Source organism: Mycolicibacterium austroafricanum, assembly GCF_000612725.1.
GTDB classification, from domain to species: Bacteria; Actinomycetota; Actinomycetes; order Mycobacteriales; family Mycobacteriaceae; genus Mycobacterium; species Mycobacterium austroafricanum.
This window is the reverse complement of sequence record NZ_HG964451.1, coordinates 599396-657066: the sequence shown is the minus strand read 5'-3', so window position 1 is coordinate 657066 and position 57671 is coordinate 599396. Positions and strand designations below refer to the sequence as shown.

At 67.4% G+C, this 57671-nt stretch carries 50 protein-coding genes and 1 pseudogene (1 of these 51 cut by a window edge); 35 read left to right on the top strand and 16 right to left on the bottom strand.

What is annotated here, in order from left to right; translation table 11 throughout:
* The 4 genes from secE to rplA all read left to right on the top strand — a co-directional run.
* Window positions 1–5 carry the final stretch of a preprotein translocase subunit SecE gene (gene secE, locus BN976_RS09810; RefSeq protein WP_011778501.1) on the top strand. It extends 439 nt beyond the left edge of the window, so only the last 5 of its 444 coding nucleotides appear in the window; the start codon falls outside the window, past its left edge; it ends in the stop codon at window positions 3–5.
* A gap of 54 nt (window positions 6–59) precedes the next feature.
* Window positions 60–860 carry a transcription termination/antitermination protein NusG gene (gene nusG, locus BN976_RS09805; RefSeq protein ID WP_036370205.1) on the top strand — a complete coding sequence of 267 codons (801 nt, stop codon included), beginning with the start codon at window positions 60–62 and terminating at the stop codon, window positions 858–860.
* A gap of 42 nt (window positions 861–902) precedes the next feature.
* Complete coding sequence (gene rplK, locus BN976_RS09800; protein ID WP_011778503.1) at window positions 903–1331, top strand: 50S ribosomal protein L11; 429 nt, start codon at window positions 903–905, stop codon at window positions 1329–1331.
* A gap of 139 nt (window positions 1332–1470) precedes the next feature.
* Entirely contained in the window at window positions 1471–2178 is a 708-nt protein-coding gene (rplA, locus tag BN976_RS09795; protein ID WP_011778504.1) for a 50S ribosomal protein L1, read from the top strand.
* A gap of 438 nt (window positions 2179–2616) precedes the next feature.
* Here rplA and BN976_RS09790 read toward each other — a convergent pair whose 3' ends face one another.
* Window positions 2617–2913, bottom strand: a complete 297-nt coding sequence (locus BN976_RS09790) for a hypothetical protein (protein ID WP_036370204.1) — start codon at window positions 2911–2913, stop codon at window positions 2617–2619.
* A 140-nt stretch (window positions 2914–3053) separates the two neighbouring features.
* Here BN976_RS09790 and BN976_RS09785 point away from each other — a divergent pair, with 140 nt between their 5' ends.
* On the top strand, window positions 3054–4610 hold the full coding sequence (locus BN976_RS09785) for a PE-PPE domain-containing protein (RefSeq protein ID WP_036370203.1): 1557 nt from the start codon (window positions 3054–3056) through the stop codon (window positions 4608–4610).
* A 60-nt stretch (window positions 4611–4670) separates the two neighbouring features.
* Here BN976_RS09785 and BN976_RS09780 read toward each other — a convergent pair whose 3' ends face one another.
* From BN976_RS09780 to BN976_RS09760, 5 genes are all read right to left on the bottom strand, one after another.
* Window positions 4671–5567 (bottom strand): cyclopropane mycolic acid synthase family methyltransferase, encoded by an 897-nt coding sequence (locus tag BN976_RS09780; protein ID WP_011778507.1) that lies wholly within the window; start codon window positions 5565–5567, stop codon window positions 4671–4673.
* Window positions 5568–5731: 164 nt separating this feature from the next.
* Complete coding sequence (locus tag BN976_RS09775) at window positions 5732–6634, bottom strand: alpha/beta fold hydrolase (protein ID WP_036370202.1); 903 nt, start codon at window positions 6632–6634, stop codon at window positions 5732–5734.
* Window positions 6634–7989, bottom strand: a complete 1356-nt coding sequence (locus BN976_RS09770) for an ABC1 kinase family protein (protein WP_036370201.1) — start codon at window positions 7987–7989, stop codon at window positions 6634–6636. The genes BN976_RS09775 and BN976_RS09770 overlap by 1 nt, the downstream gene beginning before the upstream one ends.
* 44 nt (window positions 7990–8033) lie before the next feature.
* Window positions 8034–8354 (bottom strand): hypothetical protein, encoded by a 321-nt coding sequence (locus BN976_RS09765; RefSeq protein WP_011778510.1) that lies wholly within the window; start codon window positions 8352–8354, stop codon window positions 8034–8036.
* A 77-nt stretch (window positions 8355–8431) separates the two neighbouring features.
* Window positions 8432–9442: an oxygenase MpaB family protein gene (locus BN976_RS09760; RefSeq protein ID WP_011778511.1), complete on the bottom strand. Its 1011-nt coding sequence runs from the start codon at window positions 9440–9442 to the stop codon at window positions 8432–8434.
* Between the two features lie 94 nt (window positions 9443–9536).
* On the opposite strand from BN976_RS09760, the gene BN976_RS09755 reads away from it, so the two are divergent.
* Complete coding sequence (locus BN976_RS09755) at window positions 9537–10157, top strand: TetR/AcrR family transcriptional regulator (protein WP_011778512.1); 621 nt, start codon at window positions 9537–9539, stop codon at window positions 10155–10157.
* 79 nt (window positions 10158–10236) lie between these two features.
* Here the strand turns inward: BN976_RS09755 and BN976_RS09750 are convergent, their stop codons facing one another.
* Together BN976_RS09750 and BN976_RS09745 are read right to left on the bottom strand one after the other, a co-directional pair.
* Window positions 10237–10830 (bottom strand): DinB family protein, encoded by a 594-nt coding sequence (locus tag BN976_RS09750; protein WP_011778513.1) that lies wholly within the window; start codon window positions 10828–10830, stop codon window positions 10237–10239.
* A 2-nt stretch (window positions 10831–10832) separates the two neighbouring features.
* Window positions 10833–11372, bottom strand: coding sequence for a DinB family protein (locus tag BN976_RS09745; protein WP_011778514.1), 540 nt, complete (start codon window positions 11370–11372; stop codon window positions 10833–10835).
* 62 nt (window positions 11373–11434) lie between these two features.
* Between BN976_RS09745 and BN976_RS09740 the strand changes: the two genes are divergently transcribed.
* Window positions 11435–12388, top strand: a complete 954-nt coding sequence (locus tag BN976_RS09740) for a helix-turn-helix transcriptional regulator (protein ID WP_011778515.1) — start codon at window positions 11435–11437, stop codon at window positions 12386–12388.
* 15 nt (window positions 12389–12403) lie between these two features.
* Here BN976_RS09740 and BN976_RS09735 read toward each other — a convergent pair whose 3' ends face one another.
* Window positions 12404–12754: a hypothetical protein gene (locus BN976_RS09735; protein ID WP_011778516.1), complete on the bottom strand. Its 351-nt coding sequence runs from the start codon at window positions 12752–12754 to the stop codon at window positions 12404–12406.
* A gap of 161 nt (window positions 12755–12915) precedes the next feature.
* Between BN976_RS09735 and BN976_RS09730 the strand changes: the two genes are divergently transcribed.
* The 14 genes and pseudogenes from BN976_RS09730 (at window position 12916) to BN976_RS09660 (ending at window position 36629) form a co-directional block, all read left to right on the top strand.
* Entirely contained in the window at window positions 12916–17031 is a 4116-nt protein-coding gene (locus BN976_RS09730) for a glycoside hydrolase family 38 N-terminal domain-containing protein (protein ID WP_011778517.1), read from the top strand.
* Window positions 17028–17633: a DUF7158 domain-containing protein gene (locus BN976_RS09725; RefSeq protein WP_011778518.1), complete on the top strand. Its 606-nt coding sequence runs from the start codon at window positions 17028–17030 to the stop codon at window positions 17631–17633. The genes BN976_RS09730 and BN976_RS09725 overlap by 4 nt, the downstream gene beginning before the upstream one ends.
* Window positions 17633–18553, top strand: coding sequence for an ROK family protein (locus tag BN976_RS09720; protein WP_011778519.1), 921 nt, complete (start codon window positions 17633–17635; stop codon window positions 18551–18553). Before BN976_RS09725 ends, BN976_RS09720 begins: the two co-directional genes overlap by 1 nt.
* Window positions 18554–18803: 250 nt before the next feature.
* Window positions 18804–19343 carry a 50S ribosomal protein L10 gene (rplJ, locus tag BN976_RS09715; protein WP_011778520.1) on the top strand — a complete coding sequence of 180 codons (540 nt, stop codon included), beginning with the start codon at window positions 18804–18806 and terminating at the stop codon, window positions 19341–19343.
* A 42-nt stretch (window positions 19344–19385) separates the two neighbouring features.
* A complete protein-coding gene (gene rplL, locus BN976_RS09710; protein WP_011778521.1) occupies window positions 19386–19778 on the top strand; it encodes a 50S ribosomal protein L7/L12 in 393 nt (130 codons plus the stop codon).
* 158 nt (window positions 19779–19936) lie between these two features.
* Window positions 19937–21010, top strand: coding sequence for an ABC transporter ATP-binding protein (locus BN976_RS09705; protein WP_011778522.1), 1074 nt, complete (start codon window positions 19937–19939; stop codon window positions 21008–21010).
* Window positions 21011–21433: 423 nt separating this feature from the next.
* Complete coding sequence (locus BN976_RS32035) at window positions 21434–23173, top strand: alpha/beta hydrolase (protein ID WP_235622017.1); 1740 nt, start codon at window positions 21434–21436, stop codon at window positions 23171–23173.
* Between the two features lie 70 nt (window positions 23174–23243).
* Window positions 23244–25010, top strand: coding sequence for an ICP22 family protein (locus BN976_RS09690; protein ID WP_011778524.1), 1767 nt, complete (start codon window positions 23244–23246; stop codon window positions 25008–25010).
* A gap of 283 nt (window positions 25011–25293) precedes the next feature.
* On the top strand, window positions 25294–28797 hold the full coding sequence (gene rpoB / locus BN976_RS09685; RefSeq protein WP_036370198.1) for a DNA-directed RNA polymerase subunit beta: 3504 nt from the start codon (window positions 25294–25296) through the stop codon (window positions 28795–28797).
* Between the two features lie 54 nt (window positions 28798–28851).
* Window positions 28852–32805 (top strand): DNA-directed RNA polymerase subunit beta', encoded by a 3954-nt coding sequence (locus BN976_RS09680; RefSeq protein ID WP_011778526.1) that lies wholly within the window; start codon window positions 28852–28854, stop codon window positions 32803–32805.
* Between the two features lie 55 nt (window positions 32806–32860).
* A pseudogene (locus BN976_RS09675) lies at window positions 32861–33854 on the top strand (calcium/sodium antiporter).
* Between the two features lie 131 nt (window positions 33855–33985).
* On the top strand, window positions 33986–34633 hold the full coding sequence (locus tag BN976_RS09670; RefSeq protein WP_011778527.1) for a dihydrofolate reductase family protein: 648 nt from the start codon (window positions 33986–33988) through the stop codon (window positions 34631–34633).
* 72 nt (window positions 34634–34705) lie between these two features.
* Entirely contained in the window at window positions 34706–35455 is a 750-nt protein-coding gene (locus tag BN976_RS09665) for a deoxyribonuclease IV (protein ID WP_036370529.1), read from the top strand.
* Between the two features lie 106 nt (window positions 35456–35561).
* Window positions 35562–36629, top strand: a complete 1068-nt coding sequence (locus BN976_RS09660) for a phosphatase PAP2 family protein (RefSeq protein ID WP_011778529.1) — start codon at window positions 35562–35564, stop codon at window positions 36627–36629.
* Here the strand turns inward: BN976_RS09660 and BN976_RS09655 are convergent.
* Complete coding sequence (locus tag BN976_RS09655) at window positions 36605–37447, bottom strand: FkbM family methyltransferase (RefSeq protein WP_011778530.1); 843 nt, start codon at window positions 37445–37447, stop codon at window positions 36605–36607. The two genes, BN976_RS09660 and BN976_RS09655, sit on opposite strands and share 25 nt — an antisense overlap.
* Before the next feature lie 760 nt (window positions 37448–38207).
* On the opposite strand from BN976_RS09655, the gene BN976_RS33435 reads away from it, so the two are divergent.
* Window positions 38208–40598 (top strand): PGRS repeat-containing protein, encoded by a 2391-nt coding sequence (locus tag BN976_RS33435; RefSeq protein ID WP_011778531.1) that lies wholly within the window; start codon window positions 38208–38210, stop codon window positions 40596–40598.
* 65 nt (window positions 40599–40663) lie between these two features.
* On the opposite strand, the gene purU is transcribed toward BN976_RS33435, so the two are convergent.
* From purU to BN976_RS09635, 3 genes are read right to left on the bottom strand one after another with little or no spacing between them, the layout of a single operon-like run.
* The gene (purU, locus tag BN976_RS09645; RefSeq protein WP_011778532.1) at window positions 40664–41551 is read right to left on the bottom strand and encodes a formyltetrahydrofolate deformylase; all 888 of its coding nucleotides are present in this window, start codon (window positions 41549–41551) and stop codon (window positions 40664–40666) included.
* 4 nt (window positions 41552–41555) lie between these two features.
* Window positions 41556–43247 (bottom strand): glycosyltransferase, encoded by a 1692-nt coding sequence (locus BN976_RS32030; protein ID WP_051558376.1) that lies wholly within the window; start codon window positions 43245–43247, stop codon window positions 41556–41558.
* Between the two features lie 5 nt (window positions 43248–43252).
* Window positions 43253–44299, bottom strand: coding sequence for a class I SAM-dependent methyltransferase (locus tag BN976_RS09635; protein WP_036370524.1), 1047 nt, complete (start codon window positions 44297–44299; stop codon window positions 43253–43255).
* A 161-nt stretch (window positions 44300–44460) separates the two neighbouring features.
* Between BN976_RS09635 and BN976_RS09630 the strand changes: the two genes are divergently transcribed.
* The 5 genes from BN976_RS09630 to BN976_RS09610 are packed head-to-tail and all read left to right on the top strand — an operon-like array spanning window position 44461 to window position 49141.
* Entirely contained in the window at window positions 44461–45000 is a 540-nt protein-coding gene (locus tag BN976_RS09630) for a hypothetical protein (protein ID WP_036370193.1), read from the top strand.
* A gap of 49 nt (window positions 45001–45049) precedes the next feature.
* Entirely contained in the window at window positions 45050–46705 is a 1656-nt protein-coding gene (locus BN976_RS09625) for an acyl-CoA dehydrogenase family protein (protein WP_036370191.1), read from the top strand.
* Window positions 46702–47610 (top strand): crotonase/enoyl-CoA hydratase family protein, encoded by a 909-nt coding sequence (locus tag BN976_RS09620; protein WP_036370188.1) that lies wholly within the window; start codon window positions 46702–46704, stop codon window positions 47608–47610. The genes BN976_RS09625 and BN976_RS09620 overlap by 4 nt, the downstream gene beginning before the upstream one ends.
* Before the next feature lie 17 nt (window positions 47611–47627).
* Entirely contained in the window at window positions 47628–48347 is a 720-nt protein-coding gene (locus tag BN976_RS09615; protein WP_036370186.1) for a PaaX family transcriptional regulator C-terminal domain-containing protein, read from the top strand.
* Window positions 48344–49141, top strand: a complete 798-nt coding sequence (locus BN976_RS09610; protein WP_199558920.1) for a crotonase/enoyl-CoA hydratase family protein — start codon at window positions 48344–48346, stop codon at window positions 49139–49141. The genes BN976_RS09615 and BN976_RS09610 overlap by 4 nt, the downstream gene beginning before the upstream one ends.
* Window position 49142: 1 nt before the next feature.
* On the opposite strand, the gene BN976_RS09605 is transcribed toward BN976_RS09610, so the two are convergent.
* From BN976_RS09605 to BN976_RS09595, 3 genes are read right to left on the bottom strand one after another with little or no spacing between them, the layout of a single operon-like run.
* Window positions 49143–49613 carry a hypothetical protein gene (locus BN976_RS09605; RefSeq protein WP_036370181.1) on the bottom strand — a complete coding sequence of 157 codons (471 nt, stop codon included), beginning with the start codon at window positions 49611–49613 and terminating at the stop codon, window positions 49143–49145.
* A gap of 52 nt (window positions 49614–49665) precedes the next feature.
* Entirely contained in the window at window positions 49666–50067 is a 402-nt protein-coding gene (locus BN976_RS09600) for a DUF3060 domain-containing protein (protein ID WP_011778541.1), read from the bottom strand.
* Window positions 50068–50069: 2 nt separating this feature from the next.
* Window positions 50070–50396 carry a DUF3060 domain-containing protein gene (locus BN976_RS09595; RefSeq protein WP_049778201.1) on the bottom strand — a complete coding sequence of 109 codons (327 nt, stop codon included), beginning with the start codon at window positions 50394–50396 and terminating at the stop codon, window positions 50070–50072.
* 118 nt (window positions 50397–50514) lie between these two features.
* Between BN976_RS09595 and BN976_RS09590 the strand changes: the two genes are divergently transcribed.
* The 8 genes from BN976_RS09590 to BN976_RS09555 form a co-directional block, all read left to right on the top strand.
* Entirely contained in the window at window positions 50515–51066 is a 552-nt protein-coding gene (locus BN976_RS09590; RefSeq protein ID WP_036370177.1) for a DUF3558 domain-containing protein, read from the top strand.
* On the top strand, window positions 51066–51602 hold the full coding sequence (locus BN976_RS09585; RefSeq protein ID WP_011778544.1) for a DUF3558 domain-containing protein: 537 nt from the start codon (window positions 51066–51068) through the stop codon (window positions 51600–51602). The genes BN976_RS09590 and BN976_RS09585 overlap by 1 nt, the downstream gene beginning before the upstream one ends.
* A 59-nt stretch (window positions 51603–51661) precedes the next feature.
* Window positions 51662–52237 (top strand): TetR/AcrR family transcriptional regulator, encoded by a 576-nt coding sequence (locus BN976_RS09580; RefSeq protein ID WP_036370175.1) that lies wholly within the window; start codon window positions 51662–51664, stop codon window positions 52235–52237.
* A gap of 285 nt (window positions 52238–52522) precedes the next feature.
* Entirely contained in the window at window positions 52523–52897 is a 375-nt protein-coding gene (rpsL, locus tag BN976_RS09575; protein ID WP_003929602.1) for a 30S ribosomal protein S12, read from the top strand.
* Window positions 52897–53367, top strand: coding sequence for a 30S ribosomal protein S7 (rpsG, locus tag BN976_RS09570; RefSeq protein ID WP_011778546.1), 471 nt, complete (start codon window positions 52897–52899; stop codon window positions 53365–53367). The genes rpsL and rpsG overlap by 1 nt, the downstream gene beginning before the upstream one ends.
* A gap of 130 nt (window positions 53368–53497) precedes the next feature.
* Window positions 53498–55549, top strand: coding sequence for an elongation factor G (gene fusA, locus BN976_RS09565; RefSeq protein ID WP_235622033.1), 2052 nt, complete (start codon window positions 53498–53500; stop codon window positions 55547–55549).
* Between the two features lie 93 nt (window positions 55550–55642).
* Window positions 55643–56833 carry an elongation factor Tu gene (gene tuf / locus BN976_RS09560; protein ID WP_036370169.1) on the top strand — a complete coding sequence of 397 codons (1191 nt, stop codon included), beginning with the start codon at window positions 55643–55645 and terminating at the stop codon, window positions 56831–56833.
* 152 nt (window positions 56834–56985) lie between these two features.
* Window positions 56986–57671, top strand: a 686-nt coding sequence (locus BN976_RS09555; RefSeq protein ID WP_051558391.1) for a hypothetical protein, incomplete at its 3' end; no start/stop codon positions are given.

The following is a 57671-nucleotide window of genomic DNA, read 5'->3' as shown; positions in this document are numbered from 1 at the left end:
CCTGACCGCAGCCGGGGCCACGAGCGCCGCGACGAAAGACATTGAGAGAGGACTGACACGTGACTAGCTTCGACGGGGAAGCGCCTTCGGGCGACACCGTCGACACCATCGACGTCGACGAGACCAACGCCGAGGTTCGGGCTGGTGCCGACGCCGAGGCCGTGGGCAGCGACGAGGACGCCGCGCCTGCCGAGGCGACCGACGCCGCCGAGGGTGCCGATGAAGAGGACGAGGACCCCGCAGTCGCGCTCAAGAAGGAGCTGCGTCTCAAGCCGGGCGAGTGGTACGTCATCCATTCGTACGCCGGTTACGAGAACAAGGTGAAGGCCAACCTCGAGACCCGCGTGCAGAACCTGGACGTCGGCGACTACATCTTCCAGGTCGAGGTGCCCACCGAAGAGGTCACCGAGATCAAGAACGGCCAGCGCAAGCAGGTCAACCGCAAGGTGCTGCCCGGCTACATCCTGGTCCGCATGGAGCTCAACGACGAGTCGTGGGGCGCGGTGCGCAACACCCCGGGTGTGACCGGGTTCGTCGGCGCGACCTCGCGTCCCTCGCCGCTGTCGCTGGACGACGTGGTGAAGTTCCTGCTGCCGCCCGCCGCGGCCAAGAAGCCCGGCAAGGCAGCCACGTCGGCTGCAGCGGCTGCGTCATCGGAGGCCGGCGGCATCGAGCGGCCCGTCATCGAGGTCGACTTCGAGGTCGGCGAGTCCGTCACCGTCATGGACGGTCCGTTCGCCACGCTGCCTGCCTCGATCAGCGAGGTCAACGCCGAACAGCAGAAGCTCAAGGTGCTGGTGTCGATCTTCGGCCGTGAGACGCCGGTCGAACTGACCTTCAACCAGGTCGCCAAGATTTAACAGGGCCGTCAAGCCCACCGGAAGAAAAAGGAAAGCACAGCCATGCCCCCGAAGAAGAAGGTCGTCGGGCTGATCAAGCTGCAGATCCAGGCCGGGCAGGCCAACCCCGCCCCGCCGGTCGGACCCGCACTCGGTCAGCACGGCGTCAACATCATGGAGTTCTGCAAGGCGTACAACGCTGCCACCGAGGCGCAGCGCGGGAACGTCATCCCCGTGGAGATCACCGTCTACGAGGACCGCAGCTTCACGTTCGCACTGAAGACCCCGCCCGCCGCCAAGCTGCTGCTCAAGGCCGCCGGTGTGCCGAAGGGTTCCGGTGAGCCGCACAAGACCAAGGTCGCCAAGGTGACGTGGGACCAGGTGCGCGAGATCGCCGAAACCAAGAAGGAAGATCTCAACGCCAACGACATCGACGCCGCCGCGAAGATCATCGCCGGCACCGCCCGGTCCATGGGCATCACTGTCGAGTAGCTGTCGATTAACCGTCGAGATTGCGGTGACGGCGGGAAGGTCCGAGTATCCACCGCCCTGAACGCAGTCTCGACGCCGTAATCCGTGGGAGAGCTGGCATCGGCTCGCAACCACAACTTCTGAAACCTAGGAGATACCAATGAGCAAGAACAGCAAGGCCTACAAAGAAGCCGCCGAGAAGGTCGACAAGACCCGGCTCTACTCGCCTCTGGAGGCCGCGAAGCTGGCCAAGGAGACGTCGTCGAAGAAGCAGGACGCCACCGTCGAGGTCGCGATCCGGCTCGGCGTCGACCCCCGCAAGGCCGACCAGATGGTGCGCGGCACCGTGAACCTGCCGCACGGCACCGGTAAGACCGCGCGCGTCGCCGTCTTCGCCGTCGGCGACAAGGCCGAGCAGGCCGAGGCCGCCGGCGCCGACATCGTCGGCAGCGACGACCTGATCGAGAAGATCCAGGGCGGCTTCCTCGACTTCGACGCCGCGATCGCCACGCCCGACCAGATGGCCAAGGTCGGCCGCATCGCCCGCATCCTCGGCCCCCGTGGCCTGATGCCCAACCCGAAGACCGGCACCGTGACACCCGACGTGGCCAAGGCCGTGTCGGACATCAAGGGCGGCAAGATCAACTTCCGCGTCGACAAGCAGGCCAACCTGCACTTCGTGATCGGCAAGGCCTCCTTCGACGAGAGCAAGCTCGCCGAGAACTACGGCGCGGCGCTCGACGAGGTGCTGCGTGCCAAGCCGTCCTCCTCGAAGGGCCGCTACCTCAAGAAGGTCGTCGTCTCGACGACCACGGGCCCGGGAATCCCGGTGGACCCGTCGATCACCCGTAATTTCACGGAGGAGTAGGCGGAGCCGGATCCGACCATCGGGCCGGAGGAGTAGGCGGAGCCGGATCCGACCATCGGGCCGGAGGAGTAGGCCCCCAGACAACGAGAAACCCCGCACCATCGGTGCGGGGTTTCTCGCTTTGAATCGTCTTCGAGAGTGCTCCTCGATCGCCTGCTTCCGGCCCCGCCCGACCCACCGCCCCCCACGAACGGCTAGTCGGGCATCACGGCCAGAGGCCGACGGCATCCCCCTGGCGAACCGCGACGCGGCGACCGAAGAGCACCCTCGAGCAGCAACATAGCATCGCCGACGTCAATTGGTTCGTTGATTGCCGAAGAATTCGGACCACCTGCGTGAGCAGGGTCTTCCTCGGCTTTCGCGCAACGCATTTCCCTCTTCAGCGCACCGCGACCAGTGCGCGGAGGCGGCAGGCAAAGGAATGGCACCGGGTGCCGTTCAGGCCGCTCCGGTGACGATGCGCGCGACCACGTGGGTGGACAGACGCTGATGAGGAACGCCGGCGCGCGCGCAGGTGGCGATCACGGCGTCGGGTGAATCGGCGTCGAACAGGCCGTACAGCACCTCGTCGGTCGGCACCGAGAGCGTCACCACCAGCCGGACGTGTTCGCCGCCGCCGCTGACGGCGGCAGCCGCCGCGTCCAGCCGCGTGACGATGTCGTCGACGGTCGTCTCCGCCAGGTCGGGCAGGTACCACTCTGCGAGGAAGTTCATCGCGCTGCGCACGTCGCCCATTCCCCGACGGTAGCGACGGCCGGGCCGCGAGGAATCGGGTATTTCCCTATGGTTTTCCGATTGCTGCGCCTGCAACAAATGCCCGGACGAGTTTGCTGATTCGCTGTCCCGGTCGGGCTGCGGTGTGTGATCGTTGACGGATGCGTAATCAGGCCCGTGCGCTGGTACTCGTCGTCCTCTCCCTGGTCACCGCGGTGGTCCTGGGCATCGCGTCGGTGTTCGTCTCGGCCCTGGCCCTGGGCGCCACCGCGCTGATCGTGCCGGGAACCGGTACCCCGGACTCGGACGTCGTCGCCGGCTACCGCGAGAACGCCTGGAACAGGTACATCGACGGGATCGTCTGCACAGATCCCGGCGAATGCGCCGACCCCGACCTGGTGGGGATCCCCTATCCGGCGTCGTTCTGGCCGCTGTCGTTCCTGCCCGGTTGGTGTGTGCCCGGCCGGTGCGAGAAGTGGGACGTGTCGGTCGGCGAGGGCACCGAGAATCTCTTGGCTGCGCTGTCGCCGTTCCTCGCCGCAGAGTCGGCCGAGGAGGTTTTCGTCTTCGGCTATTCCCAGGGCGGCGCGGTAGTCGCCAACGCACTGACCCAGCTCACCGATCTGTCCGAGGACGTCAAGAGCCGGCTCAACGTCGTCACCATCGGCGGTATCGAGAATCCTGACGGCGGGATGTGGCAGCGGCTGGCGTGGCTGCGCTACCTGCTGGGCGAGCCTGTCCCGATCCTGGACCTGTCGTTCGACCCGGCGATGCCGACGGATACCGGAATACCCACCACCACAATCGGTTTCGAGTACGACCCGGTGGTCTATGCCCCCCTGTACTGGGGGAACCCGTTCGCCATCGTGAACATGATCGCCGCGTTCGACACGGTGCACGGCTACTACCTGGCGCCGAATCAGAACAACGACAACCCAATGCCGTACGGCTACACCGACGCCACCCTGGCGCCGCAACTCGACTGCGGGCTCAGCCCGGCCAACTGCCGTACCGACAGCTTCGGCAACAGCTACATCATGATTCCGGCGACCAGCCTGCCGTTGACGGATCTGGTTCGCTCGCTTGCCGATTCGCTGGGAATCGGATGGCTGGCCGAGCCGTTCATCGACCTGGCCGAACCGGTGCTACGCGAGTTCGTCGATCTCGGGTTCGACTGGAGCGGTGACCCGGGGATCTCGCGCGCGTTATCCATCCTGCCGTTCAAGATCTTTCAGAACTGGCTGAAGGTGGGAGTGGATCTGGCGGTGGCGGCCGTCAAGGGCGTCGAGGCGTTCATCAAGAACTTCATTCCCGAGGAGACGGCTTCGCTCGACCGGTCGAGGCCCGCGGAATCCGCCGGCGAGGAGACGACGGCTCCGGAGACCGACGTCGAAGCCGGTGACACCGCGGCGGCCGTCGCGACCGACGACACCACAGACGGCGAGGGCACCGCCACCGTGGAGGAGGACGGCGTCGCGCCCGAGGACGTGGCCGGCGACGAGGAGCAGGCCGTGGCCGAGGACGTCTCCGGCGCCGACGGCGCCGAGGACGCGACCGAGGAGGCCACCGACGTCGTGACCGAGGAAACGACCGACGTCGTGACCGAGGACGAGGTCACGGTGGACGACGAGGATGCGGACTCCGAGACGACCGACGACACCGACACCGGTGCCGCTGAGGTCGACGACACCAGCGTCAACACCGCAGCCGCGGCCTGAGGGCCGACACGGAGAATCCCCCGCAATCAGGCGTGCGGGGGATTCTTCGTTGCGAGGTTGCTACGCGGCGACGCCGGGCTTGAGGTAGGTCACCAGGCTGACGTCGATCGCCTCGTCGATGAAGTAGTACTGGCAGCCCTTCAGGTACCGCATGTAGCGGCGGTAGTTCTCCTCGTCGGTCGCGGCGATGGCCGCGTCCTTGTTCTGCTCCAGGCGGTCGGCCCAGATGCCGAGCGTCTTGATGTAGTGGTTACGCAGCGACAGCGCGTCGGGGACCACGAAACCGGCCTTCTCGCCGTGCTCGATCATCATCTGGGTGGTCGGGAGGCGGCCGCCCGGGAAGATCTCGGTGATCATGAACTTGATGAAGCGGGCCAGCTCGAACGTCAGCTTCTTGCCGCGTTCGGCCAGGTCGTAAGGGTGGTAGCCGACGCTGCTCTGGATCGTCATCCGGCCGTCCTCGGGCAGGATGTCAAAACAGGTCTTGAAGAAGTCGTCGTAGCGCTCGAACCCGAAGTGCTCGAAGGCCTCGATCGAGACGATCCGGTCGACGGGGGAGTGGAACTGCTCCCAGCCCTCCAGCCGGACGTCGAACGTGCGCTCCGTGTCGAGCTTGCTCAGCAGCTGATCGCAGTAGGCCTTCTGGTTCTTCGACAGGGTCAGGCCGATGACATTGACGTCGTACTTCTCCATCGCCCGCTGCAGCGTCAGGCCCCAGCCGCAGCCGACCTCGAGCAGCGTCATGCCCGGCTTGAGGTCCAGCTTGTCCAGGTGCTGGTCGACATTGGCGATCTGCGCCTCGGACAACGTGACATCCGGCCCGGTGAAGTACGCGCAGCTGTACTTGCGGGTCGGATCCTGGAACACGCCGAAGAAGTCGTCCGACAGGTCGTAGTGGGCCTGGATGTCCTCGAAATGAGGAGTCATATCCTTCGTGCCGCTGGATTGGTCAGACATATTTCCCCTGCTCCGCGCTTCCCGTCGAAATATCGATGTGGAAGACCGTACCGAAGACGCGGCCCGTCCTTCTGCAAACACGCGTCCTGAAGGGCCCAGCCTAACCTTTGGTGCTTCGAACGAGTCAAGCCGCGCGTCGTCCGGGGCTACTTGACGCGTGTGAATCAAGAAATTTCGGCGAATGTGGTCTTCAGTTCTCCGACGATGTCGTCCCACAGCGGTTCGGGAAGTTCGTGACCCATTCCGTCGAAGAGAACGAGGCGGGCCCGTGGGATCGCGCGGGCGATCGCACGGCCGCCGGAGGGCCGCATCAGTTTGTCCGCCGTGCCGTGAATGACGACCGTCGGAGCGGTGATCTGGCGGTCGTAGCGCCGCAGGCTGCCGCTGCCCAGAATCGCCGCGAAATGCCTGCCCACCCCGGCCGGGTAGTAGCTGCGGTCGTAGCCTTCGATCGCGTCGGCGCGCAGCCGTTCTTCGGCCGCCGGATAGCCGGGGCTGCCGATGATCCTGCTGACCCGCACCGCGTTCTCGATGATCGCCTCCCGGTCAGAAACCTTGGGGCGCTGCAGAATTGCCGCGAGTTGACGCGGCCCGGGCGGGGGCAGTGCCGCCTGGTTGTTGCTGGAGAAGATCACGCCGAGCGCCCCGGTGCGGGCGCGATGGCGGGCGGCGAAGACCTGGGCGATCATCCCGCCCATCGAGCCGCCGACCACGTGGGCGGTGTCGATGCCGAGATGGTCGAGCAGTGCCGCCGCGTCGTCGGCCATGTCCTCCAGCGTGTACGCCGCCGGGCTGGGGCGCCCGACGAACGACCGCGCCATCCGGGGCAGCAGCGGGGCGCCGGAACGGTGATGGTGCAGCTTCGACGACAACCCGACGTCGCGGTTGTCGAACCGGATCACCCGAAGTCCCTGGTTGATGAGCTTCTCGCAGAAACCGTTGCGCCACAACAACAACTGGGCGCCCAGGCCCATGATCAACAGGACTGCCGGGTCGTTGAGGTCGCCCATGTCCTCGTAGAAGATGTCCAGGTCGCCGGACTTGGCCGTGCCGGAGCGGATCTGCATCAGGCTTCCACGTCGTCGGAATGCTCGCGGCTGACCTCGACCATGAAGTTCGCGAAGTAGCCCGTCAACGCGGGATCGCTCATCATCTGCCACTTGGGTGCCAGCAGCTTCATGTAGCGCTCCACGTAGAGGAACTGCTTGCCGATGAGCACCAGCTCGCGGGGCAGCTTCACGTCGTATGCGTCGGCCAGCGCCGAGAGCTGCTTGCCGATCTCGGCATAACTCAAGTCGCCCAACGACTTCAGCGTCAGGGGAGTGGCGAACTTCTCCAGATCCTTGGCAGCCTCGGCTTCGGGTTTCATGGTGCCGACGGCGCCCATCAGCACGACGATCTTGCCTGCGGCGGCGTGGTCTTTCTTGACCAGCAACGCGTACACCAGTTCGCGCAGCAGCCAGCGGGTGCGTGGATCGATGCGGCCCATGATGCCGAAGTCGAAGAACACGATCTTGCCGTCGTCGTCGACGTACAGGTTGCCCGCATGCAGGTCGCCGTGGAACAGACCGTGCCGCAGGCCGCCTTCGAACACGCTGAACAGCAGCGCCTTGACCAACTCGGTGCCGTCGAAGCCCTTCTTGCGGATCGCGGCGACATCGTCGATGCGCACGCCGGTCACCCGCTCCATCGTCAACACCCGCTCACTGGTCAGGTCCCAGTAGACCTGCGGTACCCGGATGTTGCGGCCCAGCGGCGAGGCGTGCATGTGCGCGACCCAGGCGTCCATCGACTGGGCCTCCAGCCGGAAGTCGAGTTCCTCGGCCAGGTTGTCGGCGAAATCGGCCACCACGTCCTGTGCGGACAGCCGCTGTCCGAGCTTGGCGAACTCCACCAGCCGCGCACCGCGCTTGAGGATCTGCAGGTCGGCGGCGACCCGGCGGCGGATGCCGGGCCGCTGGATCTTGACCACCACTTCCTCGCCGGAGTGCAGCGTGGCGTAGTGCACCTGGGCGATGGACGCCGACGCGAACGGCTTGTCGTCGAACGACTTGAACAGGTTCTGTGGTTCGTCGCCGAGTTCCTCGCGGAAGAGTTTGTGCACCGCGGTGGTGTCGGCGGGCGGCACCCGGTCCAGCAGGCTGCGGAACTCACGGCTCAGCGGCTCACCGAACGCGCCGGGACTCGACGCGATGATCTGACCGAACTTGACGTACGTGGGTCCGAGGTCGGCGAACGCCTGCGGCATCTCCTTGACGATCTTCTGCTGGAGCGAGCCGCGCCCGGCCAGCTTGGTCACGACACGCGCGCCGGTCCGGGTGATCTGCCAGCCGGTGGCTCCGATGCGGGCTGCCTCGGCCGGAATCGGTACCCGGTCCAGACGGGCAACGTCGCGGTGTGGGGTATTCCGCGGTGCAGTCATGCCTGCAGTGTCTCAAAACCCGCGGTCTGGGTAAAAAATGCGGCTCAGGCGGCACACATTCCAGGCGGGGCGACGGCCACCGCGGCGGAGGTCTGCGGGGTCAGCGCCGCACCGGGCGAGGGTTTCTGACCGCACACCTCCCAGCTCGCCGGGTTCATCGCGATGTGGGAGTTGGTGTTGATGACCCTGGTGCCGAGCTCACGGCCGGTCAAGCCGGCGAACATCTCCTTGGCCGTCTGCAGCGTCATGCCCTCGAAGGACGGCATTTCCATCTCCTCGGGCTGGGCCGCGGCTCCGGCCATCCCGATCGCTCCCGCGGTCAGCATCGACGCCGCGACACAACCGGCGGCGAGGAACTTTCTCATCGAATCTCCCCCTCGGTGAATTCGTTCGAACTCGCGTCTGCCCCCCGGCGTCTTTCACGCTAACCCATTCGCGGCGCTCAGGCGAAGGCGTCTTCGAGTTCGGTGCGGGTGCGGACCGGATCGTCGCCCGGACGGTACGTCGGCATCGTGTGGGGCGCGAGCTCGGGATCGAGTCCGTCGGCGACGCGCGCCTTGGCCTGTTCGAACTCCGGCAGCGGACCCGACGCGACGTGCAGGCCGTTGAGGATCGACCACACCGCCGCCCGGCGGGCGGTGCGTTCCAGGATGTTCGGGTCGCTGTGCTGGATCAGGCCCTTGGCCCACGGCGGCATGGTGTCGCGGACCGCCCAGTTCAGCGCCGCCAGCGGCAGCGGCAGATTGGGCCCGGTGGCCATCGCGGTGCCGTAGGTGACGGCGAGCTTGGGCAGGTAGGACTTCAGACAGTCCAGGGTCTCCGCTTTGGTGGTCGGCAGGTCGGTGCCGCCGAGGGCATGCCCGACGCGGACGAACTCGCCGTAATAACGGTCGAGCTTCCTGCCGCGCAGCGGCTGCGGATGGTAGAGCTCGTGCGCGGTGGCGATGCCCCACACCACGGTCGCGTAGTTCCAGCGCAGCCATTCCGGGTCGTCGGCGTCGTAGCGTGCGCCGTCCGGGCGGGTGCCCTTGACCGTGTGGTGCATCGATCGCACCGCCAGCGCCAGGCGCTCGGCTGTCGCGGTGGAGCCGTAGGCGGTGCCGATGAAGAACGCGATCGAATGGCCCAACCGCGCGAGGATGCCCTCCAGCTCGACCTCCGGCATCGGATTGTCCTTGGACTCCGGTTTGACCAGCCGGGAGTGGTGGATGCCCATCCAGTAGATCGACGGGTCGAGGCGCTCGATGAACGCCGCGCACTGCAACCCGAACACCAGCGTCTCCATGTGGGAGTGCACATGCCAGACGGCGCTGCCCGGGCCGAACCAGCCGGGGTCGCCGACCGGACCCGCGAATTCCATGCCGCGGAAGAAGCGCGTGCGGATGTACCGGTCGAACTGTTTGTCCACCACGTTCTGGACGGTCTGATGAGCGATCTGGTGTGGAAGGAACATTCGGCGCCTCCGAAGAGTGGTCACGGGTGTCACCAGAATATCGTCTGGGCACGGTTGTGGCCAGATCCGATGTCGCCGGGCCTACGCTGTAGCCGTGTCCAGCGCCGCGTCCAGACCTGCGGCCACCCCGACCCGGTGGGCGGGGGTGCCGCTGACCGACCGACGCGCGGAACGACGGGCGTTGCTCGTCGACGCCGCGTTCCGGCTGTTCGGGGACGGCGGCGAGCAGGCGCTGTCGGTGCGGTCGGTGTCGCGGGAAGCCGGGCTGAACACCCGCTACTTCTACGAGAGCTTCACCGACACCGATGACCTGCTCGGCGCGGTGTATGACCGGGTCAGTGCCGAGCTGGCCGAGGTGGTCGAGGCCGCCATGTCCGGGGCCGGCGCCTCGTTGCCCGCGCGCACGCGGGCCGGGATGACCGCGGTGCTGCATTTCAGTTCCGCCGACCCCCGCCGCGGCCGGGTGTTGTTCACCGATGCGCGGGCCAACCCCGTGCTGACGCAGCGCCGGGCCGCGACCCAGGATCTGTTGCGGGAAGCGGTACTGACCGAGGGCTGGCGACTGCATCCGGACTCCGACCCGACCGCGGCGATGGTCGGCGCTGCGATGTACACCGGCGCGATGGCCGAGCTGGCGCAGCAATGGCTGGCCGGGCACCTCGGCGACGACCTCGACGCCGTCGTCGGCTACGCGCTCCGCCTCGTACTGCGCTGAGTTTCCTGAGCGCCGAAATTGCATTCCAGCAGAGGTTTTTCGAGTGAGGGCCTGCTGGAATGCAATTTCGGCGGGGAGGTCAGGCGGGGGTGAAGGGCTTGAGCCACTCGGTCTCCGGCCAGCCCTCCAGCCCGGCCAGCAATTCGTAGAGCGTGGCGCCGTCGATGCTCTCGCGGATGATGTCGCCCTGGCCCGCGTGCCGGGCGAGCTCCTCGATCATGTGGAAGAACACCCAGCGCACCGACCAGGCCGGCACGTCCTTGGGAAACCACGGCACATGCCGGGGAATCGGCACCGCCGCGCCCAGGTCCGAGGTCTCCACCAGCCGGATCGTGTCGGCGTTCTGCCGGTCGAACGCGGCCAGGATGTCGGCCAGCGTCTCGTCGTCGCGCATCACGAACTCATCCCCGTAATCGGCGGCCTGATCCTCCATCGGGCGCTTGTCGCTGTCACAGAGTTCGGGGGCGGCGGCCACCCGCTCCATCCAGCCGCGCTGGCACGAGGTGACGTGCTTGATCAGCCCGCCGATCGACATCGCGCTGACCGACGGCTTGGACCGCGCCTGGTCGTCGGTGAGGCCGAACGCGATCGCGTGGAACGCGTACTGCTGGGCGCTCAGGTACTCCTTGAGTCCGGCGCGCTCGTCGGCGATCGGCGGGGGCATGGCGGCCATGTTCAGTGCTCCTTCGTGGTGGTGTGGACGTACAGATCACGGAGCAAAGCGATTTCGGCTCCGTGGTGGATCACTTCGCGGTTGATGTGCAGGATCAGCGCCGTCATCGGTGCGTCCGCCCACGGTCCCTCGGCGGGTCCGCACGGCTTGGCGAGATCGGCGTCGTCGAGGCCGCGCACCCCGGCCATCCAGCCGCGGTAGGCGTCGTCGAGCTGGCGAAGGCCGGTGTCGGCGTCGGTGGCGTACTCCCACGACAGGTAGTCGGCCGGCGGGCCGCCGAAATGTGCGTGGGTGCGCGCCGCGAGCACGCCGACGATCACATGCGCCATCCGCCAGGCGATGGTGGTGAACGGCTCGGGTTGCGGCGGCGGATACGCGAAGTCTGGAATCATCCGCGGGCCGTCCCTCCGCAGGGTCCAGCAGCCGGGCACGGGCTCGAAGAAGTACTCGTCGTCGGTCAGCCCGTCGAGGCGTGGTCGGAGTTGCCGGGTCCAGTGCCAGTCGAGCTGCTCTGCCAGGTGGGACGTCAGGTCGCTGCTCATGAACACCACTCTGCCAAGACTTTAGGACAGGTTCTGTCCTAAGACTGCGGCAGACTGGTGGCATGTCCGAAACGACCGGTCGGGTCCTGCAGCTGCTGGGGCTGCTGCAGTCCCGCCGGGTGTGGAGCGGCGAGGAGCTCGCCGGACGGCTCGGGGTCACCACCCGCAGCGTCCGGCGCGACGTCGACCGGCTGCGGGAGCTCGGCTATCCGGTGCACGCCAGCACCGGTCACGGCGGCGGCTACCAGCTCGGGGCCGGGGCGGCGCTGCCGCCGCTGCTGCTCGACCCGGAGGAAGCCGTCGCCATGGCCGTGTGCCTGCGGGTGGCCGCGGGCGGCAGCGTGGCCGGGGTGGGGGAGTCGGCGCTGCGGGCGCTGAGCAAGCTCGACCAGGTCATGCCCGCACGGCTGCGCTCGCAGGTGGCCGCCGTGCATGACGCGACGGTGACGCTGGGAGCAGCGACCGACACCCCGGTCGAGCCCGACGTGCTGATGACGCTGGCCCGCGCCAGCCGCGACCACGAGCACGTCACCGCGGACTACGTGGACATCCGCGGCAACGTCACGCAGCGCAGGCTGGAGCCCTACCACCTCGTGACGACCGGGCGGCGCTGGTATCTGATGTGCTTCGACCGCGACCGCGTCGACTGGCGCAGCCTGCGGTTGGACCGGATGTCGCAGGTGCGCGCGGTGGGCAGCACCTTCACCCCGCGCGACGCCCCCGACGCGGCCTCCTACGTGCGCCGGTCCATCTCGTCCTCGCCGTATCCGTACATCGCCCGGGTGCGCTACTTCGCGCCGCACGACGTGGTGGCGCAAGCGTTTTCGGCGGCATCGGTGCACATCGAACCGGAGGGGCCGGACGCGTGCATCCTGACCGCGGGCGCGGACGACCCCGAACGCATGGTGCCGTGGCTGGCCATGCCGGGATGTGACTTCGAAGTGCTGGAACCGCCCGAGGTCATCGAGGCGGCGCAGCGGGTCGCCGGACGGATCGCCCGCGCGTGCCGAACGTGAGGGTCAGCCCTCAGATCACCAGTCGCCGATGGCCGGACCGGCGGGGAAGCCGCCGCGGAACGGCCTGGACTTGCTGCCGACGACCGCCTTGGTGCCGTCGCGGACCTCGCCCTGGGCGCTGACGACACCGGCGTCGCCGACGCGGGCCTCGGAGATGCCGCGGGCGACACCGAAGTCGTTGATCCGGATCACCGAGTTCTCGGACGCCTGCCTGCTCTTCACGGTCGGGCCCGGAGCGACGTTCCTGATGTCCGCGCCGGCCGCGCCGGCACCCAGACCGATGAAGGCGGCGGCGCCGAACGCGCCGATGCCTGCGATTCCGAGCACTTTCGCGGTACGGGCGAGGGCTCGAGAGGGGGCGGTCATCGGCAGTCTCCTTCAGTCACGGAATCATCGAACGTTTCGTACCTGGAGCAACCGATGATGCCACAGTGTCTTCGGCCGCATACAGCTAATCCACAGCCAACCGGATGCCGGGCTGAACCGATCACCGACATCGTGGGTGGTGAACGTCGTAGGGTGCTGGCGTGGACATCACCTCCGCCGAGTCGACGGAGCTGTTCACCGGACCCCCGGACGCCCCGCTTCAGGTGGTGCGGGTGACCTACCGGGGCTGCTCCGCGCCGACACGGGTGCGCGTCGAGGGACCCGGCCTGCAGACCGTCGCGGATGCGGTGGCCGGTCCCGGCGGCACGCTGGTGGAAGTGGCCGTCCGCGTGGGCGATCCACGACCCGGGCAGCGGCGCGCTGCCCGCGCCGTCACGGGGGACGGCACGGTCGACTTCGACTTCATCGACGCCGAGCCAGGCTGGACCGTTTTCATGGTCAGCCATTTCCACTACGACCCGGTGTGGTGGAACACCCAGGCGGCCTACACCAGCACGTGGACCGAGGACCCGCCGGGACGATGCCGACAGACCAACGGCTTCGAACTCGTCAGCGCCCACCTGGAGATGGCCCGGCGGGAACCGGAGTACAAATTCGTGCTCGCCGAGGTCGACTACCTCAAGCCGTTCTGGGACACCCACCCCGAGGACCGTGCAGACCTGCGCAGGCTGATCTCCGAGGGCCGCGTCGAGATCATGGGCGGCACCTACAACGAGCCGAACACCAACCTCACCGGCCCGGAGACGGCGATCCGGAACTTCGTGCACGGCACCGGTTTCCAACGCGACGTGCTCGGCGCCCACCCGGCCACCGCGTGGCAGCTCGACGTGTTCGGCCACGACCCCCAGTTCCCGGCGATGGCCGCCGACGCCGGCCTGACGTCGAGTTCGTGGGCACGCGGACCGCACCACCAGTGGGGTCCGATGGCTTCCGAGAACGGGCGGGTCGGCGACCCCACCCGCATGCAGTTCGCCAGCGAGTTCGAGTGGATGGCCCCGTCCGGGCGTGGCCTGCTCACCCACTACATGCCCGCGCACTACGCGGCGGGCTGGTGGATGGACTCGGCGCCGTCACTGCAGGAGGCAGAGGACGCCACCTATGAGCTGTTCACGCGGATGAAGACGGTCGCCTTGACCCGTAACGTGCTGTTGCCCGTCGGCACCGACTACACCCCACCCAACAAGTGGGTCACCGACATTCACCGCGACTGGAATGCCCGCTACACGTGGCCGCGATTCGTCTGCGCGCTGCCCTGCGAGTTCTTCGCCGCGGTGCGCGCCGAACTGGACGCCGCCGGCGCGACGGCGTCGCCGCAGACCCGGGACATGAACCCGATCTACACCGGCAAGGACGTGTCCTACATCGACACCAAGCAGGCCAACTGCGCCGCAGAGTTCGCGGTGCTCGCGGGCGAGCAGTTCGCGGTGTTCGCCGCCCTGGTGACCGGGGCCACCTACCCCGAGGCCGCGCTCGCCAAAGCGTGGGTGCAGCTGGCCTACGGCGCTCATCATGACGGCATCACCGGGTCGGAGTCCGACCAGGTCTATCTCGACCTGCTCACCGGATGGCGGGATGCGTGGCAACTGGGCAGCGCGACCCGTGACCGCGCACTCACCCTGTTGTCCGACGCGGTGGACGCCTCGGTGGTTGTGTGGAACCCGTTGTCGCACAACCGTTCCGATGTCGTCACCCTGCACCTCGACGAGCCGACGTCCGGGCAGCTCGTCGACAGTGAGGGCCGGCCCGTGCCGGTGCTGACCGAACACGGCGGGCACACCCTGACCTGGATCGCCCACGACGTGCCCTCGGTGGGCTGGCGTTCCTACCGGATGGTGCCCGGCCATCCGCCGTCGTCCTGGGAACCGTTGGCAGGCAGGCAGATCGGCAACGATCACTACCGTCTCTCGGTCGACCTCGCCCGCGGTGGTGGGGTCAGCTCCCTGGTCGCCGGCGGACGGGAACTCATCGCCGACGGGCGGGTCGGCAACGAGTTGGCGGTCTACGAGGAGTACCCGGCCCATCCCACGGCCGGGGAAGGGCCCTGGCATCTGCTGCCCAAGGGGCCGGTCCTCACGTCGTCGCAACACCCGGCGAGCTCGGTGCAGGCCTACCGCAGCGAGCTCGGCGAGCGCATCGTCGTCACCGGTCAGATCCCCGGATTGCTGTGCTACACACAGACTTTGACGCTGTGGCAGGGGATCGACCGACTGGACTGCCGTACCACCGTCGACGACTTCCTCGGCGAGGACCGGCTGCTGCGGCTGCGGTGGCCCTGCCCGATACCCGGAGCCATGCCGGTCAGCGAGGTCGGCAACGCCGTCATCGGCCGGGGATTTGGGCTGCTTCACCCACCCGGATCCTCCGACTCCGTCGACACCGCGGTGTTCCCGTACACACTGGACAACCCGGCCCACGGATGGTTCGGCCTGTCCTCGGCGGTGCGCGTGCGGTTCCGCGGCGGGGCGGTGCGCGCGGTCTCCGTCGCCGAGGTGATCTGTTCCGGCGGTGACGAGACCGTTGGTGACCTGATCGCCGCGCTCGGCCGGGCCGGCGTGACGGCCACCTGCACCGCCGCCGACGCGCCGCGCTACGGCGACCTGTCGGTCGACTCCAACCTGCCGGACATGCGCATCAGCATCGGCGTGAACTCCTTCACCGCACAGGTTCTCGACGGTGCAGCCGGCGCTGCGAGAGTGTGGGTGCCCGCCGCGCGGGCGCTGCGCGAGGTGTGGGTGCCCGGTGCCGACCTGCGTGACCCGGCCGCCCTGCCCGTGCTCGTCGTGGGCGCCGACGGCGACACTGCCGCGGCGGTGTCCGCGTTGATCGAGGACCTGGCCGACGCCGAGATCCTCGTCGACCAGGACGTCGAGGCGGAGTTCGAGCCGCGCACCGTGGCCATGATCAATCGCGGCGTTCCCGGGTTCGCCGTCGAGACCGACGGCACCCTGCACTCGTCGCTGATGCGGTCCTGCACCGGCTGGCCGTCGGGAACCTGGATCGATCCGCCGCGGCGCACCGCCCCCGACGGGTCGAACTTCGCACTGCAGCACTGGACCCACACCTTCGACTACGCCCTCACCGCCGGTGACGGCGATTGGCGGGACAGCGACATCCCCTCCCGCAGCGCAGAATTCAACCAGCCTCTGATGCCCGTTCTCACCCACCACGATCCGAGCGCCGGTGGTCTGCCGCCCTGGGGCTCGTTGATCGAGGTGCAACCCGAGCGCACCGTGCGCATCGGCGCGCTCAAGGCCGCAGGCAATCCGTCCGCGAGGGGCAGTGCCCACCGCACCGACCCCGCGGACGGCATCATCGTCCGCCTCGTCGAGACACTCGGGCGCACCACCGACGTAACCGTGCAGTCCGGGCTGCGGGACATCTCGGACCAGGTGCACGTCAACCTGATCGAAGAACCGGTACCCGCCCGCGCGCGCGCACTCCACGGCTACGAAATCGCCACCCTGCGAACACAACTGAACCTTCCCCGGGTCAGCGGCGCCGACCGGCAGTCGCTGGCACCCGAAGCCGAGCCGGTGCAGCCGCTGTACGCCAGGTACTGGCTGCACAACCGGGGCCCGGCCCCGCTGGGCGGACTTCCCGCGGCCGCGCACCTGCACCCGCACCGCCTCGCCGCTGCCGACGGTGAGACCGTCCCGTTTCGGCTCACCGCGGTCAGCGACGCCACCGATGCCGCGCTGCACGGCCGGGTGCGGGTGGAGGTCCCGCCCGGCTGGCGCGTGGACGTGACCGAAATGCCCTTCCTGCTGCCGCCGGGGGAGTATCTGGAGTCGACGGTCGAGGTGGTGATTCCGACGGGCGCCGCACCGGGGCTGTATCCGGTCCGCGCCGAACTGGCGGCCACCGGCGGCGCGATCCCGGCGTCCTGGCATCAGACCGTCGAGGACGTAGCGGTGATCACGGTCGGACACCACGACGACACGCTGCTGCGGCTCGTCGACGAGCCGCAGGGCATCGACATCGCGGCGGGCGACACCGCGCAACTGCGTGTCACCGTCGGCACCGACTCCTACGCCGACCTGACCGTGGAAGCGCACCTGATCTCGCCCTGGGGAACATGGGAGTGGTTGGGTCCCAACATTGTCGGCGGGGTTGTCCCGCGGCGCGGCACCCTCGCGCTGGCCTTCGACGTCGCGCCACCGGTATGGGCCGAGCCGGGCCGGTGGTGGGCGCTGGTCCGGGTGGCCTGCGCGGGGGAATTGGTGTACTCGCCCGCCGTCCCGGTGGTGGTTCGGTGAGTGCCGTGGCGGCGACCGTCGGGTCCCACGTCATCACCGTCGCCGACGTCGACGCCCGCGAACGCGCCGTCCGGGCGGGGGTCCGCGGAGACGCCCTGCCGAGGCCCGGCGCCGGCGAGGCCCGGCAGCTGCGCCGCTGGCTGACCCAGGTGCTCGTCGCCGAACAGGTCGTCGCCATGTGGCAGGGTCCGGTCGACCTCGACGCCGCACCCTTCGCAGACGACCTGCTCCCCGACGCCGTCGCGCGCATGGAGGTCGGAAGCGTCGCGGCCGCCACCCTGGCCGACCGGCGCGGCAGGGCGGTGTTCGCCGCCGTCACCGGCGACGTCCGGGTCCCCGAGGCGGCAGTTGCCGACTACCACGAGCGAAACCCGTTGCGCTTCAGTAGTTTCCGCCACAAAGTCGGCGGTTGGCGGCGTGCGCCGGGCCCCGCCCACCTCGACGAGGTGCGAGCCGAGATCTCCGCGCATCTGCTGGCCGCCGCCCGCCGCCGCGAGTACCGCAGGTGGCTGGACGCGCGGTGTGCCGAGCTCGTCACCCTCGCGCCGGGGTACGAACATCCCGGAGATCCCCGCCAGCCCGACAACACCCATCGACACTGATGAACGACCTCGTCCTGGCGCTCGACATCGGTGGCACCAAGATCGCCGCCGGGCTCGTCGACGCCGACGGCACCCTCGTCCACCGGGCTCAGCAACCCACCCCCGACGGCGACGCCGAGACCGTCTGGGACACCGCCGCGGCGCTGCTGGCCGAGACGCGCGACGCGGCTCCGGGCCCGGTTTCGGCGGTCGGGATCGGGTCCGCCGGCCCCATCGACGTCCCCGGCGGCACCGTCAGCCCCATCAACATCGCCGAGTGGAGCCACTTCCCGATCGTGCGACGCGTCGCCGACCTGACCGGGTTGCCGGTACGGCTCGGTGGCGACGGTCTGTGCATGGCGCTGGGCGAGTGGTGGCGCGGCGCCGGCCGTGGCGCCGGGTTCCTGCTGGGAATGGTGGTGTCCACCGGTATCGGCGGCGGACTGGTGCTCGACGGCGCGCCGTATCACGGCCGCAGCGGCAACGCCGGTCACGTCGGGCATGTCGTCGTCGAACCCGGCGGCGCGCCGTGCACGTGCGGCGGCCGCGGCTGTGTCGAGACCGTCGCGTCGGGTCCGCACCTGGCGCGGTGGGCCCACGACAACGGCTGGGCCGCAGCACCCGACGCCGATGCGAAGGACCTCGCCGAGGCGGCCGGCCGCGGTGACCCGGTGGCGCTGCGTGCGTTCGCTCGTGGCGCGGACGCCGTCGCGCGGACGATCGCGTCGGTGGCCGCGGTGTGCGACCTCGACCTCGTCGTCGTCGGCGGTGGTGTCGCGAAGGCGGGCGCGCTGCTGTTCGATCCGTTGCGGCAGGCACTGACCATGTACGCGGGGCTGGAATTCCTGCGGGGGCTGCGGGTGGTGCCCGCCGAACTCGGCGGTGACGCCGGTCTGGTGGGTGCAGCCGCCCTGGTCCACGACAGTGTGCGTTTTGGCTGATCGGCCGATCGCGCGCTATCCTTGCCCGGTTCCACCGAAGACCGTAGGTCACCGATGAGCGCTTGCGCGAAGAGCAAGTACTCGAGAAATCGGTTGAAGGTCCGGGATTACCCGGCGGCCCACGCAGGAGGACGAGGCAAGTACGTGTTTTCCGTGTGCGCCCCGACCTGTCTGCGTCGGGGCGTTCGTCATTTCCGGACCCTCGCGATCTGCGGTTGGTGGACGTCCCAACCATCACGAGGAGGCAAGCATGGCCAAGGCTGACAAGGCCACCGCGGTCGCCGAAATCGCCGAAAAGTTCAAGGAGGCGACGGCCGCCGTCGTCACCGAGTACCGCGGCCTTACGGTGTCCAACCTTGCCGAGCTGCGCAGGTCACTGGGCAACAGCACCACCTACACCGTCGCCAAGAACACCCTGGTGAAGCGCGCGGCGGTCGAGGCCGGTGTCGAGGGTCTCGACGACATGTTCGCCGGGCCGACCGCGATCGCGTTCATCAACGGTGAGCCGGTCGACGCCGCCAAGGCGATCAAGAAATTCGCGAAGGACAACAAGGCCCTGATCGTCAAGGGCGGCTACATGGACGGTCGCGCGCTGACCGTCGGTGAGGTCGAGCGCATCGCCGATCTGGAATCGCGCGAGGTGCTGCTGTCCAAGCTCGCCGGTGCGATGAAGGCGAAGCAGTCTCAGGCTGCCGCGCTGTTCGTTGCTCCCGCGTCGCAGGTTGCCCGCCTGGCCGCAGCTCTGCAGGAAAAGAAGGCCGCAGGGGATTCAGCAGAATCCGCTGCTTAATACCAAGACCACCCATAGAAGTAACTAGGAAGGACCAACACCATGGCCAAACTCAGCACTGACGATCTGCTCGACGCCTTCAAGGAAATGACCCTGCTGGAGCTCTCTGAGTTCGTGAAGCAGTTCGAGGAGACCTTCGACGTCACCGCCGCGGCTCCGGTCGCCGTCGCCGCTGCCGGCCCCGCCGCCGGTGGCGCCGCCGCCGAGGCCGCCGAGGAGCAGTCGGAGTTCGACGTCGTCCTCGAGTCCGCCGGCGAGAAGAAGATCGGCGTCATCAAGGTCGTCCGCGAGATCGTCTCCGGCCTGGGCCTCAAGGAAGCCAAGGACCTGGTCGACAGCGCGCCCAAGCCGCTGCTGGAGAAGGTCAACAAGGAGGCCGCCGAGGACGCCAAGGGCAAGCTCGAGGCTGCCGGCGCGACGGTCACCGTCAAGTAGTTCGACAAGCGCGAGTGTGGGGCCGGCCTGGCAAACAGGCCGGCCCCACAGTCGTTTGACGGACCGAGTGTTGTGGCGTGAGCGGGTAGGTTACAGTGACTCAAGCCACAGACGGGGTACCTGTGGCGAGATGCTGGATTTTGGTGGAAGGGATTCGCGTGGGCATTGGCATTCAGATTGAGGGACTGACCAAGTCCTTCGGGGCCCAGCGAATCTGGGAGGACGTCACCTTCGACCTTCCCGCAGGTGAGGTCAGCGTTCTGCTCGGCCCGTCCGGTACCGGTAAGTCGGTGTTCCTGAAGTCCCTGATCGGTCTGCTGCGTCCCGAGCGCGGCAAGATCATCGTCGACGGCACCAACATCATCGAGTGCTCGGCCAAGGAGCTGTACGAGATCCGCACGCTGTTCGGCGTGATGTTCCAGGACGGTGCGCTGTTCGGCTCGATGAGCCTCTACGACAACACCGCGTTCCCGCTTCGTGAGCACACGAAGAAGAAGGAAAGCGAGATCCGTCAGATCGTCATGGAGAAGCTGGACCTGGTGGGTCTCGGCGGTGACGAATCCAAGTTCCCCGGTGAGATCTCCGGCGGTATGCGCAAGCGCGCCGGTCTGGCACGCTCCCTGGTGCTCGACCCGCAGATCATCCTCTGCGACGAGCCCGACTCCGGCCTGGACCCCGTCCGTACCGCCTATCTGTCCCAGTTGCTGATCGACATCAACGCGCAGATCGACTGCACGATCCTGATCGTCACGCACAACATCAACATCGCCCGCACCGTGCCCGACAACATGGGCATGCTGTTCCGCAAGAAGCTGGTGATGTTCGGGCCCCGCGAGGTGCTGCTGACCAGTGATGAGCCGGTGGTCAAGCAGTTCCTCAACGGTCGTCGTCTCGGCCCGATCGGCATGTCCGAGGAGAAGGACGAGTCGACGATGGCCGAGGAACAGGCCATGGCCGACGCCGGCCACCACGACGGTGGTGTGGAGGAGATCGAGGGCGTGCCGCCGCAGATCCAGGCCACCCCCGGGATGCCGGAGCGGCAGGCGGTGGCCCGCCGTCAGGCGCGGGTGCGCGAGATCATGCACACCCTGCCACCGGCCGCGCAGGCTGCCATCCGCGATGATCTCGAGGGCACGCACCAGTTCCCCTCGCACCAGTTCGCGGGAGAACCGGCAGTTCGCCACGAGGACGACGCCCCCACCGGACGCATCCCCGTTTCCGGCGAGCGCTGACACCCGCCACTGAGTTAGCTTTTCCGCGCCCGGTCGCCCTTCGGGGTTGACCGGGCGCGTCGCTGCGCCCACGTCGTGAACCGGCGGTGTCGGGAAGGTGACGGACCGGGTGCATTTCCTGCCTGGGCGGCACGTGCGGCGAGGTCGGAATCAGCACTACTGAGAAAGCTGTGACGTACGTTGCCAGTTCTCCATGTCTGTGCTGGTGCAAGGGGTTCGGGTGGGCGGCGGGTTGCCATAATGGCTACTTTGTCGTGGTCACAGACGTGCTCATGAGCAGTCAAATCCCCATGTATCGGCGCATCCGTCAAATTTTTTGCTGCAGCGCTTGAAATCTTGCTCTGACCGGCTATACAGTTTGCCAGAATCGCACGTCGGCGCTCAAAAGTCTTTTCGGAGCCATTGGCGCGGTGGTGCTCCGCGATGTCTGACCACGGGAGAATGATGGGCGACCGCTATCGAGTCTGGTTGGGGGCAGGCGTACTGGCGGGGGGAGTGTCAGCGGCAATGCTGGCCGGCGCCGGTGTGGCAGCCGCGGACGACGGAACGTCGTCCGGGTCGGGGAGCCAGGCGGCGTCGGGATCCGACGACGCCGACGGTCGCGACTCGAAGGCCGGTCCCGCGGCGGAGTCCGGCACAGACCAGCAGGCCGGCGACGAGCCGGACGCGGAAACTCCGGCGGACGAGGCGGAGCCGGAGCCGGAGCCCGACGAAGACCCAGAAGACGAAGACCCCGAGGACGAAGACCCCGAGGACGAAGACCTCGAAGACGAAGACCCCGAACCCGATGCCGACGCCGACGCCGACCGCAACGATCGGGACACCACCGACGAGGCTCCCGCACCGCCGTCGGGCGGAAAGCACGCGGCACCCGAACCCGAGGATGCCCCGGCGGAGCCCGAACCGGAACCCCCTGCCGAAACCCCGGCAGTGGTCAACGAACCCGAGACCGGGCCGGTCGACGCCGAACCGGAGGCGCCGTCCACACTCGTGGACACCGTCGAGACCGATCTGTCGGCGCCGGACGGCGCGGCCGTCATGAAGCTCGCGGCCGCGAGCTCGCCCTGGCCGGGCTCCGGCGTGACAAGCCTCTTCGACTTCGTCGAGAACCTCGCCGCGTCCTTCTACGACTGGTACACCGACACGATGCAGTTCCTGGCGGGGCCCGCCCGGGCACCGTTCGGAAGCCGGGTGCGTGTCGAGCGCTCGTCGCTCACCGTCGGTGAGGGCGTCGTCGTGTCGGCCGACTGGTACTTCCCGCCGGGCAACACGCCGCCCAAGGGCCTGATCTATCTCCAGCACGGCATGCTGGCCAGCGCATCCTTCTACAGTGCGACGGCGGCTTACCTGGCCGAGAAGACCCACAGCATCGTGGTTGCGCCGACGCTGACCTGGAACGTGTTGGACACCGAGAACTATCCGTTGCTGCTGCCCAGCACCCACCGCGCCGTCGCGGAGTTGTTCACCGGAGACCGCGCCGAGCTCACCGCCAGCGCCAGGGAGGCCGGTTTCACCGGCGAACTGCCGACCCGGGTGGTGCTCGCCGGCCATTCCGCAGGCGGCGGCCTGGTGGTGGGCACGGCCAGGTACATGGTCGAGAACGGGGACGGCGACGATCTCGCGGGGGTGGTGATGCTCGACGGCGCCGGCATCATCGGCGTCCTCAGTGCAGATCTGGCGAAGATCCCGCAGTCCATCCCGGTCTACAACCTCGCGGCGACACCGGACTCGTGGAACAACAACGGACACGCCAGCCAACGCCTGAAGCAGGCCAGACCGGACATGTTCACCGGGGTACTGGTCCAGGGCGGACACCACTCCGACTCGATGCAGAGCGCCAGCGGGATCGTCCAGTTCATGGCCTACATGGCGACCGGGTTCTCGTCGCCGTGGAATGTGGAGGCCAACGAGATCCTGACCGCCGGCTGGATCAACGACATGCTCGACGGCACCCACACCGAGCGGCTGTACCGGACGTCGGTGTCCCCGTTCGGCCTTGTCACCGGCGCGTGGATCGACCCGCCGTCCAGTGTGCGGGTCGGCGCGCTCACCGCCGCCACGGCCGGTGCCGGCGACGTGTGCCCGGTGACTCCGACCGCGGTGACCTGTGCCGACCCGCTTCCGCAGAGTGGTGCGGCCCGCGGGCGGGCCGCCCTGGTGTGATCCGGGCAAATCGCTTCGGGGCCTTCGGCGCCGCGATACGGTCAGCCGGATTCGGACGGAAGGGTCTGTGATGGGCGACCGGCTTTCGGTGTGGGTGGGGGCCGGCGTGATCACCGCCGGGATGTCGGCCGCGTTGTTGGCCGGGGCCGGCGTGGCGACCGCGACGACGGACTCGCAGACAAGCGACGCCACGTCGACATCGACGTCGGAGCCCTCGGCGCAGTCCGAACCCGAAGCCGACCACTCCGACGAAGCTGAGGACGCAGGCGAATCTGACGAAGCCGAGGACGTCGAATCCGACGATGCCGAGGACGTCGAATCCGACGAAGCCGACGGGCCGGAAGCCGAGGGCGTCGAAGCCGGGGACACCGAAGCCGATGACGCCGACGACGACTCGGGGAACGAATCGGGGGACCGTCCGCTGGCTCCCGCGGCGCGCGAGGACGACGTAGCCGACCCTGGAGACGAAGCGGTCGATGAAACGGTGGCTGTCGGGGAAGCCGTCGAAGACGCCGTCGTCGCCGAGGAGCCGGCGACGGTGATCCCTGCTGACGACGACGACCCGGCCACGGAACGCGCCGTCGAGGCCACCACCGAATCGACCTCGATGGTCCGGCCGCTGGCGTCGTTGAAGGCCGCTGACGCCGAGGAGTCCGCCACCGCCGCGCCGAGACAGACGCTGCTCAGCGCCATCGGCACCGTCATCTTCAACATCTACACATTCGCCGTCCGCGTGCTGGGCGGCCCGCCGATGCTGCCCTGGGGAAGCTCGGTCACCGTGCGCAGCTCGTCGCTGCGCATCGACTGCGGCGACGGGTACGAGGTCCCCGCCGACTGGTACGTCCCCGAGGGCGCCACCCCGACCCGCCTGATCTACCTGCAGCACGGCTTCCTGGCCTCCGGGGCGTTCTACAGCTACACCGCCGCCAGGCTCGCCGAGGCGACCCACAGCATCGTCGTCGCCACCTCGGTGACCTCGAACTTCCTGTCCTGCGACGGCTGCTGGGTCGGTGGATCGCCGATGCACAGGGCGGTCGCCGGTCTGTTCGTCGACGGCAACACCGCTCTCGCCCAGAGCGCGTCGGCGGCCGGTTACAGCAGCACACTGCTGGACGGGGTGGGCCGGGTCGCCCTCGTCGGCCACTCCGCCGGCGGCGGCCTGGCCGCGGGCACCGCCGGATACATGGCTCAGAACGGCGCGTTCAGCAAGCTGGCGGGCGTGGTGCTGCTCGACGGTGTCGGGTTCGGCGACGTCACGCCGGAGGCGCTGGCCAAGCTGCCCACCGACTTCCCGATCTACAACCTGGCGGGCAAGTCCTACTACTGGAACATGTCGGGCACCACCAACACGTCGCTGGAGGAGTGGCGGCCAGGCAAGTTCAACGGTGTGCGGCTGGCCGACGGCTCGCACTCGGACACCATGCTGGGTGGCAACCCGCTGATACAGGCGGCGCTGAACATCGTCACGGGCTGGTCCAAGGTCGAGAACGTCAAGGCCGCCGAGAAGATCAGCGCCGCCTGGCTCAACGACATGTTCACCGGAACGCAGGCGTCCGGCTTCTACGGTGCGCCCGGCGCCGCCCTGGAGATCGAGACCAGCCGCGGCACCGCGACCGCCTACGTGCTGCCCGGCCCGACCGAGCGGCGCACGTTCCAGGACTGGCTCTTCACGGTCGCGGGCAAGATCCTTTTCGGCATCGACTTCGCCACCTGCGCTGTCGACCCGGACGAAGTCTCGACAGAAATCGCCCCGTTTTCTGCACCAGACACGCTTCTATCTCTTGACGGAAGGGCGAAACCGCGCCAATCTAATGCGCAGCAATGTTTGCACGGATGACAGCAGCTGAGGCCGCCAGCCAGCGACCGGAGTTCCGTAGCACACGGTGCTGCCTCGAGGGTTGAGGAATAGCCCGTCCTGCGCTATCGTTGGACGTTGCGCTGGCTGCATCCTGCCCACCTCGCTCTTTCCGCCCGCACTATCCACGTGCCTAGCCTGAGCCCCCGCTCAGTGATCTAGAGGCGTGCTGTGCGTTCGGGTGGCTGGTGAAGCCGGCCGAACCGACGCAGATGCGCGGCAATGCGGATACCGGCTTCTCCGGCTTCCGAAACAGCCGCATTAGGTGCTGGAAGGATGCATCTTGGCAGGGTCCCGCCAGATCGAGTCAACCACTAACAACTCCGTTCCCGGAGCACCAAACCGAATTTCTTTTGCCAAGCTCCGTGAGCCGCTCGAGGTTCCGGGGCTTCTCGACGTTCAGACCGAATCGTTCGAGTGGCTGATCGGCGCGGAGGACTGGTTCCAGCGCGCCGCCGACCGCGGCGACGTAGACCCCAAGGGCGGTCTGCAGGAGGTACTCGAAGAGCTCTCGCCGATCGAGGACTTCTCCGGCTCGATGTCGCTGTCGTTCTCCGATCCGCGCTTCGACGAGGTCAAGGCGCCGGTCGACGAGTGCAAAGACAAGGACATGACGTACGCGGCCCCGCTGTTCGTCACGGCCGAGTTCATCAACAACAACACCGGCGAGATCAAGAGCCAGACGGTCTTCATGGGCGACTTCCCGATGATGACCGAGAAGGGCACCTTCATCATCAACGGCACCGAGCGTGTCGTGGTGAGCCAGCTGGTCCGTTCGCCCGGTGTGTACTTCGACGAGTCGATCGACAAGTCGACGGAGAAGACGCTGCACAGCGTCAAGGTGATCCCCGGCCGCGGCGCGTGGCTGGAGTTCGACGTCGACAAGCGCGACACCGTCGGTGTCCGCATCGACCGCAAGCGTCGTCAGCCCGTCACCGTGCTGCTCAAGGCGCTCGGCTGGACCAACGAGCAGATCGTGGAGCGCTTCGGCTTCTCCGAGATCATGATGAGCACGCTGGAGAAGGACAACACCGCAGGCACCGACGAGGCGCTGCTGGACATCTACCGGAAGCTGCGTCCGGGCGAGCCCCCCACCAAGGAGTCCGCGCAAACCCTGCTGGAGAACCTGTTCTTCAAGGAGAAGCGTTACGACCTGGCCCGCGTCGGCCGCTACAAGGTCAACAAGAAGCTGGGCCTCAACGTCGGCCAGCCGATCACCAGCTCGACGCTGACCGAAGAGGACGTCGTCGCCACCATCGAGTACCTGGTCCGCCTGCATCAGGGCGACCAGACGATGACGGCGCCCGGTGGCTCCGAGGTGCCCGTCGAGGTCGACGACATCGACCACTTCGGCAACCGTCGCCTGCGCACCGTGGGCGAGCTGATCCAGAACCAGATCCGGGTCGGCCTGTCCCGTATGGAGCGCGTCGTGCGTGAGCGCATGACCACCCAGGACGTCGAGGCGATCACGCCGCAGACCCTGATCAACATCCGACCCGTCGTGGCGGCGATCAAGGAGTTCTTCGGCACCAGCCAGCTGTCGCAGTTCATGGACCAGAACAACCCGCTGTCGGGTCTGACCCACAAGCGCCGCCTGTCGGCGCTGGGCCCCGGCGGTCTGTCCCGTGAGCGCGCCGGCCTCGAGGTCCGCGACGTGCACTCCAGCCACTACGGCCGGATGTGCCCGATCGAGACCCCTGAGGGTCCGAACATCGGCCTGATCGGTTCGCTGTCGGTGTACGCGCGGGTCAACCCGTTCGGCTTCATCGAGACGCCGTACCGGAAGGTGACTGACGGAGTTGTCACCGACCAGATCGACTACCTGACCGCCGACGAGGAGGACCGCCACGTCGTGGCGCAGGCCAACTCGCCGCTCGACGGTGACGGCCACTTCGAGGAGGAGCGCGTCCTGGTCCGCCGTAAGGGCGGCGAGGTCGAGTTCGTGTCGGCCGCCGAGGTGGACTACATGGACGTGTCGCCGCGCCAGATGGTGTCGGTCGCCACGGCCATGATCCCGTTCCTCGAGCACGACGACGCCAACCGTGCCCTGATGGGTGCCAACATGCAGCGCCAGGCGGTTCCGCTGGTGCGCAGCGAGGCGCCGCTGGTCGGCACCGGTATGGAGCTGCGTGCCGCGATCGACGCCGGCGACGTGGTCGTGACCGAGAAGGCCGGTGTGGTCGAGGAGGTCTCCGCCGACTACATCACCGTGATGGCCGACGACGGCACCCGGCACACCTACCGGATGCGCAAGTTCGCCCGCTCCAACCACGGCACCTGCGCCAACCAGCGCCCGATCGTGGACGCCGGGCAGCGTGTCGAGTCGGGTCAGGTGCTCGCCGACGGACCGTGCACCGAGAACGGTGAGATGGCCCTGGGCAAGAACCTGCTCGTGGCGATCATGCCGTGGGAGGGTCACAACTACGAGGACGCGATCATCCTGTCCAACCGGCTGGTTGAAGAGGACGTGCTCACCTCGATCCACATCGAAGAGCACGAGATCGATGCCCGCGACACCAAGCTGGGCGCCGAGGAGATCACCCGGGACATCCCGAACGTCTCCGACGAGGTGCTCGCCGATCTCGACGAGCGCGGCATCATCCGCATCGGCGCCGAGGTCCGCGACGGCGACATCCTGGTCGGCAAGGTCACCCCGAAGGGCGAGACCGAGCTGACCCCGGAGGAGCGCCTGCTGCGCGCCATCTTCGGTGAGAAGGCCCGCGAGGTCCGCGACACGTCACTCAAGGTGCCCCACGGTGAGTCGGGCAAGGTCATCGGCATCCGGGTGTTCTCCCGCGAGGACGATGACGAGCTGCCCGCCGGTGTCAACGAGCTGGTCCGCGTCTACGTGGCCCAGAAGCGCAAGATCTCCGACGGCGACAAGCTCGCCGGACGCCACGGCAACAAGGGCGTCATCGGCAAGATCCTGCCCGTCGAGGACATGCCGTTCCTTCCGGACGGCACCCCGGTGGACATCATCCTGAACACCCACGGTGTGCCGCGTCGTATGAACATCGGCCAGATCCTGGAGACCCACCTCGGGTGGGTGGCCAAGGCGGGTTGGAACATCGACGTCGCGGCCGGGACTCCGGAGTGGGCGGCCAAGCTGCCCGAGCAGATGCTCTCGGCCCCGGCCGACAGCATCGTGGCCACCCCGGTGTTCGACGGTGCCCAGGAAGGTGAGCTGCAGGGTCTGCTCGGCTCGACGTTGCCCAACCGCGACGGCGAGACGATGGTCAACGCCGACGGCAAGGCGACGCTGTTCGACGGCCGCAGTGGCGAACCGTTCCCGTACCCGGTGACGGTCGGCTACATGTACATCCTGAAGCTGCACCACCTGGTGGACGACAAGATCCACGCCCGCTCCACCGGTCCGTACTCGATGATCACGCAGCAGCCGCTGGGTGGTAAGGCGCAGTTCGGTGGTCAGCGGTTCGGTGAGATGGAGTGCTGGGCCATGCAGGCCTACGGCGCGGCGTACACGCTGCAGGAGCTCCTGACGATCAAGTCCGATGACACCGTCGGCCGCGTCAAGGTCTACGAGGCGATCGTCAAGGGCGAGAACATCCCGGAGCCGGGCATCCCGGAGTCGTTCAAGGTGCTTCTCAAGGAGCTGCAGTCGCTGTGCCTCAACGTCGAGGTCCTGTCCTCGGACGGTGCTGCGATCGAGATGCGTGACGGTGACGACGAGGACCTGGAGCGTGCCGCTGCCAACCTCGGAATCAACCTGTCCCGCAACGAATCCGCATCTGTTGAGGATCTTGCGTAGTCCTCGCCCGTTGACCCGAAAATTTTCTAGTCCCGCAAGGGGAAAGGGAGTTACGTGCTAGACGTCAACTTCTTCGATGAACTCCGCATCGGTCTCGCGACCGCGGACGACATCCGCAACTGGTCCTTCGGCGAGGTCAAGAAGCCGGAGACCATCAACTACCGCACGCTCAAGCCCGAGAAGGACGGCCTGTTCTGCGAGAAGATCTTCGGACCGACTCGCGACTGGGAGTGCTACTGCGGCAAGTACAAGCGCGTCCGGTTCAAGGGCATCATCTGTGAGCGCTGCGGCGTCGAGGTGACCCGCGCCAAGGTGCGCCGTGAGCGGATGGGCCACATCGAACTGGCCGCGCCCGTCACGCACATCTGGTACTTCAAGGGCGTGCCCTCGCGTCTGGGCTACCTGCTCGACCTGGCCCCGAAGGATCTCGAGAAGATCATCTACTTCGCGGCCTACGTGATCACCGCGGTCGACGACGAGATGCGCCACAACGAGCTGTCGACGCTGGAGGCCGAGATGGCCGTCGAGCGCAAGGCGATCGAGGATCAGCGCGACGCCGACCTGGAGGCCCGCGCCCAGAAGCTCGAGGCCGACATGAAGGAGCTCGAGGACGAGGGCGCCAAGTCCGACGTCAAGCGCAAGGTGCGCGACGGCGGCGAGCGCGAGATGCGCCAGCTGCGCGACCGGGCCCAGCGTGAGCTGGACCGGCTCGAGGAGATCTGGACGACGTTCACCAAGCTGGCTCCCAAGCAGCTGATCGTCGACGAGCTGCTCTACCGCGAGCTGCAGGACCGCTACGGCGAGTACTTCGAGGGCGCCATGGGTGCCGAGTCGATCAAGAAGCTCATCGAGAACTTCGACATCGACGCCGAGGCCGAGTCGCTGCGCGACACCATCAAGAACGGCAAGGGCCAGAAGAAGCTGCGTGCGCTCAAGCGACTCAAGGTCGTCGCCGCGTTCCAGACCAATCGGAACTCGCCGATGGGCATGGTGCTCGACGCCGTTCCGGTGATCCCGCCGGAGCTGCGCCCCATGGTTCAGCTCGACGGTGGCCGCTTCGCGACGTCGGACCTCAACGACCTGTACCGCCGCGTCATCAACCGCAACAACCGGCTCAAGCGACTGATCGACCTCGGTGCTCCCGAGATCATCGTCAACAACGAGAAGCGCATGCTTCAGGAGTCGGTGGACGCGCTGTTCGACAACGGCCGTCGCGGCCGGCCGGTCACCGGGCCGGGCAACCGTCCGCTGAAGTCGCTGTCCGATCTGCTCAAGGGCAAGCAGGGCCGGTTCCGTCAGAACCTGCTCGGCAAGCGCGTCGACTACTCGGGCCGTTCGGTCATCGTGGTCGGCCCGCAGCTCAAGCTGCACCAGTGCGGTCTGCCCAAGCTGATGGCTCTCGAGCTGTTCAAGCCGTTCGTGATGAAGCGTCTGGTCGACCTGAACCATGCGCAGAACATCAAGAGCGCCAAGCGCATGGTGGAACGTCAGCGTCCCCAGGTGTGGGATGTCCTCGAAGAGGTCATCGCCGAGCACCCGGTGCTGCTGAACCGTGCACCCACGCTGCACCGCCTCGGTATCCAGGCCTTCGAGCCGCAGCTGGTGGAGGGCAAGGCCATCCAGCTGCACCCGCTGGTCTGTGAGGCGTTCAACGCCGACTTCGACGGCGACCAGATGGCCGTGCACCTTCCGCTGTCCGCGGAGGCGCAGGCCGAGGCCCGCATCCTGATGCTGTCCTCGAACAACATCCTGTCGCCCGCGTCGGGCCGCCCGCTGGCCATGCCGCGTCTGGACATGGTGACCGGCTTGTACTTCCTGACCACCGAGATCGAGGGTGACACGGGCGAGTTCACCCCGGCCGCCAAGGATCAGCCGGAGTCCGGCGTGTACAGCTCGCCGGCCGAGGCCATCATGGCGTTGGACCGCGGCGCGCTGAGCGTGCGGGCCAAGATCCGGGTGCGGCTGACCCAGCTGCGTCCGCCCGCCGAGATCGAGGCCGAGCGGTTCCCGGACGGCTGGAACATGGGCGACGCCTGGACGGCGGAGACCACCTTGGGCCGCGTGCTCTTCAATGAGCTGCTGCCGCGGGGCTACCCGTTCGTCAACAAGCAGATGCACAAGAAGGTGCAGGCCGCGATCATCAACGATCTGGCCGAGCGCTACCCGATGATCGTCGTCGCGCAGACCGTCGACAAGCTCAAGGACGCCGGCTTCTACTGGGCCACCCGTTCGGGTGTCACCGTGTCGATGGCCGACGTGCTGGTGCCGCCGGAGAAGCAGGAGATCCTCGAGCGCTACGAGGCGGAAGCCGACAGCATCGAGAAGCAGTACCAGCGCGGCAAGCTCAACAAGGACGAGCGCAACGAAGCGTTGGTGAAGATCTGGCAGGACGCGACCGAAGAGGTCGGTCAGGCGCTGCGGTCGCACTACCCGAAGGACAACCCGATCATCACGATCGTGGATTCGGGCGCGACGGGTAACTTCACCCAGACGCGGACGCTGGCCGGCATGAAGGGTCTGGTGACCAACCCGAAGGGTGAGTTCATCCCGCGTCCGATCAAGTCCTCGTTCCGCGAGGGCCTGACGGTGCTGGAGTACTTCATCAACACCCACGGCGCCCGCAAGGGTCTGGCGGACACCGCTCTGCGTACCGCCGACTCGGGCTACCTGACCCGTCGTCTGGTCGACGTGTCGCAGGACGTCATCGTGCGCGAGACCGACTGTGAGACCGAGCGCGGCATCACCGTCACGCTGGCCGAGAAGCAGGCCGACGGCACCCTGGTGCGCGATCAGCACATCGAGACCTCCGCCTACGCGCGGACGCTGGCCACCGACGCGGTCGACGCCAAGGGCAATGTGATCGTCGAGCGCGGTCACGACCTCGGCGACCCGGCCATCGACGCGCTGTTGGCCGCCGGCATCACCGAGGTCAAGGTCCGCTCCGTGCTGACCTGCGGCACCGGTACCGGTGTGTGTGCGATGTGCTACGGCCGTTCGATGGCGACCGGCAAGCTGGTCGACATCGGCGAGGCCGTCGGCATCGTGGCCGCGCAGTCCATCGGTGAGCCCGGCACGCAGCTGACCATGCGTACCTTCCACCAGGGTGGCGTCACCGGCGGTGCCGACATCGTCGGTGGTCTGCCCCGCGTGCAGGAGCTGTTCGAGGCCCGTATCCCACGGAACCGTGCCCCGATCGCCGACGTGTCCGGGCGGATCCGCCTGGAGGAGAGCGACAAGTTCTACAAGATCACCATCGTTCCCGACGACGGGGGCGAGGAGGTCGTGTACGACAAGCTCTCGCGTCGTCAGCGCCTGAAGGTGTTCAAGCACGACGACGGCTCCGAGCGTTTGCTGACCGACGGCGACCACGTCGAGGTCGGCCAGCAGCTGCTGGAAGGCTCGGCCGACCCGCACGAGGTGCTGCGCGTCCAGGGTCCCCGCGAGGTGCAGATCCACCTCGTCAAGGAGGTCCAGGAGGTGTACCGCGCCCAGGGTGTGTCGATCCACGACAAGCACATCGAGGTCATCGTCCGGCAGATGCTGCGTCGCGTCACGATCATCGATTCGGGTGCGACGGAGTTCCTGCCCGGCTCGCTGACCGAGCGTGGCGAGTTCGAGACCGAGAACCGTCGGGTCGTCGCCGAGGGCGGCGAGCCCGCGGCGGGTCGCCCGGTGCTGATGGGTATCACCAAGGCGTCGCTGGCCACCGATTCGTGGCTGTCGGCGGCGTCGTTCCAGGAGACCACCCGCGTGCTGACCGATGCGGCGATCAACTGCCGCAGCGACAAGCTGCAGGGTCTGAAGGAGAACGTGATCATCGGCAAGCTGATCCCGGCCGGTACCGGCATCAACCGGTACCGCAACATCCAGGTTCAGCCGACCGAAGAGGCCCGCGCCGCGGCGTACACGATCCCGTCCTACGAGGATCAGTACTACAGCCCGGACTTCGGCCAGGCCACCGGTGCTGCGGTGCCGCTGGACGATTACGGCTACTCGGACTACCGGTAAGTCAACGGAAAAGCCCCCGCTCCGGCGGGGGCTTTTTCGCGTTCGATAGGCGACGATGACGACGGACTTCGTGTGGTTCATGGTCGGATTGGCGGCGCTGATCGTCGGAGCCGAGGTGATGGTGCGTGGTGGGGCGCAGCTGGCCGCCCGGCTGGGCATCAGCCCGATCATCATCGGGCTGACGGTGGTGTCGATCGGCACCAGCATGCCCGAGCTCGCCATCGGCGTGGTCTCCGCCGGGGAGGGCAGCGGAGCGTTGGCGGTCGGCAACATCGCCCGGCACCAACATCGTCAACGTATTACTGATCCTCGGCTTGAGCGCGTTGTTGATCCCACTGGCCCTCCAGCTGCGCACGGTCCACTTCGAGTTGCCGATCATGGCATTGGCTGCAGGCCTGCTGTGGTTGCTGGCATCCGACGGAGTCCTGTCGCGACTGGACGGCGTGATCCTGGTGATCTGCACGGTGGTTTACACCGCCGGGGTCATCTGGTCCTCGCGTCGGGAGTCGTGGCTGGTGGCAGAGGAGTTCGCCGCCGAGTTCTCCGGCGACGACGTGGACGGCGACGCCACCGTGACCGTCACCCGACCGAGCACGTCGCGGTACCTGATGTTGACGATCAGTGGCATCGCGGTCGTGGTGGTCGGCGCCGACTGGCTCGTCGACGGGGCCGTGGGCATGGCGCGCGGCTTCGGCGTCAGCGACGCGTTGATCGGGCTCACCGTGGTCGCGATCGGGACATCGGCGCCCGAACTGGTGACGACGGTGGTGTCCACGGCCCGCGGAGACCGCGACATCGCGATCGGCAACCTGATCGGCAGCAGTATCTACAACATCCTGCTGATCCTCGGCGTCACCTGCCTGGTGTCGTCGAGCGGTGTGATCCTGCCGGACAGCCTGGTCCGGATCGACATCCCGATCATGGTGGTCGTGGCGCTGGCGTGCATTCCTATCTTCCTGTCGGGTCGACGGGTGAGCCGGGGCGAGGGCGGCCTGATGGTCGCCGCGTACCTGGCGTATCTGGCCTTCGTGATCACCACCCAGTCGTAGCGTCGGCCTGGACTCGTCGTCGTGCTCATCGGTTCCCACCTACAGGGAGGCGGGGGTTGTTCGTCTGCGTGCGATGAGTTGAGCCGGTCGCGGAGGTCATCATTGTCGGAAATCGACGACAAGGGGAACACGTGGTCCAACTGCTCAAAGTCCAGAATTTCAATGTGTCGGGTGACGGGTTCGGTGCGGGGGTGGACCAGAGTTTCGAGCGCCCGTTCGGGCACATCGACCCCAGTTCGATGTTCGCGTGGTGCGGCGCGACAGCAAGCTGGCCCAACCGCACCGAGCCTGGCGGCACTCGCGGCCTCGACGACTACTTCACGCGGGATTTCAGCCACAACATCGGCGCAGAGATCATGGGGCGCAACAAGTTCAGCCCACATCGCGGTCCGTGGCGGGACCACGAATGGCAGGGGTGGTGGGGCGACGAGCCGCCGTTCCACACTCCCGTGTTCGTCATGACACACCATGAACGGCCGTCGTTCACGCTGTCGGATACGACGTTTCATTTCATCACCGCAGACCCCGTCACGGTCGCCACACGGGCCAAGGAAGCCGCTGCCGGCAAGGACGTCCGGCTCGGCGGCGGGGCCGCGACCATCCGGCAGTTCCTCGACGCCGATCTCGTCGACACCCTGCATGTGGCGGTCTCCCCGGACGTAGAGATCGGCTCCGGCTCGCGACTGTGGAAGTCTCCGGATGAGCTCGACGATCGGTTCCACCACGAGGTGGTGCCCAGCCCGAGCGGGGTGACGCACCACCTGTTCTGGCGGCGATGACCTGGTGCGCCACACTCGACGGTCCGATCTCGGTGGCTTCGCGTGTCCGCCCGCATCACTAGACTCGACGCCGTGCTCATCGGTTCCCACGTCCACGGCGACGATCCCCTGGCAGCGGCGGAGGCGGACGGCGCCGATGTCGTGCAGTTCTTCCTCGGAAACCCGCAGAGCTGGAAGAAGCCCCCGCCACGCGAGGACGCCGAGGTGCTCAAGGCGTCGCCGGTGCCGATCTATGTGCATGCGCCGTACCTGATCAACGTCGCGTCGGCGAACAACCGGGTGCGCATTCCGTCGCGAAAGATCCTGCAGGACACCTGCGATGCGGCGTCGGAGATCGGCGCCACCGCGGTGATCGTGCACGGTGGCCACGCCGACGACAACGACATGGATGCCGGCTTCGAGCGGTGGGTGAAGGCGTTGGCCAGTCTGAAGTCCGACGTGCCGGTCTATCTGGAGAACACCGCCGGCGGTGACCACGCCATGGCCCGGCATTTCGACACCATCGCCCGGCTGTGGGATCACATCGGCGACACCGGCATCGGCTTCTGCCTGGACACCTGCCACGCCTGGGCGGCGGGCGAGGCGTTGATCGACGCCGTGGAGCGGATCAAGGGCATCACCGGGCGTATCGACCTGGTGCACTGCAACGATTCCCGCGACGCCGCCGGGTCGGGCGCGGACCGGCACGCCAACTTCGGCTCCGGCCAGATCGATCCGCAGCTGCTCGTCGCCGTGGTCAAGGCCGCCGGGGCGCCGGTGATCTGCGAGACCTCCGACGAGGGTCGCAAGGACGACATCGCTTTCCTGCGCGACAACCTCTGACCGGCCGGCCACAGCATTGTGGCTGAACGGTTATCGAACTGCAGATGGCGAGGCGGTTAAATAGGCTGACGCCGAGAACCCGAGTGTCCCTCGTCGAAAGGCCTGCGTGTCCGCGATTGACCAGCCGTCCATTGCGCTGACGCATGTCCCGATCCCGACGGAGACCGACCGCCGCGCGCGGTGGCTGCGCGTCGCCCGGTGGACGGCACTGGCGACCTGGGCGGTGGTGGTGGTGTGGCGCACCGTCACCGACGGTTTCGCGTTCAACCGCGAGCTGCTCCTGCTCTACATCTGCACCGGTCTGGCTGCCGCCAGCATCGGCCAGGGCAGACGCATGCTGTACGTCGTGCGGGACTGGCTGCCGTTCGCACTGGTGCTGATCGCCTACGACTTCAGCAGGGGAGCGGCGCTGCTGGTCGGTACTCCGACGCTGTGGCACTGGCAGGCCGACATGGACCGCTGGTTGTTCGGCGGGACGATGCCGACGGTGTGGCTGCAGGAGCGGCTCAAGCTGCCCGAGCCGCCGTGGTGGGAGGTGGCGATCAGTAGCGTCTACATGTCGTTCTTCATCCTTCCCTACGTCGTCGCCGCGGTGTTGTGGCTGCGTAACCGCGACGAGTGGAAGGCCTTCGTCCGACTGTTCGTCGCGTTGTCGTTCACCGCGCTGGTGATCTACGCAATCGTGCCCGCCGCGCCGCCCTGGGCGGCGGCCCGATGCACCCCGACCGACGTCAGCGGCGGGCCCTCGGACCCCGGATGCATGTTCCGGTCCGCACGCGGCGTCCCCGACGGAGGCCTGCTGGGCAGCATGCAGGCGGTGCAGCCCGGTGCCAACGACTGGATCGAGCGCATCGTCGCCCGCGGTTGGCGCGTGCTCGAGCTGCATTCGGCCAGTGCGCTGATCGATCAGGGGCAGGCGAGCGTCAACCTGGTCGCCGCGATTCCGTCGCTGCACGCGGGTCTGTCACTGGGGATCGCGGTGTTCCTGTGGACCAGGCTCAACAATGTGTGGCGACCGGTGCTCGTCGCCTATCCGCTGGTCATGGCGTTCACCTTGGTCTACACCGCCGAGCACTACGTCATCGACATCCTGCTCGGTTGGCTGCTGGCCGCTGTGGTCCTCGCCGCCCTGTGGTTGTTCGAACGGCGTCAGGCCGGCCGGGTTTCCAAATAGCTTTGCTGCGCGCCGGTTTTCAGCGATCCCCGCCGCTCGAGCAGCATCACGCACCGCAACGCGAGGTCGTACGAGCTGTAGCAGTGGTGAGCGATCAGCGCGAGATGCTTGAGCTGCTCGTCGCTGAGCGAGTCCGGTCGGGAGAAGTCGCGCACGTAGACGATGTCGGCTTCCAGGAGCTGGTTCAGCGCCCAGCGTGGGTTGTTGTTGACGACGTAGGGAGCGATCGGCCATTTCTTGACCGCGGCGAAGCAGTGCGGGACGAAGCCCTGGCTGCGCATCTCGACGTCGACGTCACCCATGGTGGGTTGGTCCCGGTAGAGCGTGACGAACGAGACCTCGGTCTGGATCGCCACCGCATCGGCGAGTTTGGTGCGGCCGTTCTGGAACACGGCGAGCTCGCCGCCCTGGATGTCGATCTTGAGAAAGTCGAGGTGCTCGATCTCGGAGATGTCGTCGAGTCTGTGCGTGGACAACGGAATTCGCTCGAGCACCTCGCCGTACGGTTCGAGCACTTCGAACAGGTTCAGGGTGTCCGGGTCGGGTTCGAACAGGCTGGTCATGCCGGAGGCGCGGCAGATGTTGAGGGTGTGTTCGCCGCCGTCGCCGACGGCGTAAGGCAGGTATCGCTCGCCCGGCCCCTTTCGGGTCTGCAACTCCGCAAGCGCGTCCGGCTGAGGCTCGAACCCGGTGACGCGGCACAGTCCTGCGGACAGCATCGGTGCGTACGGCGGCTCGCCGTCGATCGGGTTCGCGCCGACGTCGACGACGTCGGTCAGGCGTGATGGGGCCAGCAGGTCGCGAAAAGCAGTGATCATGAGGTCGCCTTCATGCGGTCGTCCGAAACGCGGCCAAGGGCGAGACGAATGTACCGTTCCGGCGTCGGGGGTTTCGGCGGATCGCGCCAAGTCGATTCACGGCTACGTGGCGACTTCGGCACGTACCCGCACTTGGTGACTCGAAGCTGGTAGGCAACCCTGCGTAAACGCGTTGTTTGCTTTGCTGACCGCGGGGCGTCCGGCGACTCGGTGCCGTCGACGGGATCAGCGGGCATCGTTGACGCAGCGCCAATCTCGGCGAGCGGACCCGTCTCGCGACGGGTTACGGATGCCGCGTTGCGGAGAACTCGAGCACTCTGCCGGTCGCAACGCCAAAGTAATTTGCTCCCGCGCCCCAATCGACATGGTGTCAAGTGGGGCCCGCGCCGGTGCGGCGAGTACTCCCCGAAACGGGGCTGCAGAGCGACGTCCATGGGGGGTGACCTGCCTGTTATGGCACACGACGGCAGCGCGTCAGCAAACTAACTCACGCGTCTATTTGTTGCGTTATCACAAAGTTCTTGGAATAGCTAATTGACAACGCAATCACTGCGATATTTAACCTGCAGAAAACCTTCGAGCAGGTAAATCGGGGTGCTAATTTCCGAGCGTCTGCGGTGCGCAGACAACCGATCGGGTTCTCAGTAGGGGGTTTAAGGCCTTGTCCAGTCGACGTAAGCAAAAGTCTGGCGGTACCAGGAAAGTGGTCCGCCCTGTAATAACAACCGGCCTCGCCGGTGCAGCCATGGTCGGAGCCGGAATGATGTTCCTGGCTCCTCCGGGGGGTCCGGGACCAATTTCCGCCGCCATTCAATTGACGTCGACGGGGTCCGAGGCGACTGAACCGTGGTACGTGGTGAGCTTCGGAGGTTCCGGCGCTCCCACACCCAATAATCTCGCCGCCAGCCTCGTTGATCTCAGCGGTACGTCGTGCGGTCTGATCTGTAACGGTCAGGACGGCACCGGCCAGAACGGCGGCATCCTCTTCGGTAACGGCGGAAGCGGCTGGAACAGCGAGATCGCCGGTGTCTCCGGCGGTAACGGCGGCAATGCCGGCCTGTTCGGCGGTAACGGCGGTAACGGCGGCAACGGCCTGGGCAGCGGCGACGGCGGCAACGGTGGTGACGCCGGTCTCTTCTCGCTGTTCGGCCGCGGCGGTAACGGTGGTAACGGCGGCGTCGGCATCGCCGGCGCAACCGGTGCGGTCGGCGCGCCGGGTGTCGCAGGTGCGACCGGAGCGACCGGTGTGACCAGCAATGTCACCGGTGGTAACGGCGCGGATGCCGTCGGATACGGCGCCACAGGTGCGGCAGGCGCGGCAGGCGCCGCGGGCGCCGCAGGCAAGGCCGGTGCTGTCGGCTCTGCCGGCACGGCCGGCAGCGCTGGCGCCCCAGGTGTCTGGGGTAACGCGGGTCTGCCCGGCGCGGCCGGTGCGGCCGGCGGCGCAGGCGCCATCGGTACAGCGGGTGTGGCCGGCGCTGCAGGAACCGCCGGTGCGACCGGCGGAACCGGCGTAGGCGGAAACGGCGGCGCAGGCCAAGCCGGTGGGATCGGCGGCACCGGTGCCGCGGGCGCCGCTGGCCAAGCCGGTACAGCCGGTGAAACCGGTGTGACCGGCGGTGTCGGTGGTATCGGCGGCCAGGGTACCGAGGGTGGTACCGGTGGCGTCGGTGGCGTCGGTGGCGTGGGCGCGACCGGCGGCGCAGGCGGTGTCGGCGGCAAGGGCATCCAGGGTGGCCAAGGTCTCCAGGGCGGCCAGGGCGGCGACGGCGGCACCGGCGGCACGGGTGGCGACGCGACCAGCATGGGTGAAGCCGGTGCGACCGGCGGCAAGGGCGGCAACGGTGGCAACGGTGGCCGAGGCAGCCTGTTCGGTCGAGGCGGCAACGCGGGTAACGGCGGCAACGGCGGCACCGGTGGCAACGGCGGCAACGGCGGCACGGGTGGCACGGGCGGCAATGGTGGCACCGGTGGCACCGGTGGCACCGGCGGTATCGGCGGTGCCGGCAGCACGGGTGGCACGGGTGGCACCGGCGGCACCGGCGGCACGGGTGGCACGGGTGGCACGGGCGGCACCGGTGGCACGGGTGGCACCGGCGGCACGGGCGGCAAGGGTGGTACGGGTGGCACCGGCGGTGATGGTGGCACGGGTGGCACCGGCGGCACCGGCGGCACGGGTGGTACGGGTGGCACCGGCGGCACGGGTGGCACGGGTGGCACCGGCGGCGCAGGTGACGGCCTGGGTGGCACGGGTGGCACGGGTGGCACCGGCGGCTTCGGCGGCCAGGGCGGCCAGGGTGGCACCGGTGGGACCGGCGGCCAGGGCGGCCTCGGCGGTGTCGGTGGCACCGGCGGTACGGGCGGCACCGGCGGGACCGGCGGCCAGGGTGGCACCGGTGGGACCGGTGGCACGGGTGGCACCGGTGGTACCGGCGGCGCCGGCGGTGACGGCGGCCTCGGTGGTCTGGGCGGCTTCGGCGGTGTCGGTGGTACCGGCGGCCAGGGCGGCCAGGGCGGCCCCGGCGGTAGCACAGGTGGCGCAGGTGGCGCAGGTGGCCAGGCCGGTGTGGCCGGTAAGGGCGGCCTGTTCGGTGGGTCCGGTTCCGCGGGCACAGCCGGTGTGACCGGTGCGTCGGGTGCATCCGGTGGTAAGGGTGCTCAGGGTGCCACGGGTGCCCAGGGTGCCACGGGCGCCCAGGGTGCGACCGGTGCAACCGGTGCATCCGGTGCCCAGGGTTCGGCGGGTTCGGCCGGTTCGGCTGGTGTGGCCGGTTCGGCTGGCACGACGGGTGCCCAGGGCTCGGCCGGAACCAATGGTGCGAACGGCGCCAACGGCTCGCAGGGTGCTGCCGGTAAGGCCGGTGCGACCGGCACGACCGGTGCGACGGGGGCAGCTGGCGACGCCGGCGACCCCGGCTCTGAGGCCGTGGATATCAACGGTGGTGCCGGTGGTGCCGGTGGCGCCGGTGGTGAAGGCGGCGAAGGCGGTGCCGGTGGCGCTGGCGGTGACGGATCCGAAGGTGGTGCCGGTGGCTCCGGTGGTGCCGGTGGCTCCGGTACCGGTGGCGCCGGTGGTGCCGGTGGCTCCGGTGGCTCCGGTGGCTCCGGTGGTGCCGGTGGCTCCGGTGGGGCAGCCGGCGACAGCGACTAGTCCGGTTACCGATCGGGTAGGCCCCCCTCCTTCGGGAGGGGGGCCTTCCCCTTTGTCCAGAGCGGCTAAAGGCAGATGGTTTGGTTGCCGTGGCGGATCACGCGGTCTTCGCAGTGCCACAACACAGCTCGTGACAGCACCGCGCGCTCGACGTCGGCGCCGAGGCGCACCAGGTCGTCCACACTGTGGCGATGGTCGACACGCACGACATCCTGTTCGATGATCGGCCCCTCATCGAGGTCGTCGGTGACGTAATGTGCCGTGGCGCCAACGAGTTTCACGCCGCGCTCCTTCGCCCGCCGGTACGGCGACGCGCCGATGAACGCGGGAAGGAACGAATGATGGATGTTGATCAGCGGGCAACCGACCTGCTCGATGAAACTCGGGGTCAGGATCTGCATGTAGCGGGCCAGCACCACCAGGTCGACGTTTCCGCGCAGAAGGTCCAGTTGCCGCTGTTCCGCCTCATCGCGGATCTCCGTGCGGGCCGGTACATGGATGAACGGCACGCCGAAGGGCCGTACCGCGTCGGCGAGATCGGGGTGGTTGGCGATCACCATCACCACCGACATGTCCAACTCGCCGCGCCGATTGCGCCATAACAGATCCAGCAGACAGTGGTCTTCCCTGGACGCCATGATCGCCACCCGCTTCGGCTTGGCGGCCTCGGTGAGCCGGAAGTCCATGCCGAAGGGATCTGCCACCTGCGCGGCGAAATCCCGCTCCAGTCCGTCACGTGCGGCGGGCAGGCCCGGAAGGTGAAAGATGGTGCGCTGCATGAACGTTCCACCGACCGGCTCGGTGGAGTGCTGATCGAGGGAAATGATGTTGGCGCCAGTCTGGGTGAGGAACCCACTCACTGCGGCGATCAACCCGGGACGATCGGCGCACCGCAGCAGCAGGCGGCCGATGTCTCTCGGGCCGTGGATGTCGGCGTCGGTGTGTTCGACCATGGCCTCACCCTTGCAGCACGCACAGCACTTCGTCGAGGGAGGCGGCGCGCAGACCGGCTTCCGTACCGTCCCATCGGGTGCAGTCGAACATGGCCGGGCCGTCAGCGGCGGTCTCGGTCAGCACATAGCGTCCCGTATCCGCGTTGCCGCGAACCGTCGTCAACTGCGCCACACAACCTGTCAGCTTGTCCGCATCACCGAAGTTGATCCCCACCTGGCAGACCTCCGGCTCTGCGTCGAGTACCGACGTCAGGCGACGGATGTAGTCGTCGGGCGCGAAGAACTGCCAGCCCATGCCCAGGTGTAACCAGAACCGGTCATCGATCAGGTCGCGCAGCTGCCCACGCTGAACACCTGGGGGAGACTGCCGAAACTCCAGGAACGGGTACTTTGCGGCGAGTTCGGCCCGGTCGTTTGGCCACAGTCCTATGTCGATCACCAGGACACGACCGACGCGGGTGAGGTCCGAGAAACAGTGCAGCACCGAGTTCAGGGTCCGCTCGGTTGCCGAGCGGTCAGGGCCCGCCACGACGGTGACGGTGATGTCTCCTTCGGCGGTATGAAGATCATGCGCCAACGATTCCGGGTAGGTGGCTGCGGCGTCGAGCAGGTGAGCCGCGCCGAGATCTCGGTTCCCCGCGATTCTGCATCGCTCTTCTTCGGGGATATCGGTGCGGTTCAGCAGCTGACGGCATAGCGCAAAGGTCTCTTCCTGCCTGCCGATCCAGGACGCGCAGACCGCCTGTTCGTCGGACGCGCGCCAGGAGTAGATCTCGGCGTTGACGAACAACACGTCCTGATCGGGCATCGGAATCCGGGCGGCGCGTTCGGCGAACAGGTGGCCGAGCTGGTAGCGCTGCTCGTCGCGATACCACCGTGCGACCGCGTAGAGCGCCTCTGCGCGCCAAGGCCGGTACTCCCAGGCGCGCAGGAACGCATCCTGAACCGGCGGCCAGGGCTCGCCGAGTCGCAGCATGGTATCTGCCACACGCACCAGGGCGTAATACACCTCTTCGTCGAAGCCAGCCATCTCGGTGCGGCGTCGATACCACTTGTGTGCACTCGCGTAATCGCCGTAGTCGTAATAGCTCTGCGCCAGATAGAACACCGATCGCGGATCGTCGGGGTTGCGCTCGACCTCGGCCAGCAGAACTTCGGCATCACGCGCGTACTTCTCAGGATCGAGGTTGCGGCCGCCCAGGCGCCGCGATTCGATGTGGTAGTCGCCGCGGAGCCGTTCCTCGGTACACGGGCCACCGCACTCGGCGTACTCGTGAAGCACACCCACATACCGCCAAGGGAGGCCGTCTCTGAACAACTGGCGCCGCCAGTACGAGACGTCGGGGCCGTAGTGCAGTTGGTAGACGTCGGCGGTGAGTCCGCTGAAATCCGGTGTGCCGACGAGTAGATCGTCGGCGTCCATCACCCAGATGTAGTCGCCGTGTCCACGCGCGAGCTCCAGGGCCTCCGAGCGGTTGTGTCCGAAGTTTCGCCAAGGACGCACATGCAGTTCGCCCGGGATGCCCAGGGCCGCCATGTGATCACGAATCTTGTCCTGGGTGCCGTCGTCCGAGCCGGTGTCGACGATCACCCACGAATCGATGTAGGGGGCAACGGAATCGAGCACCTCGTGGACGATATGCGCCTCGTTGCGCACGATCATGTTGAGACAGATCGCGGGCCTCACATCGGACATGAGGACTATCCCGTCTTCTGATAAACCAGCCAGCGCATGTCGACGGGCGACTGTTCACGGGGGACATCGAAGATATCCTGACCGCTCACCCATTCCGCGTACCAACCCGTCGGCGGCCAGTGGCCCGCAGGCAGGTTCTCCTTCTCATACTCGTAGACGGAGTCGTTCGTCATGAGCCGCAACGACAGTCCCGCCGAGGCGATGTCGATCTCCTCGCCGGTGAAGATGGTCGTGTACACCTGCTGTCCGAGTTCGCGTGCCGCATCCGCCAGCTCCCGCACCGCGTCGTCGGACAGGTAACCGGGACGAGGCATGAACGTGTTGAACACGAGCCGACCTCCGGGAGCGAGGCACCCTGCAGCGAGTTCGAAGATGGCGCGCAGCTGTGCGACGTTCCGGAAGTCCGACACCACCTCGGAGAGGACGATCAACTGGTAGTCCTTCTGCAGGTCGTCCATGGTCTCGAAGACGTCGCGGTCGATCACCCGGATGTTCAACAGATGCTTGAAAGCCTCGGTCCGCAGGATCTCGGCGAATTTCGGGGTCAGCTCGACCGCGTCGACGGGATGGCCCCGGCGGGCCAATGCCAGAGCGTTGCGCCCGGTTCCGGCGCCGATGTCGAGCACCCGAGCAGTTTCGGGGCTGGTGATCTCGGTCGACAGGGCGGTCACGCGGGCGTCGGGATTGATGCCGAACAACGGTGGTTTGCGGGACGCCACCCAGCTGTCGTAGGACTCTTCGAGCGTCGACACCTGCGGCTGGATGAAGTAGTTCAGCACCGTGCCGACCGGGGCGTCATAGGTGATGACGATGTTGGACCGGTTCGATCCCGCGTAGGCGTTTGCCAGCTCCTTCGCGAGCAACGATCTGAGGTGATCGAGCTCGTCGCCGCTGAACTTGCGGCCGAGTGCGCCAAAAATCTTGTTGCACACGGAAACATATTCGTCGACAAGCCCCGGCACCGCCGGCAGCGTGATCTTGCCGCTGGACACCCCCCGCCGCAGCAGTCGACGCGCCATCGCCTCACGCATATACGCCGTATCTATCGACATCAGCACAACCCCCAACTCGCTGAAAGATCCCCCGACGGCTGACGATACACAACAAATCCTTTGCAAAGAGCAAAAATTCGAAGTGACGATCCGGTCGCCGATGCGTCGCAGTTTCGCGATTCCTCCCCTTGGGGGGGTGGCGGTGCCTCTACCATCGCGTCGTGGCCGATCCCAGAGAAGTCGAATCCGATTCAACCCCTGAACCGCACGTGTCGCGAGTGCCACAGAAAGTCACCCGCAACAGTTCACCGCTCACCCCAATCGCGTTGCTGGTGGCGCTGATTGCCGTCGGGCTTGCAGTGTGGGCGCTGCTGAGCATGCCGGAACAACAGTCGGCCTCGGCGACGGGCGCGCCGCTGCAGGGTGACGCCAAGGAACGCGTCTGCAGCGCGGCGCACACGGTGGCGATGGCGGTGCAGAGGCAGACCAACGCCAACATCGGTCCAGAACCGGCCGCGGTCGAAGCGGTGGCGGCCAATGCGCGCTTGGCGATGCTCGGCGGCGGCGACTATCTGCTGAGCCAGATCAGCTCCGACACGCCGCAGGACCTCGCCGACGCGGCCCGCGCGTTCGGCACCACGCTGCAGCAGATCGGCGCCAACGCGCTTGCCGGCGTCCCCAACGACGAGGATCTGCAAGCCGGCCGCATCCGCGATGCCGAGGCCACCAGGAACAAGCTCAGCCAACTCTGCAGCTCGTAGGTTTATTACAGTTCTTGTGCGATTGTTCGTTTGATGTAACAGTGGTGTCATGCATGACACCCATGTCGTCACCAATCAGGTCCCGCCGCTGGAGGACTTCAACCCGGCCGCCTCGCCGGTCCTCGCCGAGGCGCTGATCCGCGAGGGCGGGCAGTGGGGCGCCGATGAGGTCGCCGAGCTCGGAGCCCTGGCCGGCAGCGCCGCCGCGCAGCGCTGGGGCGAGCTCGCCGACCGCAACCGGCCGGTGCTGCACACCCACGACCGCACCGGTCACCGCATCGACGAGGTCGAATACGACCCCGCCTACCACCAGCTGATGACGGTGGCGGTCGGCCACGGTCTGCACGCCGCGCCGTGGGCCGACGACCGCGACGGCTCCCACGTCGTGCGGGCGGCGAAGACCTCGGTGTGGACGCCGGAACCCGGCCACATCTGTCCGATCTCGATGACGTACGCCGTGGTGCCGGCGCTGCGCCACAACCCGGAACTCGCCGCGGTCTACGAACCCTTGCTGACCAGCCGCGTCTACGACCCCGAGCTGGCGGTGCCCAGCACCAAGCCGGGCATCACCGCCGGGATGTCGATGACCGAGAAGCAGGGCGGCTCCGACGTCCGCGCCGGCACCACCGAGGCCACCCCCAACGGCGACGGCACCTACTCGCTGCGCGGGCACAAATGGTTCACCTCGGCGCCGATGTGCGACATCTTCCTGGTCCTCGCCCAGGCGCCGGGTGGCCTGAGTTGCTTCTTCCTGCCGCGGATCCTGCCCGACGGCTCCCGCAACCGGATGTTCCTGCAACGCCTCAAGGACAAGCTCGGCAACCACGCCAACGCCTCCAGTGAGGTGGAGTACGACGGAGCGACGGCGTGGCTGGTCGGTGAGGAGGGCCGCGGCGTGCCGACCATCATCGAGATGGTCAACCTGACCCGGCTGGACTGCGCGCTGGGCAGCGCGACGAGCATGCGCAACGGGCTCATGCGTGCCACCCACCACGCCCAGCACCGCAAGGCGTTCGGGGCTTACCTCATCGATCAGCCGCTGATGCGCAACGTGCTCGCCGACCTCGCGGTCGAGGCCGAGGCCGCCACGATGCTGGCGATGCGGATGGCCGGCGCCACAGACCGTGCCGTGCGTGGCGACGAGCGCGAAACACTGTTGCGCAGAATCGGATTGGCCGCCGCCAAGTACTGGGTGTGCAAGCGGGCCACCCCGCATGCCGCCGAGGCGATGGAGTGCCTGGGCGGCAACGGCTACGTCGAGGACTCCGGGATGCCGCGGCTCTACCGGGAGGCCCCGCTGATGGGCATCTGGGAGGGCTCGGGCAACGTGAGTGCGCTGGACACGTTGCGCGCCATGGCAACCCGGCCCGAGTGCATCGACGTGCTGTTCGACGAGCTCGCCGCGACCGACGGTCACGACGCCCGGCTGGACGCGCACGTGCAGGGTCTGCGGCCGCAGCTGGGCGACCCCGAGACGATCCAGTACCGCGCCCGTCAGGTGGCCGAGGACATCTCGCTGGCGCTGCAGGGTTCGCTGCTGGTGCGCCACGGCCATCCCGCCGTGGCCGAGGCCTTCCTGGCCAGCAGGCTCGGCGGCCAGTGGGGCGGCGCGTTCGGCACGTTGCCGACCGGGCTGGACCTGGCACCGATCATCGAGCGTGCCCTGGTCAAGGCCCCGGACGCGAGGAGGACAGACAACAGATGACCGAGACCCTCAAGACGATGACCTACGAGGTCACCGGCCGGGTCGCCCGCATCACGTTCAACCGCCCCGAGACGGGCAACGCGATCATCGCCGACACCCCGCTGGAGCTCGCGGCGCTCGTCGAACGCGCCGACCTGGACCCGAGCGTCCACGTGATCCTGGTGTCCGGGCGCGGCGAAGGCTTCTGCGCCGGGTTCGACCTGGGGGCCTACGCCGAAGGGTCCTCGACGGCGGGCACCGACCGGCGGGGCACCGTGCTCGACGGCAAGACCCAGGCGATCAACCACCGCGCCGATCAGCCCTGGGATCCGATGATCGACTACCAGATGATGAGCCGGTTCGTGCGCGGCTTCTCCAGCCTGATGCGCTGCGACAAGCCGACCGTCGTCAAGATCCACGGCTACTGCGTGGCGGGCGGCACCGACATCGCGCTGCACGCCGACCAGGTGATCGCCGCGGCGGACGCCAAGATCGGCTACCCGCCCACCCGGGTGTGGGGTGTGCCCGCCGCGGGCATGTGGGCGCACCGACTCGGCGATCAGCGGGCCAAACGCCTTCTGCTGACCGGGGATTGCCTCACCGGCGCGCAGGCCGCCGAGTGGGGGCTCGCGGTGGAGGCGCCCGATCCGGCCGACCTCGACGAGCGGACCGAGCGGCTGGTCGAACGGATCGCCGCCGTCCCGGTCAACCAGCTGATCATGGTCAAGCTCGCGATGAACAGCGCGCTGTACAACCAGGGGGTAACCAACAGCGCGATGATCTCCACCGTGTTCGACGGAATCGCCCGCCACACCCCGGAAGGGCACGCGTTCGTCGCGCAGGCCCGTGAGCACGGCTTCCGCGAGGCGGTGCGCGGCCGCGATGAACCCTTCGGGGACTACGGCCGCACGACGTCCGGGGTTTGAGCGATGGGGTGTGAGCGATGCGGATGACGGCACGCTCGGTGGTGCTCAGCGTGCTGCTCGGCGCCCACCCGGCGTGGGCGACGGCCGCCGAATTGATCCGACTCACCAGCGATTTCGGCATCAGGGAATCGACGGTGCGGGTGGCGCTGACCCGCATGGTCGGCGCGGGCGACCTGGTGCGCTCCGAAGACGGATACCGGCTCTCGGACCGACTCCTGGCCCGTCAGCGCCGCCAGGACGACGCGATCACCCCGCGGCGACACGCCTGGGACGGCAGCTGGACCATGCTGGTGATCACCAGTGTCGGAACCGATGCCAGAACGCGGGCCCAGCTACGAAACACCTTGCAGGACAACCGCTTCGCCGAACTTCGTGAAGGTGTCTGGATGCGCCCGGCCAACGTCGACCTCGAACTCGGCCCCGACATCACCGAGAAGGTGCGCATCCTGGCGGCCCGCGACGACGAACCGGCCGAGCTCGCCGCGCGGCTGTGGGATCTCCCCGGCTGGGCCGCGACCGGGCGCGAACTGCTCACCCGGATCGCCGACGCCGACGACGTTCCCGGTCGGTTCGTCGTCGCGGCGGCGATGGTGCGGCACCTGCTGACGGATCCGGTGTTGCCCGATGAACTGCTGGCCACCGACTGGCCCGGCGCGGCACTGCGCTCCGCGTACAACGACTTCGCCGCCGAAATGGTCGCGCGGCGCGACGGTGTGGAACTGATGGAGGCGAGATGAGCGGGACGGCGGGCAGGAGCGAAGCGACCCGGGGAGAAAGCATCAGGGTCGAGAAGAGCGGCGCGGTGACGACGGTCGTCATGGACCGGCCGCAGGCGCGCAACGCCGTCGACGGTCCGACGGCGATGGAGCTCCACGCCGCGTTCGACGAGTTCGACAAGGACGAGTCCGCGTCGGTCGCGGTGCTGTGGGGTGACAACGGAACCTTCTGCGCCGGCGCCGACCTCAAGGCGATGGGCACCGAGAACTCCAATCCCGTGCATCGGACCGGACCGGGCCCGATGGGGCCGAGCCGGATGGTGCTGTCCAAGCCGGTGATCGCGGCGGTCAGCGGCTACGCGGTCGCGGGTGGCCTGGAGCTGGCGCTGTGGTGCGACCTGCGGATCGTCGAGCAGGACGCCGTGATGGGCGTTTTCTGCCGGCGGTGGGGAGTTCCGCTGATCGACGGCGGCACCGTGCGCCTACCGCGGTTGATCGGGCACAGCCGTGCGATGGACCTCGTCCTCACCGGCCGCGCGGTCGACGCCGACGAGGCTTACGCGATCGGACTGGCCAACCGTGTGGTGCCGAAGGGCGAGGCGCGCCAGCGGGCCGAGGAGCTCGCCGCCGAGTTGGCTGCGCTGCCGCAGCAGTGCATGCGGTCCGACCGGATGTCGCTGCTGAACCAGTGGGGCATGTCGGAGGCCGAAGCGATGGACGTCGAGTTCGGCAGCCTGTCGCGGGTGGCGGCCGAGTCGCTGGAGGGCGCCGCCCGGTTCGCAGAGGGCGCAGGTCGGCACGGAGCGCCCGGCTGAGTCACCAGAAGACGCCCTGATCGGCGGACAGGATGAAGCCGTGGTTGCCGTATGTCTCGCAGCGCACGGTATCGGGGGAGGTAACCGCGCAGGCGCCACCGAGGCTCTCCACGCGCTCACCGACGGGGAGCATGTCGACGCCGCGGGTGAACGACGCCGTGTCCGAGTAGCGGTACTCGGCCGGGCCCCAACTCATCACCCAGGTCTGGTTGACGCCGGGCGGGGCGTCGGCGGCCACCGCGTCGCAGCCCACGGGCCCGCCGTTCGGCCCGATGCCGCACGCACGCCCGTCCGGGGTGGTGAAGAAAACCCAGCCGTAGTCGTCGGGCGTCGTGTAATCGCCCTCCGCAAGTGGATAGGCATCGATGTCTCCCGATGCGTCGTCGCCTCCCGGTGGCGCAGCCGAGGCGGGCGCCGCCATGATCACCGCGGCGCCCAGCCCGGTCAACAGCCAACGGAGACGCTGCCTCATGGGGCGATTCAACCTTCCAAAAGGCTCTGGCGATAGAGGCCTTTGGGCCTCGCTAACCTCTGCTGATCGAGTTGTTGCTGCCGGTGTCGTTGACCTTCGGATCACCGTCGCGGTAGGTCACGGTGTTGTTCAGGCCGACGACCGACAGCTCGGCGTCCACCCGCTCGAAGCTGATCTTGTTGTCGGCCCCGCCGATGTTGACGTTGGCGCACGTGCCCTTGACGGTCAGCGTGTTGTTGGAGCCGCCGACGTTGAGCGACTTGCCGTCGGCGCAGTCGATGTCCGCCGTCGTGCCGAACGACCCGTAGTTGATGGTGTTGCCGATCTCGACCTGGGCGCCGGATGTCCCTGCGGTCGCGGTGGGGCTGTTGGTGTCGTCGCTGGTCGAACCGCATGCCGACAGTCCGACTGTCAGGGCGGCGAGACAACCGATCACACCAAGACGAGGGTCCATGCCTAGGCGGGTACCCGATCTATGCGATTTGTCATCCCCAGTTCGCGGCCGCGGTCCCACACGATCGGTGCTCCGTTCTTGTAGAACACCGTCTGGTCCCATCCGTAGACCGTGATGTCGTTGACCACGTTGTCGGCGACGACGACGTTCGACGACCCCTGGACCGTCACCGCCCAGCACGTTCCCAGCGCATTGATCCGGTTGTTGTTGCCCAAAACGATCAGCGTGGATTCATTGCAGTCGATGGTCTGCTCGACGCCGATCCCGGTGATGTGGGTGTCGCCGTTCTTGGCTTGCGCCACCGGGTTCACCGAGGCCAACGCGGCCATCGCCACCAGACCACTCACCGCACACAGACGTCCGACAACCGATGCAGTCACACCGGCAGCCTACGACGTCGCTCGCTCGCACTGTCGAGCTTCACCGAGACGGGTACCGTGAGCTGCGATGCTCCGGGTTGTCAGTGGTGTCATGCCGGTTCTCGCCGTGGCGGTCATCACGACGGCGACAGCTGTGGGCTGCGCGCAGACCGTCACCGGAACCGCGCAGCGCTCCGATGCCGGTGTCCCCGATCCGGACCGCAGCTACGGCTATGTCGACAACCGGTGCGGACTGCTCGACGACAGCACCGTGCAGGCGATGCTCGGGGCCGACCAGATCACCCGCCCCTACAGCGGGGCGGTGTGCCAGTACATCCTGGCGCGCCGCTCGGGTGGCGCGCCGACGGTGGACGTCACGTTCTCCTGGTTCGACACCGGAAGCCTGCAGCGCGAACGCGACCTGGCCACCGCGCGCGGCGCCGCCGTCACCGACATCGTGGTCGAACGGCACGCGGCCTTCTCCGCGCGCCGCGACACCACCGGCGCGGCCTGCTCGGCGACCGCCGCAGCCGGGTCGGGTGTGCTGAGTTGGTGGGTGCAGTACCGCGGCCAGGCCGCCGGTGACCCCTGCGTCGACGCCGAGAAGCTGCTCTCGGCGACTCTGCGCTCGGACATGTGATGGCCGCAGGAGTCCCTGCCCGCATCTGCGCGGCGCTGACCCTGGCCGCACTGTTGTCCGGATGCGGCGGCCCCGACGGGGCCGACGGGCCTGCGTCCGGCCCCGACGCCCAGTCGGCGGGGCCGGGATTCGAGAGCGTGGACTGCAACGGCATCACCGACGCAGACGTCACCGAGGCCGCCGGATCCGACCTGTTCACCCCGGCGGTGGTCAGCGACGCGGGCTGCTTCTGGCAGGAAGACAGCATGATCGGCGACTTCGGCGCGGGAATGGGCATCTCGACGTGGTGGTACCGCGGCAGCGACATGGACACCGAACGGGCCCTTGAGCAGCGCGCCGGCCGCACCCTGACCGAGCTGACGCTGGACGGCAACAAGGGGTTCAAGGCCTACGACGACACCGCGTGCAGCATCTACGTCGCCAAGGGCGGCGACGTGATCACGTGGTCGATCCAGACGATGAACTCGGCGACGATGCCCGACCTGTGCTCGGTCATCGAACAACTGGCGCAGCTCAGCCAACAGCGGGTGAACTAGAGTTGCTCGCTGACCCGGCTGACCCTGGGCGACCTGACTGATCCGAGGGGGATGGCGACATGGCAGTTCGGCCGCCACGGACGGCCAAGCTCAGCCGAGACGCCATCGTCAACGCCGCGCTGACCTTCCTCGACCGCGAGGGTTGGGACGCGCTGACCATCAACGCGCTTGCCAACCAGCTCGGCACCAAGGGTCCGTCGCTCTACAACCACGTGCACAGCCTCGACGATCTGCGCCGCACGGTGCGCATGCACGTCGTCGGCGACATCATCGAGATGCTCAACACGGTCGCGAAGGGCCGCACCCCCGACGACGCGGTGATGGTGATGGCCAGCGCCTACCGCAGCTATGCCCACCACCATCCGGGCCGGTACTCGGCGTTCACCCGGATGCCGCTCGGCGGTGACGACCCGGAGTTCACCGAGGCCACCAGGGCCGCGGCGGCGCCCGTCATCTCGGTGTTGGAGACTTTCGGTCTGGAAAGCGAGTCCGCGTTCTACGCGGCGCTGGAGTTCTGGTCGGCGATGCACGGCTTCGTGCTGTTGGAGATGACCGGGGTGATGAGCGGCATTGACACCGACGCCGTATTCACCGATATGGTGGCCCGGTTGGCCGCCGGTATGCAGCTCCGCTGACCGGTTGTCACCACGGATTCGCAGGTCAGCGGGTTTTGTCGAGGTATGCGGCCCTGGTATTGTGGACGTTCGTGCCTGGCCGATAAGGCGTCGCATGCCTGCACGCCGGGCGAATTCGCATGTCTCGCTCTCGCGGGGTGCCGTGAAACTGTCCTGCAGTGCACGGCGGCCGCATGCGACACGCCCGGCCGCGGGGTAACCAGCGCGGGCATAACAGCAGTACAGAGAACTTAAGACGAAGCAAGCACGCACGTCGGAACGACGAGGAACACAGAAAGCCGGTACATGCCAACCATCAACCAGCTGGTCCGTAAGGGTCGCCGCGACAAGATCGCCAAGGTGAAGACCGCGGCCCTCAAGGGCAGCCCGCAGCGCCGCGGCGTGTGCACCCGCGTGTACACGACGACCCCGAAGAAGCCGAACTCGGCGCTTCGCAAGGTCGCGCGCGTGCGCCTGACCAGCGCGGTCGAGGTCACCGCATACATCCCCGGCGAGGGTCACAACCTGCAGGAGCACTCGATGGTGCTGGTGCGCGGTGGCCGTGTGAAGGACCTCCCCGGCGTGCGCTACAAGATCATCCGCGGGTCGCTGGACACGCAGGGCGTCAAGAACCGTAAGCAAGCCCGCAGCCGTTACGGCGCGAAGAAGGAGAAGAGCTGATGCCGCGCAAGGGACCCGCGCCCAAGCGTCCGTTGGTCAACGACCCGGTCTACGGGTCGCAGCTGGTCACCCAGCTGGTCAACAAAGTTCTGCTGGATGGGAAGAAATCGCTGGCCGAACGCATTGTTTACGGTGCGCTCGAGCAGGCTCGTGAGAAGACCGGCACCGACCCGGTGGTCACGCTCAAGCGGGCCATGGACAACGTGAAGCCCTCGCTCGAGGTTCGCAGCCGCCGCGTCGGTGGCGCCACCTACCAGGTTCCCGTCGAGGTCCGTCCGGACCGCTCGGTCACCCTGGCCCTGCGTTGGCTGGTCAGCTTCTCCAAGGCCCGCCGCGAGAAGACCATGGTCGAGCGTCTCGCGAACGAGATCCTCGACGCGAGCAACGGCTTGGGTGCCGCCGTCAAGCGGCGCGAGGACACCCACAAGATGGCCGAGGCGAACCGCGCCTTCGCGCACTACCGCTGGTGATCGCATGCCCCGCGGCCAGTGACGACGGCGGGGCGCAACAGAACACCCGACAAGCAAGCGAAAGAGTGGGAATCTAGCCGTGGCACAGGACGTGCTGACCGACCTCACGAAGGTCCGCAACATCGGCATCATGGCGCACATCGATGCCGGCAAGACGACGACGACCGAGCGCATCCTCTTCTACACCGGTATCTCGTACAAGATCGGTGAGGTGCACGACGGTGCCGCCACGATGGACTGGATGGAGCAGGAGCAGGAGCGGGGTATCACCATCACCTCCGCTGCGACCACCTGCTTCTGGAACGACAACCAGATCAACATCATCGACACCCCCGGCCACGTCGACTTCACCGTCGAGGTGGAGCGCTCGCTGCGCGTGCTCGACGGTGCCGTGGCCGTGTTCGACGGCAAGGAAGGTGTCGAGCCGCAGTCCGAGCAGGTCTGGCGTCAGGCCGACAAGTACGACGTACCGCGCATCTGCTTCGTCAACAAGATGGACAAGCTGGGCGCCGACTTCTACTTCTCGGTGCAGACCATGAAGGACCGCCTGGGCGCGAACGTCGTCCCGATCCAGCTGCCGATCGGCTCCGAAGGTGACTTCGAGGGCGTCGTCGACCTGGTCGAGATGAAGGCCAAGGTGTGGCGGGGCGAGACCAAGCTCGGCGAGAAGTACGACACCGTCGAGATCCCGGCCGATCTGCAGGAGAAGGCCGAGGAGTATCGCACCGCGATGATCGAGGCCGTCGCCGAGACGGACGACGAGCTCATGGAGAAGTACCTCGGCGGCGAAGAGTTGACGACCGAGGAGATCAAGAGCGGTCTGCGCAAGCTGACCATCACCTCCGCGGGCTACCCGGTGCTGTGCGGGTCGGCGTTCAAGAACAAGGGTGTGCAGCCCATGCTCGACGCCGTCATCGACTACCTGCCGAACCCGCTGGACGTGCCGGCCGCCGAGGGACACGTCCCCGGCAAGGAAGACGAGATCATCTCTCGTAAGCCGTCGGCCGACGAGCCGTTCTCGGGCCTGGCCTTCAAGGTCGCCACGCACCCGTTCTTCGGCAAGCTGACCTACGTCCGCGTCTACTCGGGCAAGGTCGACTCGGGTTCGCAGGTCGTCAACTCGACCAAGGGCAAGAAGGAGCGGCTGGGCAAGCTGTTCCAGATGCACTCCAACAAAGAGAACCCGGTGGAGTCTGCATCGGCGGGACACATCTACGCCGTGATCGGCCTGAAGGACACCACCACCGGCGACACGCTGTGCGATCCGAACCAGCAGATCGTGCTGGAGTCGATGACGTTCCCGGACCCGGTCATCGAGGTCGCCATCGAGCCCAAGACCAAGAGCGACCAGGAGAAGCTGGGCACCGCGATCCAGAAGCTCGCCGAAGAGGATCCGACCTTCAAGGTGCACCTGGATCAGGAGACCGGCCAGACCGTCATCGGCGGAATGGGCGAGCTGCACCTGGACATCCTGGTGGACCGCATGCGCCGCGAGTTCAAGGTCGAGGCCAACGTCGGCAAGCCGCAGGTGGCCTACCGCGAGACCATCCGCCGCAAGGTGGAGAAGGTCGAGTACACCCACAAGAAGCAGACGGGTGGCTCCGGCCAGTTCGCGAAGGTGCTCATCGACCTCGAGCCGTTCACCGGCGAGGACGGTGCGACCTACGAGTTCGAGAACAAGGTCACCGGTGGCCGCATCCCGCGCGAGTACATCCCGTCGGTGGATGCCGGTGCGCAGGACGCCATGCAGTACGGCGTGCTGGCCGGCTACCCGCTGGTGAACGTCAAGGTCACCCTGCTCGACGGCGCGTTCCACGAGGTCGACTCGTCGGAAATGGCGTTCAAGGTGGCCGGCTCGCAGGTGTTGAAGAAGGCCGCGCAGTCTGCGCAGCCCGTCATCCTGGAGCCCATCATGGCTGTCGAGGTCACTACACCCGAGGACTACATGGGTGACGTGATCGGCGACCTGAACTCCCGCCGTGGTCAGATCCAGGCCATGGAAGAGCGCAGCGGTGCCCGTGTCGTCAAGGCGCAGGTTCCGCTGTCGGAGATGTTCGGCTACGTCGGAGACCTTCGGTCGAAGACCCAGGGCCGGGCAAACTACTCCATGGTGTTCGACTCGTACGCCGAGGTTCCGGCGAACGTGTCGAAGGAGATCATCGCGAAGGCGACGGGTCAGTAACCCCGGGTTTTCGCAGATCTGGTAAGACCACACAACTGAACACATCGAAACTGCTTTAGAAGAAGCACCAACACAGTCCAGGAGGACAACACAGTGGCGAAGGCGAAGTTCGAGCGGACGAAGCCGCACGTCAACATCGGGACCATCGGTCACGTTGACCACGGCAAGACCACGCTGACCGCAGCAATCACCAAGGTTCTGCACGACAAGTACCCCGATTTGAACGAGTCGCGCGCATTCGACCAGATCGACAATGCGCCCGAGGAGCGTCAGCGCGGTATCACGATCAACATCTCCCACGTGGAGTACCAGACCGACAAGCGTCACTACGCGCACGTTGACGCCCCCGGTCACGCTGACTACATCAAGAACATGATCACCGGTGCCGCCCAGATGGACGGCGCGATCCTGGTGGTCGCCGCCACTGACGGCCCCATGCCGCAGACCCGCGAGCACGTGCTGCTCGCCCGCCAGGTCGGCGTGCCCTACATCCTGGTGGCCCTGAACAAGGCCGACATGGTGGACGACGAGGAGCTCATCGAGCTCGTCGAGATGGAGGTCCGCGAACTGCTGGCCGCCCAGGACTTCGACGAGGAAGCCCCGGTCGTCAAGGTCTCGGCGCTCAAGGCGCTCGAGGGTGACGAGAAGTGGGTCAAGTCCGTCGAGGAGCTCATGGAGGCCGTCGACGAGTCGATCCCGGATCCGGTTCGCGAGACCGACAAGCCGTTCCTGATGCCCGTCGAGGACGTCTTCACCATCACCGGCCGCGGCACCGTGGTCACCGGTCGTGTGGAGCGCGGCATCATCAACGTGAACGAGGAAGTCGAGATCGTCGGCATCCGTCCCGACACCACCAAGACCACGGTCACCGGTGTCGAGATGTTCCGTAAGCTGCTCGATCAGGGCCAGGCCGGTGACAACGTCGGTCTGCTGCTGCGCGGCATCAAGCGTGAGGACGTCGAGCGTGGCCAGGTCGTGGTCAAGCCCGGCACCACCACGCCGCACACCGAGTTCGAGGGCAGCGTCTACATCCTGTCCAAGGACGAGGGTGGCCGCCACACGCCGTTCTTCAACAACTACCGTCCGCAGTTCTACTTCCGCACCACGGACGTGACCGGCGTTGTGACCCTGCCCGAGGGCACCGAGATGGTGATGCCCGGTGACAACACCGACATCTCCGTCAAGCTGATCCAGCCCGTCGCCATGGACGAGGGCCTGCGCTTCGCGATCCGCGAGGGCGGCCGTACCGTCGGCGCCGGCCGGGTTACCAAGATCATCAAGTGATCTAAGTACCAACGCGAGAGCGGCGCTCACCTTCGGGTGGGCGCCGTTTTCGTTGTCGGTTCACAGGGTTTGTCCAGGCTCCGGCAAACCAGCCGAACTCACCCGGTTGGCGATAGTCTGACTCCCGACGTCGGCGACAAGGAGAACGGCGAATGTTGGGGCGTTATCTCAAAGCGCAGATGACGGTGCTGCTCTTCGGCGGTCTTGTCGGCCCGATCTTCCTCATCGTCTACTTCGCGCTGGGTCCGATGGCCCAGCCCTACATCAATTGGATGTTCTGGGTCGGTCTGCTCATCACCGCCGCCGACGTCCTGATCGCGCTGTGGCTGACCTCCGCGGGCACCAAGTCCGCGGCCACACACCAACAACTCACGCAGACCGGCGTGCTGACCCTGGCCCACATCACCGGGATCTCGGACACCTCCTGGTTCGTCAACGACCAACAGATGATCAAGGTGAACCTGCACTTCGACGTGCCCGGCCAACCGGGTTTCGACACCCAGATGACCATGGCCTCCAGCCCGGTGCGGATGCAGATCCTCAACGCCCACAAGCTGGTGGCCCTCGTCGACCCCGCCACCCAGAAGTACGAAATCGACTGGAACGCAAGCGCATTGATCGCCGGCGTGGTGCCCGCGCAGTTCACCTCCGACCGTGACGGCCGGACCTACGACCTGCGTGGGCAGGCCGGCCCGCTGATGCAGATCATGCAGATCCTGCGCGCCAACGGCATTCCGATGGACGGCACCATCGACATCCGGTCCAATCCGGTGGTGCGCGAACAGGTCCTCGACATCGTCCGCCGCGCCGGTGCCGCCGCGCCGGCCGCGGCCGCCCC

Bases quoted from the DNA above. Each gene is read 5' to 3' on its own strand.
- rplK (WP_011778503.1), top strand. From the start codon at position 903: ATGCCCCCGAAGAAGAAGGTCGTCGGGCTGATCAAGCTGCAGATCCAG.
- rplA (WP_011778504.1), top strand. From the start codon at position 1,471: ATGAGCAAGAACAGCAAGGCCTACAAAGAAGCCGCCGAGAAGGTCGAC.
- BN976_RS09790 (WP_036370204.1), bottom strand. From the start codon at position 2,913: ATGGGCGACGTGCGCAGCGCGATGAACTTCCTCGCAGAGTGGTACCTG.
- BN976_RS09785 (WP_036370203.1), top strand. From the start codon at position 3,054: ATGCGTAATCAGGCCCGTGCGCTGGTACTCGTCGTCCTCTCCCTGGTC.
- BN976_RS09780 (WP_011778507.1), bottom strand. From the start codon at position 5,567: ATGTCTGACCAATCCAGCGGCACGAAGGATATGACTCCTCATTTCGAG.
- BN976_RS09775 (WP_036370202.1), bottom strand. From the start codon at position 6,634: ATGCAGATCCGCTCCGGCACGGCCAAGTCCGGCGACCTGGACATCTTC.
- BN976_RS09770 (WP_036370201.1), bottom strand. From the start codon at position 7,989: ATGACTGCACCGCGGAATACCCCACACCGCGACGTTGCCCGTCTGGAC.
- BN976_RS09765 (WP_011778510.1), bottom strand. From the start codon at position 8,354: ATGAGAAAGTTCCTCGCCGCCGGTTGTGTCGCGGCGTCGATGCTGACC.
- BN976_RS09760 (WP_011778511.1), bottom strand. From the start codon at position 9,442: ATGTTCCTTCCACACCAGATCGCTCATCAGACCGTCCAGAACGTGGTG.
- BN976_RS09750 (WP_011778513.1), bottom strand. From the start codon at position 10,830: ATGGCCGCCATGCCCCCGCCGATCGCCGACGAGCGCGCCGGACTCAAG.
- BN976_RS09745 (WP_011778514.1), bottom strand. From the start codon at position 11,372: ATGAGCAGCGACCTGACGTCCCACCTGGCAGAGCAGCTCGACTGGCAC.
- BN976_RS09740 (WP_011778515.1), top strand. From the start codon at position 11,435: ATGTCCGAAACGACCGGTCGGGTCCTGCAGCTGCTGGGGCTGCTGCAG.
- BN976_RS09735 (WP_011778516.1), bottom strand. From the start codon at position 12,754: ATGACCGCCCCCTCTCGAGCCCTCGCCCGTACCGCGAAAGTGCTCGGA.
- BN976_RS09720 (WP_011778519.1), top strand. From the start codon at position 17,633: ATGAACGACCTCGTCCTGGCGCTCGACATCGGTGGCACCAAGATCGCC.
- rplJ (WP_011778520.1), top strand. From the start codon at position 18,804: ATGGCCAAGGCTGACAAGGCCACCGCGGTCGCCGAAATCGCCGAAAAG.
- rplL (WP_011778521.1), top strand. From the start codon at position 19,386: ATGGCCAAACTCAGCACTGACGATCTGCTCGACGCCTTCAAGGAAATG.
- BN976_RS32035 (WP_235622017.1), top strand. From the start codon at position 21,434: ATGTCTGACCACGGGAGAATGATGGGCGACCGCTATCGAGTCTGGTTG.
- BN976_RS09690 (WP_011778524.1), top strand. From the start codon at position 23,244: ATGGGCGACCGGCTTTCGGTGTGGGTGGGGGCCGGCGTGATCACCGCC.
- BN976_RS09655 (WP_011778530.1), bottom strand. From the start codon at position 37,447: ATGATCACTGCTTTTCGCGACCTGCTGGCCCCATCACGCCTGACCGAC.
- BN976_RS33435 (WP_011778531.1), top strand. From the start codon at position 38,208: ATGATGTTCCTGGCTCCTCCGGGGGGTCCGGGACCAATTTCCGCCGCC.
- purU (WP_011778532.1), bottom strand. From the start codon at position 41,551: ATGGTCGAACACACCGACGCCGACATCCACGGCCCGAGAGACATCGGC.
- BN976_RS32030 (WP_051558376.1), bottom strand. From the start codon at position 43,247: ATGTCCGATGTGAGGCCCGCGATCTGTCTCAACATGATCGTGCGCAAC.
- BN976_RS09635 (WP_036370524.1), bottom strand. From the start codon at position 44,299: ATGTCGATAGATACGGCGTATATGCGTGAGGCGATGGCGCGTCGACTG.
- BN976_RS09625 (WP_036370191.1), top strand. From the start codon at position 45,050: ATGCATGACACCCATGTCGTCACCAATCAGGTCCCGCCGCTGGAGGAC.
- BN976_RS09620 (WP_036370188.1), top strand. From the start codon at position 46,702: ATGACCGAGACCCTCAAGACGATGACCTACGAGGTCACCGGCCGGGTC.
- BN976_RS09615 (WP_036370186.1), top strand. From the start codon at position 47,628: ATGCGGATGACGGCACGCTCGGTGGTGCTCAGCGTGCTGCTCGGCGCC.
- BN976_RS09610 (WP_199558920.1), top strand. From the start codon at position 48,344: ATGAGCGGGACGGCGGGCAGGAGCGAAGCGACCCGGGGAGAAAGCATC.
- BN976_RS09605 (WP_036370181.1), bottom strand. From the start codon at position 49,613: ATGAGGCAGCGTCTCCGTTGGCTGTTGACCGGGCTGGGCGCCGCGGTG.
- BN976_RS09600 (WP_011778541.1), bottom strand. From the start codon at position 50,067: ATGGACCCTCGTCTTGGTGTGATCGGTTGTCTCGCCGCCCTGACAGTC.
- BN976_RS09595 (WP_049778201.1), bottom strand. From the start codon at position 50,396: ATGGCCGCGTTGGCCTCGGTGAACCCGGTGGCGCAAGCCAAGAACGGC.
- BN976_RS09590 (WP_036370177.1), top strand. From the start codon at position 50,515: ATGCTCCGGGTTGTCAGTGGTGTCATGCCGGTTCTCGCCGTGGCGGTC.
- BN976_RS09585 (WP_011778544.1), top strand. From the start codon at position 51,066: ATGGCCGCAGGAGTCCCTGCCCGCATCTGCGCGGCGCTGACCCTGGCC.
- BN976_RS09580 (WP_036370175.1), top strand. From the start codon at position 51,662: ATGGCAGTTCGGCCGCCACGGACGGCCAAGCTCAGCCGAGACGCCATC.
- rpsL (WP_003929602.1), top strand. From the start codon at position 52,523: ATGCCAACCATCAACCAGCTGGTCCGTAAGGGTCGCCGCGACAAGATC.
- rpsG (WP_011778546.1), top strand. From the start codon at position 52,897: ATGCCGCGCAAGGGACCCGCGCCCAAGCGTCCGTTGGTCAACGACCCG.
- fusA (WP_235622033.1), top strand. From the start codon at position 53,498: ATGGCGCACATCGATGCCGGCAAGACGACGACGACCGAGCGCATCCTC.